General features: G+C 70.9%; 42 protein-coding genes and 1 riboswitch. Of the genes, 31 read left to right on the forward strand and 11 right to left on the reverse strand.

The annotated features are described in order from the left end of the window. Window positions 1–18: 18 nt before the first annotated feature. Window positions 19–657 (reverse strand): hypothetical protein, encoded by a 639-nt coding sequence (locus ACWFR3_RS12875; RefSeq protein WP_453734581.1) that lies wholly within the window; start codon window positions 655–657, stop codon window positions 19–21. A 75-nt stretch (window positions 658–732) separates the two neighbouring features. Continuing rightward, window positions 733–1,785, reverse strand: a complete 1,053-nt coding sequence (locus ACWFR3_RS12880) for an NlpC/P60 family protein (RefSeq protein WP_453734582.1) — start codon at window positions 1,783–1,785, stop codon at window positions 733–735. Window positions 1,786–2,103: 318 nt separating this feature from the next. On the opposite strand from ACWFR3_RS12880, the gene ACWFR3_RS12885 reads away from it, so the two are divergent. Next, window positions 2,104–2,457 carry a hypothetical protein gene (locus tag ACWFR3_RS12885; protein WP_190084477.1) on the forward strand — a complete coding sequence of 118 codons (354 nt, stop codon included), beginning with the start codon at window positions 2,104–2,106 and terminating at the stop codon, window positions 2,455–2,457. 81 nt (window positions 2,458–2,538) lie between these two features. Here the strand turns inward: ACWFR3_RS12885 and ACWFR3_RS12890 are convergent, their stop codons facing one another. Beyond that, on the reverse strand, window positions 2,539–3,741 hold the full coding sequence (locus tag ACWFR3_RS12890; RefSeq protein ID WP_453734583.1) for an NlpC/P60 family protein: 1,203 nt from the start codon (window positions 3,739–3,741) through the stop codon (window positions 2,539–2,541). A gap of 8 nt (window positions 3,742–3,749) precedes the next feature. After that, window positions 3,750–3,906: riboswitch (cyclic di-AMP (ydaO/yuaA leader) on the reverse strand. Window positions 3,907–4,149: 243 nt separating this feature from the next. Between ACWFR3_RS12890 and ACWFR3_RS12895 the strand changes: the two genes are divergently transcribed. Beyond that, entirely contained in the window at window positions 4,150–6,711 is a 2,562-nt protein-coding gene (locus ACWFR3_RS12895) for an ATP-dependent DNA helicase (protein WP_453734584.1), read from the forward strand. Between the two features lie 19 nt (window positions 6,712–6,730). Here ACWFR3_RS12895 and ACWFR3_RS12900 read toward each other — a convergent pair whose 3' ends face one another. Together ACWFR3_RS12900 and ACWFR3_RS12905 are read right to left on the reverse strand one after the other, a co-directional pair. Continuing rightward, window positions 6,731–8,341, reverse strand: coding sequence for a M23 family metallopeptidase (locus ACWFR3_RS12900; protein WP_453734585.1), 1,611 nt, complete (start codon window positions 8,339–8,341; stop codon window positions 6,731–6,733). Between the two features lie 207 nt (window positions 8,342–8,548). Beyond that, on the reverse strand, window positions 8,549–9,403 hold the full coding sequence (locus tag ACWFR3_RS12905) for a lipase family alpha/beta hydrolase (protein WP_453734586.1): 855 nt from the start codon (window positions 9,401–9,403) through the stop codon (window positions 8,549–8,551). A 65-nt stretch (window positions 9,404–9,468) separates the two neighbouring features. Between ACWFR3_RS12905 and ACWFR3_RS12910 the strand changes: the two genes are divergently transcribed. Further along, window positions 9,469–9,636: a hypothetical protein gene (locus tag ACWFR3_RS12910; protein WP_453734587.1), complete on the forward strand. Its 168-nt coding sequence runs from the start codon at window positions 9,469–9,471 to the stop codon at window positions 9,634–9,636. A 171-nt stretch (window positions 9,637–9,807) separates the two neighbouring features. After that, on the forward strand, window positions 9,808–10,224 hold the full coding sequence (locus ACWFR3_RS12915; RefSeq protein WP_160506729.1) for a cobalamin B12-binding domain-containing protein: 417 nt from the start codon (window positions 9,808–9,810) through the stop codon (window positions 10,222–10,224). A gap of 461 nt (window positions 10,225–10,685) precedes the next feature. On the opposite strand, the gene ACWFR3_RS12920 is transcribed toward ACWFR3_RS12915, so the two are convergent. Together ACWFR3_RS12920 and ACWFR3_RS12925 are read right to left on the reverse strand one after the other, a co-directional pair. Further along, on the reverse strand, window positions 10,686–12,362 hold the full coding sequence (locus tag ACWFR3_RS12920) for a DUF5691 domain-containing protein (protein ID WP_453734588.1): 1,677 nt from the start codon (window positions 12,360–12,362) through the stop codon (window positions 10,686–10,688). A 420-nt stretch (window positions 12,363–12,782) separates the two neighbouring features. Then, a complete protein-coding gene (locus ACWFR3_RS12925; RefSeq protein ID WP_453734589.1) occupies window positions 12,783–14,165 on the reverse strand; it encodes an SWIM zinc finger family protein in 1,383 nt (460 codons plus the stop codon). A gap of 155 nt (window positions 14,166–14,320) precedes the next feature. Here ACWFR3_RS12925 and ACWFR3_RS12930 point away from each other — a divergent pair, with 155 nt between their 5' ends. The 7 genes from ACWFR3_RS12930 (at window position 14,321) to sucD (ending at window position 24,246) form a co-directional block, all read left to right on the forward strand. Then, a complete protein-coding gene (locus ACWFR3_RS12930) occupies window positions 14,321–15,523 on the forward strand; it encodes an ATP-binding protein (protein WP_453734590.1) in 1,203 nt (400 codons plus the stop codon). Window positions 15,524–15,604: 81 nt separating this feature from the next. Further along, window positions 15,605–18,136 carry a DUF5682 family protein gene (locus ACWFR3_RS12935; RefSeq protein ID WP_453734591.1) on the forward strand — a complete coding sequence of 844 codons (2,532 nt, stop codon included), beginning with the start codon at window positions 15,605–15,607 and terminating at the stop codon, window positions 18,134–18,136. A gap of 246 nt (window positions 18,137–18,382) precedes the next feature. Further along, window positions 18,383–19,525 carry a vWA domain-containing protein gene (locus ACWFR3_RS12940; RefSeq protein ID WP_453734592.1) on the forward strand — a complete coding sequence of 381 codons (1,143 nt, stop codon included), beginning with the start codon at window positions 18,383–18,385 and terminating at the stop codon, window positions 19,523–19,525. Window positions 19,526–19,684: 159 nt separating this feature from the next. Next, complete coding sequence (locus ACWFR3_RS12945; RefSeq protein ID WP_453734593.1) at window positions 19,685–20,629, forward strand: hypothetical protein; 945 nt, start codon at window positions 19,685–19,687, stop codon at window positions 20,627–20,629. Between the two features lie 118 nt (window positions 20,630–20,747). Continuing rightward, window positions 20,748–21,752: a hypothetical protein gene (locus ACWFR3_RS12950; protein WP_453734594.1), complete on the forward strand. Its 1,005-nt coding sequence runs from the start codon at window positions 20,748–20,750 to the stop codon at window positions 21,750–21,752. Window positions 21,753–22,161: 409 nt separating this feature from the next. Next, complete coding sequence (gene sucC / locus ACWFR3_RS12955) at window positions 22,162–23,340, forward strand: ADP-forming succinate--CoA ligase subunit beta (RefSeq protein ID WP_453734595.1); 1,179 nt, start codon at window positions 22,162–22,164, stop codon at window positions 23,338–23,340. 21 nt (window positions 23,341–23,361) lie between these two features. Next, window positions 23,362–24,246, forward strand: a complete 885-nt coding sequence (sucD, locus tag ACWFR3_RS12960; protein ID WP_160506736.1) for a succinate--CoA ligase subunit alpha — start codon at window positions 23,362–23,364, stop codon at window positions 24,244–24,246. A gap of 231 nt (window positions 24,247–24,477) precedes the next feature. Here sucD and ACWFR3_RS12965 read toward each other — a convergent pair whose 3' ends face one another. Then, window positions 24,478–25,872 (reverse strand): helix-turn-helix domain-containing protein, encoded by a 1,395-nt coding sequence (locus tag ACWFR3_RS12965; RefSeq protein WP_453734596.1) that lies wholly within the window; start codon window positions 25,870–25,872, stop codon window positions 24,478–24,480. 158 nt (window positions 25,873–26,030) lie between these two features. On the opposite strand from ACWFR3_RS12965, the gene ACWFR3_RS12970 reads away from it, so the two are divergent. Then, window positions 26,031–27,881, forward strand: coding sequence for a cell division protein PerM (locus tag ACWFR3_RS12970; RefSeq protein WP_453734597.1), 1,851 nt, complete (start codon window positions 26,031–26,033; stop codon window positions 27,879–27,881). A 493-nt stretch (window positions 27,882–28,374) separates the two neighbouring features. Here the strand turns inward: ACWFR3_RS12970 and ACWFR3_RS12975 are convergent, their stop codons facing one another. Then, window positions 28,375–29,241 carry a hypothetical protein gene (locus tag ACWFR3_RS12975; protein ID WP_453734598.1) on the reverse strand — a complete coding sequence of 289 codons (867 nt, stop codon included), beginning with the start codon at window positions 29,239–29,241 and terminating at the stop codon, window positions 28,375–28,377. Window positions 29,242–29,508: 267 nt separating this feature from the next. Here ACWFR3_RS12975 and purN point away from each other — a divergent pair, with 267 nt between their 5' ends. Beyond that, window positions 29,509–30,138 (forward strand): phosphoribosylglycinamide formyltransferase, encoded by a 630-nt coding sequence (gene purN, locus ACWFR3_RS12980; RefSeq protein ID WP_453734599.1) that lies wholly within the window; start codon window positions 29,509–29,511, stop codon window positions 30,136–30,138. Continuing rightward, window positions 30,135–31,706, forward strand: coding sequence for a bifunctional phosphoribosylaminoimidazolecarboxamide formyltransferase/IMP cyclohydrolase (purH, locus tag ACWFR3_RS12985; RefSeq protein WP_453734600.1), 1,572 nt, complete (start codon window positions 30,135–30,137; stop codon window positions 31,704–31,706). Before purN ends, purH begins: the two co-directional genes overlap by 4 nt. 70 nt (window positions 31,707–31,776) lie before the next feature. Here purH and ACWFR3_RS12990 read toward each other — a convergent pair whose 3' ends face one another. After that, a complete protein-coding gene (locus ACWFR3_RS12990; RefSeq protein ID WP_453734601.1) occupies window positions 31,777–32,400 on the reverse strand; it encodes a hypothetical protein in 624 nt (207 codons plus the stop codon). Between the two features lie 266 nt (window positions 32,401–32,666). On the opposite strand from ACWFR3_RS12990, the gene ACWFR3_RS12995 reads away from it, so the two are divergent. The 5 genes from ACWFR3_RS12995 to ACWFR3_RS13015 all read left to right on the forward strand — a co-directional run bounded on the left by ACWFR3_RS12995 (window position 32,667) and on the right by ACWFR3_RS13015 (window position 36,986). Then, a complete protein-coding gene (locus ACWFR3_RS12995) occupies window positions 32,667–33,533 on the forward strand; it encodes a bifunctional methylenetetrahydrofolate dehydrogenase/methenyltetrahydrofolate cyclohydrolase (RefSeq protein ID WP_453734602.1) in 867 nt (288 codons plus the stop codon). A gap of 19 nt (window positions 33,534–33,552) precedes the next feature. Further along, window positions 33,553–34,128, forward strand: coding sequence for a DUF3017 domain-containing protein (locus ACWFR3_RS13000; RefSeq protein WP_453734603.1), 576 nt, complete (start codon window positions 33,553–33,555; stop codon window positions 34,126–34,128). Window positions 34,129–34,340: 212 nt separating this feature from the next. Then, entirely contained in the window at window positions 34,341–35,495 is a 1,155-nt protein-coding gene (locus tag ACWFR3_RS13005; protein ID WP_453734604.1) for a sensor histidine kinase, read from the forward strand. Further along, window positions 35,496–36,179 carry a response regulator gene (locus tag ACWFR3_RS13010; RefSeq protein ID WP_453734605.1) on the forward strand — a complete coding sequence of 228 codons (684 nt, stop codon included), beginning with the start codon at window positions 35,496–35,498 and terminating at the stop codon, window positions 36,177–36,179. Window positions 36,180–36,452: 273 nt separating this feature from the next. Beyond that, window positions 36,453–36,986: a helix-turn-helix domain-containing protein gene (locus ACWFR3_RS13015; RefSeq protein ID WP_453734606.1), complete on the forward strand. Its 534-nt coding sequence runs from the start codon at window positions 36,453–36,455 to the stop codon at window positions 36,984–36,986. A 74-nt stretch (window positions 36,987–37,060) separates the two neighbouring features. Here the strand turns inward: ACWFR3_RS13015 and ACWFR3_RS13020 are convergent, their stop codons facing one another. Next, entirely contained in the window at window positions 37,061–37,606 is a 546-nt protein-coding gene (locus tag ACWFR3_RS13020) for a peptidoglycan-binding domain-containing protein (protein WP_453734607.1), read from the reverse strand. 355 nt (window positions 37,607–37,961) lie between these two features. Here ACWFR3_RS13020 and ACWFR3_RS13025 point away from each other — a divergent pair, with 355 nt between their 5' ends. The 12 genes from ACWFR3_RS13025 (at window position 37,962) to ACWFR3_RS13080 (ending at window position 52,065) form a co-directional block, all read left to right on the forward strand. Beyond that, window positions 37,962–39,098, forward strand: coding sequence for an XRE family transcriptional regulator (locus ACWFR3_RS13025; protein ID WP_453734608.1), 1,137 nt, complete (start codon window positions 37,962–37,964; stop codon window positions 39,096–39,098). Window positions 39,099–39,497: 399 nt separating this feature from the next. Further along, window positions 39,498–40,487, forward strand: a complete 990-nt coding sequence (locus tag ACWFR3_RS13030) for a malate dehydrogenase (RefSeq protein ID WP_453734609.1) — start codon at window positions 39,498–39,500, stop codon at window positions 40,485–40,487. Window positions 40,488–40,672: 185 nt separating this feature from the next. Beyond that, complete coding sequence (locus tag ACWFR3_RS13035) at window positions 40,673–42,511, forward strand: hypothetical protein (protein ID WP_453734610.1); 1,839 nt, start codon at window positions 40,673–40,675, stop codon at window positions 42,509–42,511. Next, window positions 42,508–42,888 carry a hypothetical protein gene (locus ACWFR3_RS13040; RefSeq protein WP_453734611.1) on the forward strand — a complete coding sequence of 127 codons (381 nt, stop codon included), beginning with the start codon at window positions 42,508–42,510 and terminating at the stop codon, window positions 42,886–42,888. Before ACWFR3_RS13035 ends, ACWFR3_RS13040 begins: the two co-directional genes overlap by 4 nt. Before the next feature lie 10 nt (window positions 42,889–42,898). Continuing rightward, entirely contained in the window at window positions 42,899–43,669 is a 771-nt protein-coding gene (locus tag ACWFR3_RS13045; RefSeq protein WP_453734612.1) for a hypothetical protein, read from the forward strand. Between the two features lie 58 nt (window positions 43,670–43,727). After that, entirely contained in the window at window positions 43,728–43,976 is a 249-nt protein-coding gene (locus tag ACWFR3_RS13050) for a helix-turn-helix transcriptional regulator (protein WP_453734613.1), read from the forward strand. Further along, window positions 43,973–44,554 carry a hypothetical protein gene (locus ACWFR3_RS13055; protein ID WP_453734614.1) on the forward strand — a complete coding sequence of 194 codons (582 nt, stop codon included), beginning with the start codon at window positions 43,973–43,975 and terminating at the stop codon, window positions 44,552–44,554. The genes ACWFR3_RS13050 and ACWFR3_RS13055 overlap by 4 nt, the downstream gene beginning before the upstream one ends. 157 nt (window positions 44,555–44,711) lie before the next feature. Continuing rightward, window positions 44,712–46,241, forward strand: coding sequence for an aldehyde dehydrogenase family protein (locus tag ACWFR3_RS13060; protein WP_453734615.1), 1,530 nt, complete (start codon window positions 44,712–44,714; stop codon window positions 46,239–46,241). Between the two features lie 137 nt (window positions 46,242–46,378). After that, complete coding sequence (locus ACWFR3_RS13065; RefSeq protein WP_453734616.1) at window positions 46,379–47,917, forward strand: GMC family oxidoreductase; 1,539 nt, start codon at window positions 46,379–46,381, stop codon at window positions 47,915–47,917. After that, window positions 47,914–49,023, forward strand: coding sequence for a quaternary amine ABC transporter ATP-binding protein (locus ACWFR3_RS13070; RefSeq protein ID WP_453734617.1), 1,110 nt, complete (start codon window positions 47,914–47,916; stop codon window positions 49,021–49,023). The genes ACWFR3_RS13065 and ACWFR3_RS13070 overlap by 4 nt, the downstream gene beginning before the upstream one ends. Beyond that, a complete protein-coding gene (locus ACWFR3_RS13075) occupies window positions 49,020–51,038 on the forward strand; it encodes an ABC transporter permease (protein WP_453734618.1) in 2,019 nt (672 codons plus the stop codon). Before ACWFR3_RS13070 ends, ACWFR3_RS13075 begins: the two co-directional genes overlap by 4 nt. Before the next feature lie 64 nt (window positions 51,039–51,102). Next, complete coding sequence (locus tag ACWFR3_RS13080) at window positions 51,103–52,065, forward strand: glycine betaine ABC transporter substrate-binding protein (RefSeq protein WP_453734619.1); 963 nt, start codon at window positions 51,103–51,105, stop codon at window positions 52,063–52,065. Window positions 52,066–52,138: the final 73 nt, after the last annotated feature.

Consider the following 52,138-nt stretch of genomic DNA (forward strand, 5'->3'; position numbering starts at 1 on the left):
CGACGGTCCGGTCCGGGTTCAGCGGTGCGCGCCGTTCACGGCGGGGGCGGGGCCCAGCTTCCGTATGGCCCAGCGGTAGTGGCCCACCGCCTTGGTGATGCCTATGAGGCCCGCCAGCCACAGGATCAGGCCCGTGCCCATGCCGAGCACCACGTCGCCGTAGGAGTCCCGCCCGGGCTCCGCGTAGGCGGCGGAAGCGAAGGACGCCCACAGGCCGAGCGCGCACCCGAGGAAGGACGTCAGGAGCCAGCAGAGGCTGAGGCCGGGGGAGCGCAGAGCGGAGTCCGACGCCGGGTGGCTGTCCAGGGCCAGCCAGCTTTCGGTGAGTTCGCGGGCCTTCCGGTCGCCGCGGATGCCGACGACGATGCCGAACACCGAGGGAGCCAGGGCCCCGAGGCCCAGGACCGCGCAGAGCGGGCCCATGACGAACGCCACCGGGTTGCGTTCCTCGATCATCTCCAACGGCACCGTCAGGAGAGCCCAGCCGATCACGCAGCCGAGCGCGAACAGCCAGAGCAGCAGGATCCGGTGCACCCCCAGGCTCCGCCTGCGCAGCTCTTCGAGCGCCCTGCCACGGTCGTACAGCAGCGCGTTCCGGTCCGGCCAAGTGCGCAGGTAGGCAGGCGGCGGAGGCGGCGGGAGCGTACGACGGGGCATGGCCCTGACAGTACCTGCGGGGCCACGCGGCCTGTCAGGCCACCCGCGCCCTCTCACGCCAGCCGTGAGCCCTGCTCAGGCCACCCGCGCCGCCCCCGCGAACGGCATCTGGCTGATCGGCGCGAGGCGTACCGGCGCGCTCGGGTTCGGGGCGTGGATCATCTGGCCGTTGCCCACATAGATCCCGACGTGACTGATGCCCTGGTAGAAGAAGACCAGGTCTCCGGGCCGCAGTTGAGAACGCGGGACCCGTTCTCCCTCGGCGATCTGCGCGTACGTCGTGCGCGGCAGGGCGACTCCCGCGGACCGGTAGGCAGCCTGGGTGAGCCCCGAGCAGTCGAAGGCGTTCGGGCCGGTGGCGCCCCACACGTACGGGCTGCCGAGCGCCTTGTAGGCGTACGAGACGGCCGCCGAGGCGCGGGCGTTGGGGGCCTTGCCGGGGCCGTTCGGGGAGCCGTCGCGGCCGGCCGCACGCGAGACCCTGTCCTGACCGCCGTCGCCCGCGAGCTCCGCACGCTGGTCGCCGGTGAGCTGTGACAGGAGCCCCTTGGCCGTGTCGAGCTTTGCGGTGACGGTCTTCTTGTGCCTCTTCAGCTCCGCCTGGCGGGACTTGAGGTGCGTGAGTGTGTCGTCGGCCTCGGTGTGCAGCTGGTCGAGCTCCTGGAGCTGCTTCCGCACACCGGAGACGGCCGATGCCTGGCGGCTGTCGGCCCGGTCGGCGAGCGCGGCACGCTCGAGGTACTGGTCGGGGTCGGAGGAGAGCGCGAGCTGGACGGCGGGGTCGATGCCACCGCTGCGGTACTGCGCGGCAGCTATCGAACCCAGGCCCTCGCGCGCCGAGTTGAGCTTCTCCGTCTTGCGGGCCGCCTCGTCACGCAGCTCGCCCAGGGACTTCTCGGCGTTCTCGGACTTCTCCTTGGCGCCGTTGTACTTCTCGGTGGCGATCTCCGCCTCGCGGTAGAGCGCGTCGACCTTCGATTTGACCTCGGCCGGGCTGAGCCGTGGATCCGCGTGTCCCGTGCCGTCGAAGGCGGTGGCCGTGGCGGCCCCGGCAAGGGCGATGGTGGCGGCGGTGCGGGCCGTATGGCCACTGAGCGAGCGCTGTCTGGGCTTGCGGTGCGCTGCCACGAAGGGGGGCTCCTTAAGGTTCCGGCGGCGGACCGCACAGGGGAGCGGTCCGCCGCCGGATTCTCGGCGGTGGTGGCCGACTGCCGCCCCTGGTGCGGGCGGCGGTGGGGAGCCGGTCACCTGACGAAGGACGCTAAACCTCGCCGTCACGGCTTGGTGACGGATTGTGCGCAACTGACGCAAGTGTGCCGCCGGTGTCCGTATATGACCGCACGATCCGCCGGGCCGGATCCCCTTCGCGCGGGTGCGTGACCGATGCGGCGCTTGCGGCCCACCTGACTGCGGAGTGGTGATATGCCCCGGCTAGGCTCCGGAGCCATGGACGTTCTCACCCATCTCTTCGTCGGTCTGCACATCATCGGCATCGCCTCGCTCCTGGGCGGCTTCCTCACCCAGATGAAGCAGATGGGCCAGGGCACGGCACGCTTCAACCCGGCGATGCTGCACGGCGCGCTGACGATGCTCGTCACGGGCGTCATCCTGGTGGGCCTCAACCAGGCGGACGACAACCCGGTCAACAACCTCAAGATCGGCATCAAGATGGCCGTGCTGATCGTGATCCTCGCGCTGGTCTACGTGAAGCGGGACGAGGAGAAGGTGGACAAGGGGATGTTCGGCGCCGTCGGGCTGCTGACCGTCGTGAACATCTTCATCGCGGTGCTGTGGACCTGATCCCGCCCGACTCGCAGATCACGGAAACGGCCCTCCACGCGCGCGTGGAGGGCCGTTTTCCGTGAGTGATGGTCGTGACCGTCAGGCGGGCCGCACCACGCTGTGGATCGGCATGTAGTAGATCGACTCGGTGCGGACGTTCGCACCCGGCTTCGGGGCGTGGATCATCTTGCCGTCGCCGATGTAGATCCCGACGTGGCTGATGTCGTCGTAGAAGAAGACCAGGTCACCCGGCTTGGCGTCGGCGGTCTTCACGGTCGTGCCGACCTTCACCTGGTCCCACGTCGTACGCGGCAGGGAGATCCCCGCGGCCTTCCACGCGTCCTGGGTGAGCCCGGAGCAGTCGTAGGAGTCGGGTCCTGTGGCGCCCCACACGTACGGCTTGCCGATCTGCGCCTCCGCGAAGTTGATGACCTTCGCGGCCTTCGTCGCGTAACCGCTGTCCGTGTCACCGGAGCCGGAACCCGTGCCCGAGCCAGTGCCCGAGCCGGTGTCGGAGCCCGAGTCGGGGGTCTCCTTGTTCTTCTCGCGCTCCTCGGCCGCGGCCTCTTCCGCCGCCTTGCGCTTGGCCTCCGCCTCGGCCTCCTGCTTGCGGGCCAGCTCGGCGGCCTTGCGCTTGGCCGCCTCGTCCTTCTTCTTCTCGATCGCCGCGAGCCGCGCCTTCTCCTCGGCCGTCAGCTCCGAGAGCATCGTGCGCGCCTGGCCCAGCTTCTTCTGGACCGTCTGCTTGCTCGTCTTGAGGTCGTCCCGTGAGTCGCTCAGCGTCTGAAGGCTCTTGGCGGCCTTCGTGCGCTGCTTCGTCGCGGCGGCCTGCTTCGTCTGGTAGTCGTCGACCGCCTTCTTCTGGCGCGCGGTCAGCCGGTCCGACAGGTGATTCTGGTCGAAGTACCCCTGCGGGTCGTCGGCCAGCATCATCGTGGCCGTCTCGGAGACGGCGCCGGTGCGGTACTGCGCCGCGGCGAAGGAGCCCAGCTCCTGGCGGGCCTCGTTCAGCTTGTCGGTGCGCTCGGCCACATCATCGAGCAGGGTGTCGACCTTTTTGCGCTGTTTGTCGGTGCGCTCCTTGGCCGAGTTGTACTTCTGCGTGGCCACGCCCGCCTGGTGGTAGAGATCGTCGACCTTCTTCTGGACCTCTTCGAGGCTGGGCTTCTGCGGTGCGGACGGCGCCGCCTGCGCGCTCTGTGACAGCAGGGCCACGGAGGTGAGGGCCGCCGTCGTGATGCCGATGGCGGGAGTGGCGCGTAGGGCGGCAATGCGGTTCCGCGGCTTGCGGTGCGACGCCAAGGGAGGCGACTCCTTCCGTAGACCGCCTACCGGGTTAGCTGTCGGGTTCGGGCGGGTGGTTCCGGAAGGTTGCCCTACAGTCCCGTACTGCGTACGGGACCGATTCACCCCAAGTTCATCGTGGGTCCCCGGCTCCGAGGAGATCGAACTCGGCGGAGGCCACCCGTTCCCGGCGGGGTTCGCCGGTGGGAGTACGAGCAGCCCGCGCAGCACGCTAGCCAACTCGTGTGGTCCGTGTGAAGGTTGATGTTCGATATGCCCGATACATTTTCGTTACTTTACGAAGCTCTTGACGCGGGCACGTCGCGCTGAAGCGGAGAGTGATCGTCCGCGGGCAGGGCGTAGCCGGAGTGACGTGGCCGGAACCCGGAGCGGGTTGTCAGTGCGGCCGCCTAGACTCGGGAGGCGATGAGCAGCCTCTTTGATGACAGCTTCCTGGCGGACCTCAAGCCCTCGCGGGCTTCGGAGGAAGAGCCCCCGCCGCCGCCCGAGGACAACACTCCGGAGTCAATCCCGGATGATCTGTTCGACGGGAAGTTCGACGCGCCCACACCGCGGGACGCGCACTACCGAGGCGGGGCACCGCGCCCCGTGCTCGACCCGGCGGCCCTGCTCGACGGGCTGAACGAGAACCAGCGCGCGGCCGTCGTGCACGCGGACTCCCCGCTGCTCATCGTCGCGGGCGCGGGCTCCGGCAAGACCCGGGTCCTCACGCACCGCATCGCTCATCTCCTGGCCGAGCGGCACGTGCACCCGGGGCAGATCCTGGCGATCACGTTCACGAACAAGGCCGCGGGCGAGATGAAGGAGCGCGTCGAGCAGCTCGTCGGGCCGCGCGCCAACGCCATGTGGGTGTCGACCTTCCACAGCGCGTGCGTGCGCATACTGCGCCGCGAGTCGAAGACGATCGGCTTCACCTCCTCCTTCTCGATCTACGACGCCGCCGACTCCAAGCGTCTGATGGCGCTGGTCTGCCGCGACCTGGACATCGACCCGAAGAAGTTCCCGCCGAAGTCCTTCAGCGCCAAGATCTCGAACCTGAAGAACGAGCTGATCGACGAGGAGGAATTCGCGGGCCGGGCCTCCGACGGCTTCGAGAAGACGCTCGCCCAGGCGTACGCGATGTACCAGCAGCGCCTCCGCGAGGCGAACGCCCTCGACTTCGACGACCTGATCATGACGACGGTCAACATGTTCCGCGCGTTCCCGGACGTCGCCGAGCACTACCGCCGCCGCTTCCGGCACGTCATGGTCGACGAGTACCAGGACACCAACCACGCCCAGTACGCCCTGGTGCGCGAGCTGGTCGGCCCCTCCGGAGGCGAGGGTGACGACCCCGCCGAGCTGTGCGTCGTGGGCGACGCGGACCAGTCGATCTACGCCTTCCGCGGCGCCACGATCCGCAACATCCTCCAGTTCGAGGAGGACTACCCGGACGCGACGACGATCCTCCTGGAGCAGAACTACCGCTCCTCGCAGACGATCCTGACCGCGGCCAACGCCGTCATCGAGCGCAACGAAAGCCGCCGTCCGAAGAACCTGTGGACCAACGCGGGCGCCGGCGCGGGCATCATCGGCTATGTCGCCGACACCGAGCACGACGAGGCGCAGTTCGTCGCCGACGAGATCGACCGGCTCACCGACGCGGGCGACGCGAAGGCCGGCGATGTCGCGATCTTCTACCGGACGAACGCGCAGTCCCGTGTCTTCGAAGAGATCTTCATCCGCGTCGGCCTGCCCTACAAGGTCGTCGGCGGCGTCCGCTTCTACGAGCGCAAGGAGGTCCGGGACGTCCTCGCGTATCTGCGCGTGCTCGCCAATCCGGAGGACGCCGTCCCGCTGCGGCGCATTCTCAACGTACCCAAGAGGGGCATCGGCGACCGCGCGGAGGCCATGATCGACGCGCTCTCGCAGCGCGAGAAGATCTCCTTCCCGCAGGCACTGAAGCGCGTCGACGAGGCGTACGGAATGGCGTCCCGCTCGGCGAACGCCGTCAAGCGTTTCAACACGCTGATGGAGGAGCTGCGGACCATCGTCGAGTCCGGCGCGGGCCCTGCCGTCGTGCTGGAAGCCGTACTCGAACGGACCGGGTATCTGGCCGAGTTGCAGGCCTCGACCGACCCGCAGGACGAGACGCGCATCGAGAACCTCCAGGAACTCGCCGCCGTGGCGCTGGAGTTCGAGCAGGACAACGGCGAAAGCAACGAAGCCGCTGAAGGCGGCGAAGGGGCGACCGGGGGCGAAGAGAACGCGGACACGGACACGGACACGGATGCGGACCCGGAAGCAGGCGCCGGCACGGTCGCGGGCGCTGCGGGCACGCTCTCCGAGTTCCTGGAGCGGGTCGCGCTCGTCGCCGACTCGGACCAGATCCCCGACGAGGAGGACGACGGCTCCGGGGTCATCACACTGATGACGCTGCACACCGCCAAGGGCCTGGAGTTCCCGGTCGTCTTCCTGACCGGCATGGAGGACGGCGTCTTCCCGCACATGCGCTCCCTCGGCCAGGTCAAGGAGCTGGAGGAAGAGCGCCGCCTTGCGTACGTGGGCATCACGCGCGCGCGGGAGCGGCTCTACCTCACGCGGTCCTCGATGCGCAGCGCCTGGGGACAGCCTTCGTACAACCCGCCGTCGCGCTTCCTGGAGGAGATCCCGGAGGCACACCTGGACTGGAAGCGGACCGGTTCCGTCGGTGCACCGGCATCCTCCGGGCCCGCATCCTCAATCGCCTCCTCCCTGTCGTCGTCGCACTCGCGCACCGGGGGCGCGCAGGGCTTCGCCACGCGCCGCGCCACGGAGAAGCCGGTGGTCGCGCTGGCGGTGGGGGACCGGGTCACGCACGACCAGTTCGGTCTCGGGACCGTGGTCGGGGTGAAGGGCACGGGCGCGAACGCCGAGGCGACGGTGGACTTCGGAGAGCCGAAGCCGAAGCGGCTGCTGCTGCGGTACGCGCCGGTGGAGAAGCTGTAACGCGGGGCGGCGGCCGGAGTTACGAAGGGTCGAGGCCGTGGCTGCGCAGCCACGGCAGCGGGTCGATCGCCGAGCCGCCGCCGGGACGCACCTCGAAGTGCAGGTGCGGTCCCGTGGAGTTGCCGGAGTTCCCGGAGAAGGCGATGGGGTCGCCCGCCTTGACGGGGCCGCTGGAAACCTTGTGCGTGGAGAGGTGGCAGTACCACGTCTCCGTGCCGTCCTTGGCGGTCACGATCGCCATGTTGCCGTAGGCGCTGTTCCACTTCGTGGAGACGGTGCCGTCGGTGGCGGCGAGCACCTCGGTGCCGTACGACACCGGGAAGTCGATTCCGGAGTGCGCGGACATCCAGTTGATGCCGGCCTGTCCGTAGTAGGCGCTCAGTCCGTGCTGCTTCACCGGCAGCGCGAACTTGGGGCGCAGGCGCTCCTTGCGCGCGGCTTCCTCGGCGGCCTTCTTCTCGGCGGCGACCTTCTCCGCCTTCAGGTCGATGCGCTCCTGGGTGCGGCTCGCGCGGTCGGCGAAGTCACCGGCGTCCGCGGAGAGGTTGGCCAGCTGCGTGTCGAGCTTGTTGTTGGCGGCGGAGGGCTGCACGGACGCGGGGTCCGGGGCCGAGGCCGCCTGCGCCTCCTTCTCGTCGCCGCCGAAGTCGCCCACGGAAGCGGCGGCGATACCCGCGACGCCCATCACGCAGGCGGAGGGCACGGCGACGGTGAAGAGTGCGGAGCGCTTGGCCGGCGAGCGGCGGCGGGCCCGCGAGCGGGGTCCGTGCGAGCGGCCCGTGACCGGCGGCTCGTCGTCACCGGCAAGGGCGCTGCGGCTCGGCTCGACCGGGCCGAGTGAATCGGCGGGAGCCTCGTCGGGTGTGAACTCGTGCTCGGCGGGGGCCGGTTGGGCGTAGGCCTCGGGCGGCTGATCCCCGGAGGGGTGCGGCTCGGATGCGTAGGACGCGGTGTCGTACGGCGAATGCTCGTACGTTTCAGCAGCCTCGTACGTGTCCGGCGCTGCGGGCGTGTCCTGAGCTTCGTACGTCCCGAGTGCGTCGTGCGTCCCGGGCATCTCGTGCGCCCCGGTGGCCCCGGCCCCGTAGGCCATGTCCTGGCCGCCGGAGTTCCACGCGGTCGCGTCGTACGCGCCGGTGTCGAAGGCCCCGGTCTCCCACTGGCCGGTCTGCTGCGGCTGATCCCAGGCGGTGGTGTCCCACTGGCCGGAAGCATCGGGGCCCGACTGGGCCGGGATGTCGGCGGAGAGGTGCTGATAGCCGCCGGTGGACCACATCGCCGTGGTGTCGTAGCCGCCGGTCTCGTACCCGCTGGTGTCGTACGCGGCTTGGTGCTGCGCGGCGTACGGGTCGTAGTTCAGTGTCTGCTGTGTGCCCGTCGTGGACCACTGGCCGGTGTCGTACGAACTGCCGGGCATGTCGCCGAAGAGCGGGTCGGACGCGAAGGTTCCGGTGTCGGGACCGGCCGTCGCATAGGTGCCCGTGGTGTCGAAGCTTCCGGTGGAGAAGCCGTCGTATCCGGCATAGGCGCCGTGCTGGGCGCCCTGCTGGTCATACGCCGCGTAGGGCGCATAGTCGGCGGGTGCCGAGGCCGGGGGTGTCGAGCTCCCCGACGGGTGACGGTCGTTCACCAACTTCTCTTTCGCCTCGGCAGCAGGGGGCAGAGCAGTGCGGCGACTGTACCCGGCGGTATGCGGGCGCGACAATCTTCGTCAGGTTTCACGTTCTCAAGAAACGGGCATTCGGCCGCCTTTCGGTGCTCCGCGGGCACAGCTTTGGCCCTGCGTTCGAGTTCCGTTCGACAAAATCCCTGCTCCGCGAGGTGCGGGAACTGCTCCTCAGGCCACGGTCAGTCCGTTTTCGGTACCCGTCGCAGGGGTTCCCGGAGCAGGCAGATCCAGGGCCTGGCGGATTCCGGCGGCGACCGCGGGGTGCACGGGCAGGGCGAGATGACCGATACCGGAGACACGTACGTTCTGCGCGATCAGGTCGGGATGGTTGACGCAGGCCGTTTCGAGCGGGGCCATCAGCTGGTCCAGGTCGCTCCAGAAGCTCACGAAACGGGTCCTGCAGTCCGGCGCGGGCTCGCGCAGCTCCTCGATCACGTCCGAGCCGGGGCGCATCTGGCGCACGATGGGGTGCGCGTCGGCCAGCGGCACGACCCGCGTTCCCTCATGTGGGGTACCGAGGGTGACCAGCGTGCGCACGCGTGCGTCGCCGCGGAGGCGCTGCGCGTAATAGCGGGCTATCAGGCCGCCGAGGCTGTGCCCGACGATGTCCACCTGGTGATGGCCCGTGCGCTCGCAGATCTCCTCTATGTGGCGGCCGAGCAGCTCGGCGGCGGTGCGGATGTCGCACGTGAGGGGGGAGTAGTTGAGGGACTCCACGTGCTGGCCGCCGTGCTGGGCCAGGGAACGGCGCAGCAGGACGAAGACCGAGCGGTTGTCGATGAAGCCGTGCAGCAGGACGACCGGCGGGCGGCTCTCCGCGGGGAGCCGGGGGGCGTCGGGCGGCGGCAGTTCGGCGGCGATCCTGCGTTCCTGGACGATGCCCGACGGGTAGAGAAGGAGATGCCCGGCGAGGATCGCCACCTCGAGCGCGGTCGCTTTCAGCAGAGCCATGGAGAGTCCCGCCAGTCTGGCGGGCAGGAGAAGGCAGGGCGGACGAAAGGGCAGGACCCTCGTGATGGTCATGGTCGACCTCCCGGTCGGCACGCGAGAGGACGGCTCTGTCCCCCGTATGCCCGTAGTGGGGAGGCGTGGCAGAGGCCGTACGGCGGTGCGTGGTCAGCGCCGGTGGCGCCCTGCATACCGGCGCGATCGCCGATGTGCCGCACCACCACGGCGCGCAGCGGACGGCGCGGTGGCACGGCGACCTCGTTGCGGCTCCCCTTGCGCCGTCCCGGAAACGGTCCGTGGACCGCTGAATACGGGAGTGGCGCGCAGCGAACGTGTCCCATCGTGTGATTTCCCCCTCGCTCCACACCGTGAAACTGCCGGGTGCGAGATGCTGGGGATAACGTTCGTTCACTTCCCCGGCCGGTGCGGCACGGGATGCCAGTGCTCGGACAGATGGATATCGGTACATGGAGGCAGTGATGGGTGTGGCAGCCGGTCCGATCCGCGTGGTGGTGGCCAAGCCGGGTCTCGACGGTCATGATCGCGGGGCCAAGGTGATCGCGAGGGCACTGCGTGACGCGGGTATGGAGGTCATCTACACCGGCCTGCATCAGACGCCCGAGCAGGTGGTGGACACCGCGATCCAGGAGGACGCCGACGCGATCGGCCTGTCCATCCTCTCCGGCGCCCACAACACGCTCTTCGCGCGTGTGATCGAGCTCCTCAAGGAGCGCGACGCCGAGGACATCAAGGTCTTCGGCGGCGGCATCATCCCCGAGGCGGACATCGCGCCGCTCAAGGAGAAGGGCGTCGCGGAGATCTTCACGCCCGGTGCGACGACGGCATCGATCGTGGACTGGGTACGGGCGAACGTCCGTCAGCCGGCGGGCGCCTGACGCACTCCGCCCGGCGGAGCGGGCGCCGGCCTTCTTCGGCTTCCGGGCGGTGGTGACGCCGTCGGCCTGCCCTGGCTTCGGGGCGGGGCCCGCTTGTGAGCCTTGTGGCCCTTGTAGGCCTCGTGAGCCGTGGGGGCTATGCGCTGTGGGGCCGGGCGGCTGCTCGTGGCATGCCACGGCGGTGTCCGGCTGCCGCCGACCCGCGCCGGAAGTCCGCCCCGGCGCTGCGGCGGTGCCGCCCGCCCTGCCTCGCCCCCGCACGCGGGTGCGTCGCTGCCCCTCTTTCGCGGAGAGCGCGCTGCCATGCTGTCGCTCGTCGGTGCGGGCGGGTGGTTGCTCCTGCTCCTTGATGGTGGCGGCCCGTGGCTCTTGCTGCTGGGGTCGGGGGCTCGGACGCTCTCGCTCCGTGGCGGGGGCGCCGGTGGGGGCGGTCATGTACCGCCGCTTCTCGAAGGGGTTGCCTAAGATGACGGCACCTCCGCATCTTCCGGCGCCGTGCCCGGTTGCCCCGGCTCCGCGCCCAGCTCCGCCCGCATCGCCGCGCGTAGACGCAACGTACTGACCAGGCGCTGGAAGGCCTCCGACCAGTACCCGCCCGCGCCGGGGGACGCGTCCTCCGGTTCGTCCGGTATCGCCGTCAGTACGTCGAGACGCACCGCCTCCGCCGGGTCAAGGCAGCGCTCCGCCAGGCCCATCACCCCGCTGAAGCTCCAGGGGTAACTCCCGGCGTCCCGCGCGATGTTCAGCGCGTCGACCACCGCCCGGCCCAGTGGTTCCGACCAGGGCAGCGCACACACGCCGAGCAGCTGGAACGCCTCCGAGAGGCCGTGCGTCGCGATGAACCCCGCGACCCAGTCGGCCCGCTCCCCGGCCGGCAGCGCGGCGAGGAGTTTCGCGCGCTCGGCCAGCGACGCCGCGCCGGGTCCAGCCGCATCAGGGGACGACGGGGCCCCGAGCAGGGCACGGGACCAGACCGCGTCCCGCTGCCGAACGGCCGCGCGGCACCACGCGGCGTGCAACTCGCTCTGCCAGTCGTCGGCCACGGGCAGCGCCACGATCTCCGCGGGGCTCCGGCCGCCGAGCCGCTCCGGCCAGGTGCCGAGCGGTGCGGCCTCCACCAACTGGCCCAGCCACCAGGACCGTGCGCCCCGGCCGGCCGGGGGTTTCGTGATGACGCCGTCGCGCTCCATGCCTGCGTCGCACTCGTGCGGCGCCTCGACCGTGAGCGTCGGCATGCTCTTCGTGCCCTGTGCGTGATCGATGGCCACGCAGGATGCCGCGCGGTCCGCCATCCGCGCGGCCAGGGCGGACGCGGGAAGCGCGGACAGGAGCTCGGCCGCCGTGGCGCGGACGTTGCGGCTGCGGTCGGTGAGGGCCTGTTCCAGGAACGGCTCGTCCGCGTCGCACAGTTGAGTACGCAGGGAGTCGAGAAACATCAGGCGGTCCTCGGCCCGCTCCGTGCTCCAGGTGGCGGTGAGCAAGTCCCGTGCCGCGGCCGGGTCATGGGCCCGCACCGCGCCGAGCAGGGCGACGCGTTCGGCGAAGAGGCCCTCCTCCCAGAGCTGTTTGACCTGTGCCGTCTCCTGTGGGGCGGGCAGGGCGACGCCGCCGCCCGGAGCGGAGCGGAGTGCGAACTTCCAGTCCGGGTTGAGCCGCGCGAGCCACAGGGCCCTCGGGCCCGCGAAGGCGAGGGCCTGCGGCCGCAGATCGGTGCGCCCACGGGCCGCGTTCAGGAGGGCAGGAAGCAACTCGGGCGGCGCCGCGAAGCCGCGTTCGTTGGCCAGCGCCAGCCACTGGGGAAGCAGCTCCATCAGGTCGGGCACCGCGCCCCGGCGTCCGCCGCTGCCCGCGCCGGGGTGATCGGTCAGCAGGGTGGCGAGCCTGCGCCGGGCCGCGAGCGGCACCCGGGGCCTGGGGTCGACCGCGGCCGGTTCGGGAGGCGTCGCGGCGGGCGCGGGGCGCAGTCCGGCTCTGCGCCGGAGGGTCTGCACGGCCGCCGCGTCCAGCAGGGCGGTCGGTGCGTCCTTGCCCCCGGCCCGTACGGGGGGTGTGCGGCGGTCGGTGCCGAGGAGCGCGGCGGTGACCAGGTCTTCCCAGGGGATGGCGGTCGCTTCGGTGAGTGCGGTGGTGCCGGTCATGTGGACTCCTCTCTCGGGCGGATCTCCCGGTTCCCGGGCGAACCTCCCGATTCTGGGACGGACCCCGGTTCGCGGGTGGATCCCTCCGGTTCTCTGGTGGGTCCCTCCAGTCCTCTGGTGGGTCCCGGTCTTCGGGCGGATCCTTCGGTCTTTCGTCCGGATCTGCCGTCCTGGATCTGCCGGAGAACGTCTCGGTGCACTTGTGGTGCCGTCAGTGGGCGTTGCCGTGCCGGTACTGGTGCCGGTGCCGGTGCCGGTACCGATGCCGGTACCGCTGTGCTTCGGCCGGCCCTGCGACGCGCTGCGCGAATCCGGCTCCGCGCATACGCGGCAGGGCTCTCCGAGCGCACATCGGTGTGGCCCGGAAACGCATCGGTGCCCGCGGGGCAGTGGCGGTGCGACGGCGGTGAGGCGTGGTGCTCAGCACAGGGGCACCGCCTCTCCCACTCCGCGCGGCCAGGCCGTCAGAGGGGTGAAGCCCTCGTGACCACACTCGCCGAAGACCGTCACGGGAGCGCCTCCGGAGAGTGACACCAGCCGCCACAGGCCCGCTCGAGCCGCCGCGGAAGGGGTGACGGGCAGGGCCAAGTCGCCTTCCGTGTCGGCCAGTTGCCAGCCGTCGGTCGCAGGTCCGGGGAGAGGAGTCGGTATTACCTCGCTCAGGGTCACCGGCCAGGAATCCAGCCATGGATCGTCCCTCAGCACCTCGCCATAGCGGTGCGTGGCCTGTGCCGTCCTCACACCCGGCGGTCGGGCCGCCGTCGGCGCGGGAGCGCCGAACTGCTCGCCCAGCTCGGCCCGTAACTGCCCGGCACCCGGATACGCGGTCAGCTCGGCGTCCAGCGCGAGGCCGACCGGCAGCGCGAGCGCGGGTGCGCGGCCCGCGGCTCCGTACGACAGGAGCAGGGCCGTCCGCCCCGACTCCGCGCCGTACAGCCATATCCGGCGGGTGGTGAGCTTGCTGTCCGCCGTGTCGTACTGCGCGAGCACCAGCCAGTGGTCCCGCATCGGCGGGCCCGCCGCCGACGCGGGCAGGCCCATGCGGGAGCGGACCGTGGCCGCCAGGGCCTCCGGGAGCTGCTCGCGGTGCCGCCAGCCCTGGTCGAGGAGGTGGAGAAGCGCGCACTCCTCCAGCATCCGCACCGGCCAGCCCGGCCCGGAGGAGGGAATCGCGCCCAACTCCCTTACTCTGGCCGCCAGTCCGGGGGCCTGCGCGTCGACCATGCGGGCCGCAGTCTCCTCCCACAGGCCGTACCCCGTCTGCTCGGCGGAGGCCATGCCGCCGCGCAGCAGATCACCGAGGCGCTGCTCCAGCTCCGTCACCCCCGCCGTGACCCGCTCGGCCCGTCGCTCCGCCCTGCGGCGCGCGGCCTCGGGGTCGGCGGGCGCCGAACCGGGCGCCGCGTCCGCGATCCGCTTCGTCTCCGCTCTCTTACGGCGCCCCGCAAGCCACTCCTGCGCCCAGGCCGGCGGTTGCGCGTCCGGCACCGCACCGACCGTCCCGTCCTCGCCCGCCCAGAGCAGCAGCAGCCCGAGCGCGTGCTTGCACGGGAATTTGCGGCTCGGGCAACTGCACTTGTACGCCGGTCCCGCCGCGCCGGCGATGTCCGCGATGTCGACGACCGTCTGATACGGCTTGCTGCCACTTCCCTTGCACAGTCCCCACACCGTCCCCTCGCCAGAACTGCCCGCCTCCGACCATGGGCCGGCGACGCCGAGCTTGCTTCCCGCCTTGCGTGACGGGGCATCAGGCGCCAATGCAAGGACCTGATCCGCCGTCCAGCGCACCCCCTGCTGAGTCATGTAATCGAAGGTAGATCCCACCACTGACAATCGACCCCGCGCTCGATGTCTGTGCAGGTCAGCGGCGTGCGAGGGTCGATTGTCAGTGGCGTGGTGCACGGTTGGAATCACATCCGGGCCAGATGCGTCCGGACGAGTTGGAGGGGGATCGCTCCATGACCGTGTCCGTCGACTCGACGACCTCGACGACCGAGAACCAGCCCGCGCCCGTATCCACATCCACACCCGCATCTGCACCCGCATCCACACCCGCCCACGCAGCCGCGCCCGCGGGTGAGACGGAGGCGCTGCGGCCGCACGCCGAGCACGCTTTCGCCGCCGAACTGGCCGCGCTCGCCGCGCAGGACGACCGGCCCCGGCCTGCCCGCTGGCGGCTCTCGCCATGGGCGGTCGCGACGTATCTGCTCGGCGGGACGCTGCCCGACGGGACGGTGATCTCGCCGAAGTACGTGGGGCCGCGCCGCATCGTCGAGGTCGCCGTCACCACCCTCGCCACGGACCGCGCCCTGCTCCTGCTCGGCGTGCCGGGCACCGCGAAGACCTGGGTGTCCGAGCATCTGGCCGCTGCCGTCAGCGGAGACTCGACCCTGCTCGTGCAGGGGACGGCGGGGACGCCGGAGGAGGCGATCCGGTACGGCTGGAACTACGCGCAGTTGCTCGCGCACGGCCCCAGCCGCGACGCGCTCGTGCCCAGCCCCGTCATGCGGGCCATGTCCGACGGCATGACGGCGCGAGTCGAGGAGCTGACCCGCATTCCCGCCGACGTGCAGGACACGCTGATCACGATCCTGTCGGAAAAGACCCTCCCCATACCGGAGTTGGGCCAGGAGGTGCAGGCCGTCCGCGGCTTCAACCTGATCGCCACGGCCAACAACCGCGACCGCGGGGTCAATGACCTGTCGAGCGCGCTGCGCCGCCGCTTCAACACGGTGGTCCTGCCGCTGCCGGAGAGCGCCGACGCCGAGGTCGACATCGTCTCGCGGCGCGTCGACCAGATCGGGCGCTCGCTCGATCTGCCCGCGGGACCCGAGGGGATCGACGAGATACGCCGTGTCGTCACCGTCTTCCGCGAGCTGCGGGACGGGGTCACGGCCGACGGACGTACGAAGGTGAAGTCGCCCAGCGGCACGCTCTCCACGGCCGAGGCGATCTCCGTCGTGACCAACGGCCTCGCGCTGGCGGCTCACTTCGGGGACGGCGTGCTGCGGCCGGGCGATGTCGCCGCGGGAATCCTCGGCGCCGTCGTCCGTGATCCGGCGGCGGACCGCGTGATCTGGCAGGAGTACCTGGAGGCGGTGGTCCGCGAGCGGGACGGCTGGAAGGACTTCTACCGCGCGTGCCGTGAGGTGAGTGCGTGACGGGGGCGGGCGTGACGCGGATGGACGTGACGGGGGTGGACGTGATGGTGGCTGGTTCGTGCGAGCACGGGAGGGGCGGACATGAGCGACGGGGTACGGGGGACGACTCGGGCTGGCGAGGGGCCTTTGCTGCTCGGTGTGCGGCACCACGGGCCGGGGTCGGCGCGTGCGGTGCGGGCCGCGCTTGAGGCAGGCCTGCCGCGCGTCGTGCTGATCGAGGGACCACCGGAGGCCGACGCGCTGGTGGAGCTCGCGGCGGACGAGGCGATGCGGCCGCCGGTCGCGCTGCTCGCGCACGTCGTGGACGAACCGGGCCGGTCGGCGTTCTGGCCGCTGGCCGACTTCTCGCCGGAGTGGGTCGCCGTCCAATGGGCGGCGGGCGCCGGGGTCCCGGTCCGGTTCATGGACCTTCCGGCGGCGCATTCGCTCGCGCGGGCGGAGGAGTCGGAAGATGCCGCGGAGGACGGTCCTGGCGAGCCAGGATCTCCGGGCGACGCGGAGGCGGTGCGGATCGACCCCCTCGCCGTGCTCGCGGAGACCGCCGGGTACGACGATCCCGAGCGGTGGTGGGAGGACGTCGTCGAGCACCGGGGCGGGGGCGAGGACGCGTTCGCGCCGTTCGACGCGGTCGGCGAGGCCATGGGGGCGCTGCGCGAGGAGTACGGGACGGGCGGGCACGACCGTGACCTGGTGCGCGAGGCGTACATGCGGATCCAGGTGCGCTCGGCACAGCGGGAGTTCGGGGCGGATGACGTCGCGGTCGTGTGCGGGGCCTGGCATGTGCCCGCGCTGCGGCAGAAGGTGACGGTGGCGGCCGACCGGGCGCTGCTCAAGGGGCTGCCCAAGGTGAAGGTCGACATGACCTGGGTGCCCTGGACGCACCGCCGCCTCTCGCGGGCGAGCGGTTACGGGGCGGGGATCGCGTCGCCCGGCTGGTACGGACATCTGTTCAGCGCGCCCGACCGCCCCGTCGAGCGCTGGCTGACCAAGGTCGCGCGGCTCCTCCGGGACGAGGACAGGCTCGTTTCGTCCGCGCATGTCATCGAGGCGGTACGGCTCGCGGACACGCTCGCCGCGATGCGGGGGCGTCCGCTGGCGGGGCTCACCGAGACGACGGACGCGATCCGGGCGGTGATGTGCGAGGGCTCCGACGTGCCGCTCTCCCTCGTGCACGACAAGCTCGTCGTCGGGGACGTCCTCGGGGAGGTGCCGGACTCCGCTCCGGCGGTGCCGTTGCAGCGCGATCTCACGCGGCTCCAGCGGAAGCTGCGCCTCAAACCGGAGGCTCTCGAGCGGGATTTGGAGCTCGACCTGCGCAAGGAGACGGATGCGGCGCGCAGCCGTCTGCTGCATCGGCTCCGGCTGCTCGGGATCGGCTGGGGCGAGCCGGCCGCGTCGCGGGGGAGTACGGGTACGTTCCGGGAGACCTGGCGGCTGCGGTGGGAGCCGGAGCTTTCCGTGCGGGTGGCGGAGGCGGGCGTGTGGGGGACGACCGTCGTGGCGGCGGCCACCGCCCGGGCGGAGTCCGACGCCATCGGTGCCGGTGCGCTCGCTGACGTCACCGCGCTGGCCGAGCGTTGTCTGCTGGCCGAGCTGCCGGACGCGCTGCCCGTGGTGATGCGGGTCCTGGCGGACCGGGCGGCACTGGACGCGGACGTCGGACATCTGGCGCAGGCGCTGCCCGCGCTGGTGCGGTCCCTGCGGTACGGGGACGTGCGGGGCACGGACACCGCGGCGCTCGGTGAGGTGGCCGTGGGGCTTGCCCAGCGGGTGTTCGTCGGGCTGCCTCCCGCGTGTGCGGGGCTCGACCAGGACGCGGCGCTGGAGATGCGGGGGCATGTGGACGCGGTGCACCAGGCGGTGGGCCTGCTGGGCGAGTTGGGGGGTGGGCCCGAGGATGCGCCGCCGGGTGCGGCTTCGGATGCCCGTCCGGATGCTCCTCGGGATGCATCTCCGGATGTCCCTTCGGATGCGCCCTCGGGTGCGGCGACCGGGGTGGGCGCCGGTATGCGGGGGCGGTGGTACTCCGTGCTGAGGGTGCTGGGGGAGCGGGACAGTGTCGCCGGGGTGGTGCGTGGGCGGTGCGTGCGGATCCTGTTGGACGGCGGGGAGCTGGCGCAGGGAGAGGCCGCTCGGTACATGGGGCTCGCGCTGTCCCGGGGCACCGAACCAGCGGAGGCCGCCGCCTGGATCGAGGGATTCGTGGGCGGTGGATCCGGGGGCGGCATGCTGCTCGTGCATGACGAGCGCCTGCTCGGACTCGTCGACGACTGGCTGAGCGGAGTTCCCGACCGCGCCTTCACCGACGTACTGCCCCTGCTGCGACGCACTTTCTCGGCGTACGAACCGGGAGTGCGGCGGACGCTGGGCGAGCTGGTGAGGCGGGGGCCGGGGGCGGCCGGGAGCGGTTCATCGGCCCTCGCCGGCGGGATACCCGGCTTCGGGCCGGAGCTCGACGCCGAGCGCGCGGATGCCGTGCTGCCGGTGCTGGGTCTCCTGCTGGGGGCCGGAGTTGAGGTCGGGGCCGGTTCCTGGAGCGGGAGCGGGCCGGGGGCCGGCGACGGCAGAGGTGGCGGTGGCGTCGGCGGTAACGAGCCTGTGGGGGTGGGCTGATGGTGCGGGCCGAGCATGACGTGGGCCGGGGAGTGGTGGGGGTGCGACCGTGCGCGCGGCGCGGGCAGCGGGGCGCGAGGTGGAGTTGTGGCAGGGGCTGGAGCTGTGGCATGGGTTGGAGCTGTGGCAGAGGGCGGAGTTCTGGATATGGGGGTCGGCGTGACTGAAGGCAGGGGAGTCGTAGGGGTTGGGGCGGCCTTGGAAGCCGGGCGGGGAGAGGGCGGCGGTCATGCCGGGGAGGAGCGGATGCGCAGGTGGCGGCTTGTGCTCGGTGGGGGTGCGGCCGATGGGACGGGGTGTGAGCTTGCCGGGCGGGATGCGGCGATGGACGGGGCGCTCGGGGCCCTGTACGGGGGAGGGGACGGGGGGAAGAAGGATCGGTCGCGGGATCGTTCGGCGGGGCTCGGGGCGTCCGCGCCCTCTGTGTCGCGATGGCTCGGGGATATCCGGAAGTATTTTCCCTCGTCCGTCGTCCAGGTGATGCAGCGCGACGCCATCGAGCGGCTCGGGCTGTCCACGCTGCTCCTGGAGCCGGAGATGCTGGAGGCCGTGGAGGCCGACGTGCACCTCGTGGGGACCCTGCTCTCCCTCAACAAGGCCATGCCGGAGACGACCAAGGAGACCGCGCGGGCCGTCGTGCGCAAGGTCGTCGAGGACCTGGAGAAGCGGCTCGCCACACGCACCCGCGCCACCCTCACCGGTGCACTCGACCGCAGCGCCCGCGTCAGCAGGCCGCGCCACCACGACATCGACTGGAACCGCACGATCGCGGTCAACCTCAAGAACTACCTGCCGGAGTACAGGACGATCGTGCCCGAGCGGCTCGTCGGATACGGGCGGGCGTCGCAGTCCGTGAAGAAGGAGGTCATCCTCTGCATCGACCAGTCGGGCTCGATGGCCGCGTCCGTCGTCTACGCCTCGGTGTTCGGCGCCGTGCTCGGCTCGATGCGCTCGCTCAACACGCGGCTCGTCGTCTTCGACACGAACGTCGTCGACCTCACCGATCAACTCGACGACCCGGTGGACGTCCTGTTCGGCACGCAGTTGGGGGGCGGTACCGACATCAACCGGGCGCTCGCGTACTGCCAGTCGCAGATCACCCGGCCCGCCGACACCATCGTCGTACTCATCAGCGACCTCTACGAAGGGGGCATACGCGACGAGATGCTGAAGCGGGTCGCGGCGATGAAGGCGTCCGGCGTGCAGTTCGTGACGCTGCTCGCGCTCTCCGACGAGGGGACACCCGCGTACGACCGGGAACACGCGGCGGCGCTCTCGGCGCTGGACGCACCCGCCTTCGCCTGCACCCCGGACCTCTTTCCGGAGGTGATGGCGGCGGCGATCGAAAAGCGCCCACTTCCCATACCGGACATGAATACGCATCAGTAACAGGGGGCTTGCGCAAGCACCGGCGGCCCGTGCGAGGATCGGCGGGCTCGACTCCCGGAGTGTCGCGCTCCGTGTACCACCGTGTTGCCCCGTCTCACCGTCTCGCCATCCCGCCGTGTCTCACCGTCTCGCCCGGCCCAGTAGAGGAACTCCCTCGTTTTGACTTCCGCAGCCGTCGTTCTGCCCGATGCCGCTGTGCGCATGCTGCGCGCCGTGGCCGGGCGGCGTGCGCTGCAAGTGGTGCTGCTGCTGGCCGGGTTGCTCGCGCTGGGTTTCCTGTGCGGCGAGCGGGCGTACGCGGTGGACGGTGTGCCGGCTCCGGAGCGTGTGGAGTCGGCGCGGACTTCCGGGGCGGCAGGGTCGGCCGGCTCGACAGGTTCGGCAGGGTCGGAACGACCAGTGCGTGAGCGCGTGGCCGAGCCCGTGCGGGACGGTCGCGAGGCCGTGCGTGACGGGCGCCGGGCGGTGCGCGATGCCGCGGTCGAGCCGGTGGCCGATGCCGTCGAGCCCGTGGTCAGGACCGCGCGGGGTGCCGTGCGGCCGGTTGTGGACGGGGTCACGGGAGTTGTCGAGGGTGCGCCGCAGCGGGTGCTGCCCGAGGCGCCCGACCTGCCGGGCACGCCCGGCGTCCCCGGTATCCCCGGCACACCCGAGCAGCCGCAGCCCGGCCACGGCCCCGGCCATGGTGCGGGTGACGGCGGCGACGCTGACGCGGGTGCCGCCGGGTCCCGGGCCCCTCATGCCGGTCAGGGTGAGGCGACGGCTCGGGCGCACGCGGCGCGGGCCGAGTCCTCGTACGGGACCGGCATCACTTACTCAGCCGGTCAGCAGGCACGCGGTAGCGCGCCGTTCGGCGGCGGCTCCTCTGACGATGCGCACGGCATCGGACACGAGCCGTTCCCGTTCCCGTCCGCGCCCGGTGATCCGGCGCGGACGCTGGGCGGGCAGTCGGCCGGTGACGGTGGCTCGACGCGGCACGGCGATCCGTGTGCCGCCTCGTCCGACAGCCGTGCGCCGGTGCGGCTTCTGCAGGGCGCCGGGGCCGTTCAGGTCTCCGCGCCGGTCCGCGAGCGACACCGGGACATTCTCGAATTCCCTGGCTAGGGCAGCCCTTTCCCCGCGAAGACCTGCCGCGCGGGGGTGGCAAAGGTCTGCCCGCCGACCGGACGTATCTCGTACCGGGTCGGATTCACAGCCAGAATTCGAAGGATCTGAAGAACGCATGAACAAGAACATCCGTCGTTCCATCGTCATAGCCGCCGGTGTCACGGGAGCCTGGGCGCTCGGGTCCGCCGTCGCCAGCGCGGACGAGCTGCCCCAGCACTCCATCGCCCTGCCGGACAACACGTCCGACGCGGTCGCCGACGTCACGGGAGATGTCGCTGACGTCGCCGACGGCGCCGATGCCGCTGACGTCGCCGACGCCCGGGGCAAGGCGAAGTCCACCGCGGCCGACGCGAAGGACACCGTCACCGATGTCCGGGACAGCGCGAAGGCCACCGTCACCGACGCGAAGGCCGACGCCCCCAAGGTCACGACCCCCAAGGCCCCCGAAGTCACCACCCCGAACGTGACGGCCCCGAACGTGACCACCCCGAACGTGGCGACCCCCGACGTCACCACCCCCGAAGACTCCGTCGACTACCTCTTCGGCCCGCTCTCCGCCTTCGCCTCGGACCTCGACGACACCAAGGCGACCGCCACGCCCATCGCCGACGAGACCGCCGAAGCCGTGCTGCCGCCCGTCGCAGCCACCGCCGTCGACGGCGTCGTGCCGGTCGCCGGGCAGGCGGTCGGCGACGTCTCCTACCTGGCGCAGGGCGTGGTCGGCGACGTGACGCCGTTCGCGGGAGGGGTCGTCGGCGAGGTCCCGCCGTTCGCGCAGGGTGTCGTCGGCGACGACGTGCAGCCGTTCGCGGGCGGGGTCGTCGGCGCGGTCTCGCCGCTCGTGCAGACCGTCACCGACCAGGTGCGGCCCGTCGTGCAGGGCGTCGGCGGCAGCGCGGACGAGCTGGCGTACGGCGTCACGGGTGACGTCCAGCCGTTCGCCGGTGGTGTCGTCGGCCAGGTCTCGCCCTTCGCGCAGGACCTCACCGGCACCGTCGCCCCCGACGCCCGGTCCCTCGCAGGAAACGCCGTCACGGGCGTCCAGGGTGTCGCCGATTCGGTCGCCCCGAGCTACCTGCCGACGTACGAGCAGGCCTACAACGCGACGTACGCCGTCTGAGAGCTGGAAAGACGACCGGAGAGACAACCGGAGAGACAACCGGAAAGACAGCAGGAGTGACAGCTCGCGCGGCGGCGCGAGCTGCGGCTCCACCAGCTGCGGCGGCTCCACCAGCCGTAACAGGAGCAAACGGGCGGCCCCTGACACCCCGGGGGGCCGCCCTTCCGCTCCCCGGAATCTGTCCGCATCCGCGATCTGTGACAGTCATCACCGCCCAAATGTGATCTGCGATTTAGGGACCTGTGGCCCACGGCGATAACCTGCGAGACGGACATGCCGCGTATCGGACTCCGTCCTACGCCTCCCTTGTGACAGCGCAGTCACGTTGCCCTCCGCGGCACGCCCACGCAGACAGCTGACCACAAAGCAGCGAGATCGCAGCGAGATCACGGAAAAGGGACGGACGCGCGTGGACCTGTTCGAGTACCAGGCGAGGGACCTCTTCGCCAAGCACGGTGTACCGGTGCTGGCCGGTGAAGTCATCGACACGCCTGAGGCGGCGCGCGAGGCCACCGAGAAGCTGGGCGGCAAGTCGGTCGTCAAGGCACAGGTGAAGGTCGGTGGCCGCGGCAAGGCCGGCGGCGTGAAGCTGGCCGCCAACCCGGACGAGGCCGTCGCTCGCGCGACGGACATTCTCGGGATGGACATCAAGGGCCACACGGTCCACAAGGTGATGATCGCCGAGCTGTCCCCGGAGATCGAGGCGGAGTACTACGTCTCGTACCTCCTCGACCGCACCAACCGCACCTTCCTCGCCATGGCGTCGGTGCAGGGCGGCATGGACATCGAGGAGGTCGCGGAGAAGACTCCCGAGGCCCTCGCGAAGGTCCCGGTCAACGCCGTCGACGGCGTGAACATCGAGAAGGCCCGCGAGATCGTGGCCCAGGCGAAGTTCCCGGCCGAGGTGGCCGAGGGTGTCGCCGAGGCGATGGTGACCCTGTGGGACACCTTCGTCGCCGAGGACGCGCTCCTCGTCGAGGTGAACCCCCTCGTCAAGACCAAGGACGGCCGCATCCTGGCCCTGGACGGCAAGGTCTCGCTCGACGAGAACGCCGACTTCCGCCAGGCCGACCACGAGGCCCTCGAGGACAAGGACGCAGCCAACCCGCTCGAGGCTGCCGCCAAGGCCAAGAACCTCAACTACGTCAAGCTCGACGGCGAGGTCGGCATCATCGGCAACGGCGCGGGTCTCGTCATGAGCACCCTCGACGTCGTCGCGTACGCCGGTGAGGCGCACAACAACGTCAAGCCGGCCAACTTCCTCGACATCGGCGGCGGCGCTTCGGCCGAGGTCATGGCGAACGGCCTGGAGATCATCCTCGGCGACCCGGACGTCAAGTCCGTCTTCGTCAACGTCTTCGGTGGCATCACCGCCTGTGACGAGGTCGCCAACGGCATCGTCCAGGCGCTCGAGCTGCTCAAGTCCAAGGGCGAGGAAGTCACCAAGCCCCTGGTCGTGCGCCTCGACGGCAACAACGCGGAGCTGGGTCGCAAGATCCTGAGCGACGCCAACCACCCGCTCGTGCAGCGCGTGGACACCATGGACGGCGCGGCCGACAAGGCCGCCGAGCTCGCGGCCGCGAAGTAAGGGACGAGGGACAGAACAGCCATGGCTATCTTCCTCAACAAGGACAGCAAGGTCATCGTCCAGGGCATGACCGGTGCCACGGGCATGAAGCACACCAAGCTCATGCTGGGTGACGGCACGAACATCGTCGGCGGCGTGAACCCGCGCAAGGCCGGCACCAAGGTCGACTTCGACGGCACCGAGGTACCGGTCTTCGGCTCGGTCAAGGAGGCCATGGAGGCCACGGGCGCCAACGTGTCCGTCCTCTTCGTGCCGCCGGCCTTCTCCAAGGCCGCCGTCGTCGAGGCGATCGACGCAGAGATCCCCCTCGCCGTCGTCATCACCGAGGGCATCGCCGTCCACGACTCCGCCGCCTTCTGGGCGTACGCGAAGTCGAAGGGCAACAAGACCCGCATCATCGGCCCGAACTGCCCCGGTCTCATCACCCCGGGCCAGTCGAACGCCGGCATCATCCCGGGCGACATCACGAAGCCGGGCCGTATCGGCCTGGTCTCGAAGTCCGGCACGCTGACGTACCAGATGATGTACGAGCTCCGCGACATCGGCTTCTCCTCGGCCGTCGGCATCGGTGGCGACCCCGTCATCGGCACGACGCACATCGACGCCCTGGAGGCGTTCGAGGCCGACCCCGACACCGACCTGATCGTCATGATCGGCGAGATCGGCGGCGACGCCGAGGAGCGTGCGGCGGACTACATCAAGGCGAACGTGACGAAGCCGGTCGTCGGCTACGTCGCGGGCTTCACCGCGCCCGAGGGTAAGACCATGGGCCACGCCGGCGCCATCGTCTCCGGCTCCTCCGGTACGGCTGCCGCGAAGAAGGAAGCGCTTGAGGCCGCGGGCGTCAAGGTCGGCAAGACGCCGACCGAGACGGCGAAGCTGGCCCGAGCGATCCTCGCGGGCTGAGGTTGCCTGAACCGTTTTAAAAGTGGGCCCGCATCTCTCTTGTTTGAGATGCGGGCCCACTTTGTTGTGTTCGGCTGCGGGTTGTTGGGTTCGGCTGCGGGGCGGCTGTGGCTGGTCGCGCAGTTCCCCGCGCCCCTTAAAGATGCGCAGTTCCCCGCGCCCCTGAAGGGTGCGCAGTTCCCCGCGCCCCTGAAGGGTGCGCAGTTCCCCGCGCCCCTGAAGGGGCTCCCCTCATCTCGCCATCGGTGTCAGTCTCTCCGGGCCGCTCGACAGGTCCTCGCGGAGTTTCTTGTGGAGGAGCTGGTCCTCGTACGTCATGCTGCCGGGGCCCATTCTCGGAGGGACTCCGCTGATGGCCTTGCCCGGCGCCCGGGGCGGTTCGTAGCGGGTGGGGGCCGTTCGCAGGGTGAGGGCCGTGGCGCCGACGATCAGGGCGGTGAAGGCGATCGCCGCGCGGGTCCAGAAGCGGGCGCGTTGTTCGCTGCCGGTGCGTACCCGGCCCGCGTTCGGGGGCCGCAGTTTCTCCGCGCCGCAGAGTTCGCCGAGGCGCTGGTGCAGGGCGTCGGGCGTCGCCGCCTGTTCGGGGAGCTTCTCGGCGATGACCTCGCGGGCGTGCAGCAGCCGGTTGGCCGTCGCGGGCGTGCTCGCCTCCGTCTCGGCCGCGGTCTCGGGCAGGTCGAGCCCGACGCCGTCGTAGAGCAGCAGGGTGCGGCGCTGCGCGGGCGGCAGGCTCACCAGCACGGCGAGGAAGGCGCGGTCGGCCGCCGAGGCGGGCGGGGCGTCCGGGTGCCGCATGCCGGGGCGGAGGCGGTGCCAGGGGGACATCGCGTACTCGTACGCCGCCGCGCGCACCCAGCTCTCGGGGTCACGGTCGACGGCGACCTCGGGCCAGCGCTGCCAGGCGAGCTGGAAGGCGCGCTCCACTGATTCCTGGGCGAGGGTGCGGCGGCCGGTGAGGAGGTAGGTCTGGCGTACGAGGCCGGGGGCGCAGGTCGAGCAGAGGGCGTCGAAGGCTTCGGCGGGGGTCGTCGCGGTGGCGGTCCCGGAGGCCCCGGGCTCCGGTGCGGTCCGAGTGGCGGCGGTGGCCGATGCCATCGGTTGGGGCCGGGCGGCGGCGGCAGCGGCTGCCGCCGCCGGTTCGGGCCGAGTGGCGGTCGTCGCCGGAGGCACCGGGTCGAGTCGAGCGGTGATCGTGGTCGGTGACGCCGGTTCGGGGCGAGCGGGGGCCGTCGCAGGTGCCGGCGGTTCGGGCCGGGTGAGGCCGTTCGTCGCGGCGCCGGCCGGGATACGGGCGGGAGACTTGCCGCCCTTGGTGTCGAGGGCCGGCGGCAGATCTTCGGTCCAGCTGTCGCGCCGCGTCGAACGCTTGCCCGCGAGGGTCAGCTCGTTCGCGATCTCGGCGAGCAGCTCCGCGTAGGCCGCCCGTCTGCGGCCGCGCGGCGTCGAGCGGCCCGACTCCCAGGAGCGGACCGTTTCCCGTGAGACGCCGACCTTCGCGGCGATCTCGGCCTGGCTGAGGGATTTCGCCGCGCGCAGGCGGCGGCGTTCCTTCGGGGGCGGCAACGGAGGCGGTCCCCCCTGGGCGAGCGTCGTCGAGCGCTTGGGGGCGGCAGGGCTCTGGGTCATGTGGGACTCTCCGCGCCGTGGGCCATGGGCCTTCGTGCGGCGGGCGGCCGGGCGCGGCTGACCCGTCGTACGAAAAAGTACATAAACGTATATTGGGCGACACATCCGATATTCGCCTGTTACGGGGAGAAAGCGCGTGTCGTTGGGAGCATGGCGGCGTGACTCAAATCACCGACCGCAGCTCACCGTTGCCGCCCCTCAGGCCACTGATCGAGCGGGTGCGCGACCGCTCACCCGGATTGGCGACCTGCCTCTTCGGAGGAGCTGTCGCGGCCGGGCTCGGGCTCGGCTCGTGTGCCGTCCTGGTGATGGTCCTCTGGATCAGCTCCCCCTATCCGGACAGCGGGCCCAGCGGGGCGCTGCATGTCGCGGCCGCGGTGTGGCTGCTGGCCCACGGCACGGAGCTGATCAGGACGGACACACTCACGGGGGCGCCTGTGCCGCTCGGCGTCACGCCCATGCTCCTGATGGTCCTTCCGGGCTGGCTGGCGCACCGGGCGGCGCGGGACGCGGCGGACCCGGAGGAGCGGGGGATGGCGCCGCGGACCGCGTGGTGCGGGGTGGTCGGCGGCTATCTGCTCGTGGGCGCCGCCGCGACGCTGTACGCGGCCGGTGGTGAGCTGCGGCCGCTGTGGCCGAGCGTGGTCCTGCATCTGCCGCTGCTCGTGGGGGCCGCGGCGGCGGTGGGGGTCTGGACGGCGCTCGGGCGGCCCGGGGGGCCGCTCCCGCTCCTGGCACGGGTGGGGCTTCGCGCGCTGCCCCCGGCGGTACGTCCCTTCTTCGTACGTCGATACGTCCGCGCCGTCACCCGGGCCGGAGCCGCCGGGGCGGTGGTCCTCGTCGGCGGGGGAGCATTGCTGGTCGCGCTCTCCCTGGTGCTGCACGGCGGATTGGTGAGGGCGTCGTTCGCGCAGGTCACGGATGTGTGGTCGGGGCGTTTCGCGGTGCTCCTTCTAGCCATGGCGCTGGTGCCGAACGCGGCGGTGTGGGGCGCGGCGTTCAGCCTCGGCCCCGGTTTCACGCTGGGCGCCGGGAGTGCGGTGGGGCCGCTCGGTGTGACCGCGGGGCCGATGCTGCCTGCGTTTCCGCTGTTCGAGGCGGTTCCGGTTCCGGCGGCTGGGCCGGGGTCGCCGTTCATGTGGGCGGCGGGGGCGGTGCCGCTGGCCGCGGGGGTCGTGGTCGCGTGGTTCACGGCGCGGGCGGCCTCTCCCGCTCTCGGTCAGCGCGACCGGGCGTGGTCGCGGGCGCGTACCTCGCTGGTGGCGTTGGTGGCGGCGGCGCTGTGCGGACTGCTTCTGGCGGTTCTCGCGGCGCTGGCGGGGGGTCCGCTTGGGGTGGCGGCGCTGGCCCGCTTCGGGCCCGCGTGGTGGCTGGTGGGGCCGGCGGCGCTGGGGTGGACGGGGGTGGTGGGGGTGCCGGGCGCGCTCCTCGGCAGGGCCTGGCGTGTGCGGCCCCGCCGGGTGAAGCCGCCTCGGCCGCCCCGCGCGAAGCGGCCTCGTTCTTTGCTGGGGCGGCTGACGCTGCGTAGGGCGGCGGCGGGGAGTTTGCCGCGGGGCGGCGGGGCTGGGGGTGTCTCGCCGGGTGCGGCCTCGCCCGGGGGCGCCTTGCTCGGTGCTGCCGTGCCGGGGGCGGCCTCGCTGGGGGCCGCCGTGCCGGGGGCTGCCTCGCTGGGGGCCTCCTCGCCGGGAGCCGCATCACCCGGGACCGTTCCGCCTGGGGACGCCCCACGTGGGGCGACCCCATCCCGGGCCTCTCGACGCTGGGCCTGGCTCAGGCTGCCGAAGCCGCGCGTCACCCGGCTACGGGTCCTGCGCCCGCGCCGCCAGAGCCCGCCGCCCCCTGTGCCTACGGACTCGGAGCCCTTCGAGCCGTACGACTTCCTGCCGAGTGCACCGGCGGTGGATACGGCGGACTGGGGTGCTGCGGACTGGCACGACGAGGCGTCCCGCGAGGCGCGCTGGGCGGCGCTGCGGGACGCGAGCGCCGAGGAGCGGCCTCCGGGGGCCTGAATCTCTGTACGTCCGTCGGCCCCACCCCCGCCCGGGCCCGGCCAAGGGGTTCGCAGCATTTGCGCCGCCCTCGACAAGCCCGCCGCTTCGCGCCGGATCTTTCCCGCCCACCCACCCGATTACCCGGCGTGGCACTGGGGTGGGCGGGCCTACACCGCAGGGCGATCGGGTGGGTGGGTGGGGGAAAATCCGCCGCGAAGCGGCAAATTGGCGCAGCCAGCCGAGCCGCAAGAGGAGGAGCCGGACCAGGCCCCCGTCGAAGCCAGCATGCGCGGTGAGGCCAGGCCCAGTCAGAACCCCAGAAGCCAGCCCAACCACGCCAAGCCAGCCACGCCACCCAGCCCAAGCCAGCCAGCCAGCCATGCCGACCCAGCCCAACCACGCCAACCCAGCCCCAGCCAGCCCAACACTCCTCCCAGGGCAGCCCTCAGCGAGGTCAGTCTCCTTGGTCAGGGGGGTGACCCTGAGCAAGTCCGAGGCCCAGGGGCCAGGCTCAGTCTTGTTCTGCCAGCAAAGGCCGCAACTGCTTCGGCAGAAGGTCGCTGCATTCCTGCTTCGACTGGCTCGTGAGGGAGTCGCTCACGCAGGTGTAGTAGTCGCGGTACACCAGCTGGGCGGCGAACGTCGCCGCCACCATCGCCAGAGCCAGCGACGCCGTCACCAGGCCGCTGATCGCCGCCGTCCGCTGCGGCCTCGCGCTCGTCGGGTCGGCCGCGGGCTGCTGTGCGGCGGGCGCGGTCGGGTCCGGCTGCTTCGGCTTCGACCGCAGCGAGCTGATGCCCCAGTTCAGCGCGAGCGCGCCCAGGAGCAGGGCGACGTACCGCCAGCCGAAGAGCGCGAAGAAGAAGGCCCACATGCCGGAGAGCAGGGCGTACCGCGCGCGGCGCTGGGCCGGGTCGGTCGGGTCCCAGCGCATGCCGGACCCGGCCCCGGAGCCTGAGCCTGAGCCGGACGGTCCGTCGGGGCCCTGCTGGCCGGGGCGCTCGCCGAAGCCGCCGCCCTGGGAACGCCCGGGCTGCCGGTCGCTCCACTGGCTGCCCCAGGGAGAACTGCCCTGGTCGTTCGAGCCGTCGCCGCCGTTGCCGGGGCGGGGCCGCCACGGCTGGTCCGGCGTCCCCTCCGGCGGCGGCGCGAACGGATTGTCGTCCTTCTTCCCGGAGTTCCCGGAGTTCCCGGAGTCCCCCGAGCTGCCCGAGCCCGAAGAGCCCGAGCCCGAAGAGTCGGAGCTTCCAGAGTCCGAAGAGGAATCCTGCGGCGGGGACGACGGGCGGCCGTCGCGCAGCAGCGTCGAGCCGCGCTCCCCTCCGTGCGTCAACCCGAACGCGAAGGACAGCGGGAGGCGGAGGCTACGGTCCGGCATCAGGTGTGCGTCTTCCCCTTGGTCGAGCGAGCTTCGGAACAGTGCGTCGAGCGAGCTTCTGGACTGTGTGACGTCATGTGACGTCTTGGTGCAGACGCTACCTTCCGGCCGCGCCCCCGTCCCGTGAGGGGCCGCACCGTGTGCCGGTATCGTTGCTGACGGTCGGCCGCTTCGTAGAGTTCCCCGTATCGCGAGGCACGAAGCTTTTGTACGACCGTACAAAGACGCGACCGTACAAAGACGCTCCTCCCGAGAAAGGGCCCCGCTGTGGCCAAGAGCCCTGTGGCCAAGCGCCTCGTCGTGCTGGTCTCCGGATCAGGTACGAATCTGCAGGCTCTGCTCGACAAGATCGCGACGGACGGGGCGGCGGGCTACGGCGCCGAGATCGTCGCGGTCGGCGCCGACCGCGACGGCATCGTCGGGCTCGAGCGCGCCGAGAGTGCCGGGATTCCCACCTTCGTCTGCCGGGTGAAGGACCACGCCACGCGTGACGAGTGGGACGCCGCGCTCGCCGAGGCGACCGCCGCGCACGCCCCCGATCTGGTCGTGTCGGCCGGGTTCATGAAGATCGTGGGGAAGAAATTCCTCGCACTGTTCGGCGGCCGGTTCGTCAATACGCACCCCGCCCTGCTGCCCAGCTTCCCGGGGGCCCACGGTGTGCGCGACGCGCTCGCGTACGGCGCGAAGGTCACGGGATGCACCGTCCACTTCGTCGACGACGGCGTCGACACCGGCCCGATCATCGCCCAGGGCGTGGTCCCGGTCGGGGATGAGGACGACGAGAGCGCTCTGCACGAGCGCATCAAGGAAGTCGAGCGAAGGCTGCTCGTCGATGTCGTGGGGCGTCTGGCCCGCAACGGCTACCGCATTGAGGGACGAAAGGTACTTATCCCGTGACCGCCGAAGGTACGAACGCCTCGCAGCGCCCCATCAAGCGCGCGCTCATCAGCGTCTATGACAAGACCGGGCTCGAGGAGCTCGCGCGCGGGCTGCACGAGGCCGGCGTCGAGCTCGTCTCGACCGGTTCGACCGCCTCGAAGATCGCCGCGGCCGGGGTGCCCGTCACCAAGGTCGAGGAGCTCACCGAGTTCCCCGAGTGTCTGGACGGCCGGGTCAAGACCCTGCACCCGCGCGTGCACGCCGGGATCCTCGCGGACCTGCGCCTGGAGGACCACCAGCGCCAGCTCGCCGACCTCGGGATCGAGCCGTTCCAGCTGGTCGTCGTGAACCTCTACCCCTTCAAGGCGACCGTCGCCTCCGGTGCGACGCCCGACGAGTGTGTGGAGCAGATCGACATCGGCGGCCCCTCGATGGTCCGCGCCGCCGCCAAGAACCACCCCTCGGTGTCGGTCATCACGAGCCCCGAGCGGTACGCCGACGTGCTCGCCGCCGCCCGCACCGGCGGTTTCGACCTGACTGCCCGCAAGCGCCTGGCCGCCGAAGCGTTCCGTCACACCGCCGAGTACGACCTCGCGGTCGCCTCCTGGTTCGCGGACGACTACGCGGCCGACGACAGCTCGGACTTCCCCGAGTTCATCGGCAGCGCGTACGCCCGCAAGAACGTCCTGCGCTACGGCGAGAACCCGCACCAGGGCGCCGCCCTCTACGTCGACGGCAACGGAGGCCTCGCCGAGGCCGAGCAGCTGCACGGCAAGGAGATGTCGTACAACAACTTCACGGACACGGACGCCGCGCGCCGTGCCGCGTACGACCACGACGACCCCTGCGTCGCGATCATCAAGCACGCCAACCCCTGCGGCATCGCGATCGGCGCGAACGTCGCCGAGGCGCACCGCAAGGCGCACGCCTGCGACCCGCTCTCCGCGTTCGGCGGCGTGATCGCCGTCAACCGCCCGGTCTCCAAGGAGATGGCGGAGCAGGTCGCCGACATCTTCACCGAGGTCATCGTCGCGCCGGAGTACGAGGACGGGGCCCTCGAACTCCTCACAAAGAAGAAGAACATCCGCGTCCTGCGCGCCCACCAGGCCCCGTCCAACACGGTGGAGGTCAAGCAGATCGACGGTGGCGCGCTCCTGCAGGTCACCGACCGGCTCCAGGCAGAGGGCGACAACCCCGCCAACTGGACGCTCGCCACGGGCGATGCCCTGAACGCGGGCGAACTCGCCGAGCTGGCCTTCGCCTGGAAGGCGTCCCGCGCGGTCAAGTCCAACGCGATCCTGCTCGCCAAGGACGGCGCGTCGGTCGGCGTCGGCATGGGTCAGGTCAACCGCGTCGACTCCGCGAAGCTCGCCGTCGAGCGGGCCGGTGAGGAGCGCGCGCACGGCGCCTACGCCGCATCGGACGCGTTCTTCCCGTTCCCCGACGGCCTGGAGATCCTGACCGCCGCGGGCGTCAAGGCCGTGGTGCAGCCGGGCGGTTCGGTCCGCGACGAGCTGGTCGTCGAGGCCGCGAAGAAGGCGGGCGTGACGATGTACTTCACGGGCACGCGGCACTTCTTCCACTGAGCGGGTCCCGTAACAGAGCGGTGGCCGCGCCCTTTTCCAAGGGCGCGGCCACCGTTGCTTCGCTCTCGCCTCAGTAGCGAGGCCGGTTGAACCACGCGGTGCCGCTGGGCACGACCGGGGCGATCGTGATGATGACGGCGAAGACGACCCAGATGAGCGGGCCGATGATCGCGCTGGCGAGGCCGGTGTCCAGGCCGACGAAGAGGTAGATCAGGCCGAACACGCCGCCGAGCGCTCCGTACACCACCGTGGTGATCCGCACGCCCTGGCCGCCGCGGCTGAACTTCACGCCGAGCATGATCGACAGGACGGCCAGTGCGGCGAAGACAAGACCGAGAATCACGAGCACGCCGGTGGCCATGTCGCCGAAGTCGCTTGCGTCATTGAAGCCGACGTCCTCGGCGCTGTTGGAGACGTCGCTGGCGATGGCACCGAGGTAGAGGAACCCGATCGTGCCCAGTATCTGAACCGCCGAGATCAGGAACAGGAAGACGCGCGCGGTCATCAGGAGCCCCGGCATCGACTGCGGCATCATGTTGCCGCCCGGGTAGCCGGGGTAGGCCGGCTGCTGCGGGTAGCCGTAGCCCTGCTGCGGCGGGACGCCGGGAGGGGCCTGGGGGTAGCCGTAACCGGGAGCGGCCGGGGGCTGCTGGGGCGGCTGCCCGTAGGGGTTGTTCGGGTCGCCGTAACTCATGGCGGTCTTCCTCCGTCGGGTAATGCGGGGACGACGCGGCACATCACGGAGGAAAGTTCTACAGATGCGGTCCGTCCCCCCGACACTGCCCGCGGCACTGTGTCGCATATCGTTCTTTAGGCCAGGCTTATTTGTCCAGCCGCATTCCCTATGTGTTGTGCAAGTGCAACAGAGCTGGTCAGGTCCCGGGACACAGCTGGGACACAGCAGGGCCGCAGGGCCGCCCTGATTGGTACCGGGCGGGTCTCATCCGGGAAGATGGAGTCATGACCGCCCAGATTCTCGATGGCAAGGCCACCGCAGCCGCGATCAAGTCCGAACTGACCGCCCGCGTGGCGGCCCTGAAGGAGAGGGGCCTGACGCCCGGCCTCGGGACTGTTCTGGTCGGTGACGACCCGGGCAGCCAGAAGTACGTCGCCGGCAAGCACCGCGACTGTGCGCAGGTCGGCATCGCCTCCATCCAGCGCGAACTGCCCGCGACCGCGACGCAGGACGAGATCGAGGCCGTCGTCCGCGAGCTCAACGAGGACCCCGCCTGCACCGGCTACATCGTGCAGCTCCCGCTGCCCAAGGGCATCGACGAGAACCGCGTCCTGGAGCTCATGGACCCGGCCAAGGACGCCGACGGTTTGCATCCGATGAACCTCGGCCGCCTCGTCCTGAACGAGCCCGCGCCGCTGCCCTGCACGCCGTTCGGCATCATCACGCTGCTCCGTCAGTACGGCGTGGAGATCAACGGCGCCGAGGTCGTGGTCGTCGGCCGCGGTGTGACGATCGGCCGCTCGATGCCGCTGCTGCTCACCCGCCGCTCGGAGAACGCGACGGTGACGCAGTGCCACACCGGTACGCGCGACCTCGCCTTCCACCTGCAGAAGGCCGACATCATCGTGGCCGCCGCGGGCGTCCCGCACCTGATCAAGCCCGAGGACGTGAAGCAGGGCGCCGCGGTCCTGGACGTCGGGGTCTCGCGCGACGAGACCGGCAAGATCGTCGGCGACGTGCACCCCGGCGTCCGTGAGGTCGCGGGCTGGATCTCGCCGAACCCCGGCGGCGTCGGCCCGATGACGCGCGCACAGCTGCTCGTCAACGTCGTCGAGGCGGCCGAGCGCGCCGCGTCCGCCGCCGCGAGCTGAAACGGGAAAGGGTGAGCCCATGAGCGCAGAACCTGATCAAGGGGCATCGCCGGCCGACGTGACGGAGACCGAGGCGGCAACGGCCGAGGCGGCAAAGACCGGGGGGACAAAGGCCGAGGTGGCAAAGACCGGGGTGACAGAGGCCGAAGCGGTGGAGGACACCGAGGCCAAGGGCGCCGTCAGCGCCCCCGGCCCCGGTGGGCCGAAGAAGACCACCCGGCGTTTCCCGCTCCTGACCCGGGACACCGCGCGCCCCGAGGGCGGCGGCCGGGCCGCGGGCGGCGACGCCCCCGCACCCGCCCGGCAGTGGCCGCTGCTCAGCGTGCTCTCGACGGTGGGGCTCGGCCTGCTGCTCACGGCCTTCGACGTGTTCCGCGCCGGCACGATCCTGATCGGCCTCGCACTGATCGGCGGCGCCGTCCTGCGCTGGGCGCTGCCCGGCGTCGGCATGCTCGCGGTCCGCTCGCGCTTCACGGACATGGTCACGTACGGCGGCCTCGGGGCCGTCATCGTCCTGCTCGCGCTGATGGCGCAGCCGAACGGGCTGCAGGTCCCGTTCCTGGACGGCATCCTGCACTTCACGATCAGCAGTTAGCGCGGCCCCGGCCCGCGGCGGCCGCTCGTCCTCTCCCCCGCGGGAGGACGAGCGCGCCGGTGCAACAAGCTACGGCGGCGGGGCGGGGGAGTCGTCCCGTGCCGGGTTGAGGTTCGGGTACGTCCCGCGGAGTACGGCCGTGGTTCCTGCAACTTCCGCGGTACCGCGGAAGTTTGACGTGCCGCCCGCCGCACCGGGGCTACGCTGCGGCGATGCGGATCCGCCCCCTCGTCGCCGACACGTCGATCGCGGTCGCCCTGACGACGGTCGCCGTACTCCTCGGGCAGGAGTCGCAGCGGCAGGGGTGGCCCGAACTCGACGCCCGCGGTTACGCGTTGGTGGCGCTCGCCAATGTGCCGGCCGCGTTCCGCTCCAAGGCGCCGCTCGCGGTCCTGCTCGTGGTGCATCTGGTGTGGGCCGCGTATGTCACCGCGGGCTACTGGCCCGTCGTGAACACCTTCGCGCCCATGCTCGCCGTCTACACGGTCACGGCCCTGCGGCCCGCCCGTATCTCCGTTCCCTGCGGCGTCCTGATGAGCGCCGTCTGGATCTACGCGGGCGTGGTGAGCGAAGGGGCGTCGATGGCGTCCGTGGTCGGGCAGGCCATCGGCTTTCCCCTGGTCATCTGGCGGTTCGGGTACGTCGCACGCCGGTCCGCCGAGCTGGCCAGGCAGCTCAAGCGCGAGCAGGACGAGCGGGCGCGGCGCGAGGTGGCCGAGGAACGCGGGCGCATAGCAAGGGAGTTGCACGACGTCGTCGCCCACCACATGTCCGTGATCTCCGTGCAGGCCGGCCTCGCGAAGTTCGTCTTCACCTCGGATCCGGCCACCGCCCACGCCGCGCTCTCCACCATCTCCGGCACCAGCGGCGAGGCTCTTGAGGAGCTGCGCCGCATGCTGCGGGTGCTGCGCGCGCAGGAGGACGGGGACGGCGCGCCCGACGCCCCGATGCCGGGGCTCGCACGGCTCGGCGAGATGGTCGAGCGGGTGCGGTCCGGGGGAGCCGCCGTCGAGCTACGCGTCGAGGGGGCTCCGCGGCAGCTCGCACCCGGTGTCGAGCTCTGCGCGTACCGCGTGGTCCAGGAGGCCCTGACCAACGTACTGAAGCATGCGCGAGGGGCCGACGCGGTGGTCGAACTGCGTTATGAGACACACCACTTGACGGTCTCCGTCACCAATGACGGAGAGGGGGTGATTCCGGACAGAGTGCGTACAGGAAGCGGCCACGGGTTGATTGGGATGCGGGAGCGGGCCAAGCTCTACGGCGGGACGATCAGCATCGGCCCGCTGAGCGAGGGAGGGTTCGCCGTGCGCCTGACCCTGCCGACCTCCGCGCAGGCCGCATCGCAGGGGGACGACGCGACTTAAATGACCAGGGTGCTCGTGGTCGACGACCAGTTCCTGATCCGGGCCGGATTGGTGGGGCTGCTGCGTGCCGCGCCCGGCATCGAGGTCGTCGGTGAGGCGGGCGACGGGGTGGAAGCCGTCGCGCTCGCCGCGTCGACGCGGCCCGACGTGATCCTGATGGACATCCGCATGCCCGGCATGAGCGGCATCGTGGCCACCGAGAAGATCCTCGCCGAGGCCCCCGAACCGCCGCCGCGCGTCCTGGTCCTCACCACGTTCGATCTCGACGAGTACGTGTACGGGGCGCTGCGGGCCGGAGCCTCGGGCTTCCTGCTCAAGGACTCCGGGCCCGAGCGTCTGCTCGCCGCGGTGGCCGCCGTCGGCGGCGGTGACGCGCTCTTCGCGCCCAGCGTGACCTGCCGCCTCGTCGAGGCCTTCGCCCGGCAGGCAGGGCCGGGGACCGGTGGATCCGCTGAACCGCCGCCCGATCTGCGGTCGTTGACCCTGCGCGAGGTCGAGGTCCTGAAACTGATCGCCACGGGCCTGTCGAACGCGGACATCGCGGAGCGGCTCTACATCAGCGAGGCCACCGTCAAGACCCACCTGAACCGCACGATGACCAAACTCGACCTGGACAGCAGGGCCCAGGCGGTGGTGGTGGCGTACGAGACGGGCCTCGTGACGCCGGGCGGCGGCGGCCGCTGAACGCGACGCGCTGCCCGGCGGAACGGAGACGGCGCCCGTCCTCTCCCCCGTGGGAGGACGAGCGCCGCCGGTTGGTGGGGAGGCCGTTCCAACGAGATTCAGCGTCACGCCCTTACTAATTCCATACAAGGGCTGCCTTGCTCCTGTGGCACGGAGGTGACCATTCCGCCACGGTGTGCCCGGGCCGCTACACGCGGTGGTCCGCGCGGAGGGAACCACTTCGGGTCGGCCCGCCGTCATGGGGTCAAACTGGGCACATGCTGGGGGTGAAGCATGAGTGCTGCCTGGCAGCCGCTTCCGGAGGCACTTCCGCCGGAAGTACGGCATTTCGTCGAACAGCTGCGGCTGCTCAAGGACCGCACCGGCCTGAGCCTGATCGCACTCGGCAAGGAGACGTCCTACAGCAAGTCCTCCTGGCAGCGTTACCTCAACGCACAGCAGCCGCCGCCCCGGCAGGCGGTCGCGGCGCTGTGCCGGGTGGCGGGAGCGGACCCGGAGAGGTTCGGGGCGCGCTGGGAGTTGGCGGTGCGGGTGTGGCCGCGGGGAGAGGTGGTCGAGGAGGTCGCCGTCGTACGGAGCGGGAGCGGGAGCGGGGTGCGGTCCGGGGGCGAGCCCTTTCGGGCCGAACTGTCCCGTGCCGAACTCTCCCGTGCCGAGTTCTCCGATGCCGAGTTCCCCGGTGACGAGGAGACCCTCCCCTGGTGGGAACTGCCCGCTCCCGCGCCGCCCTGGCGGTTCGTCGCCTGCTCCGCGCTCGTCGTCGTCGTACTGCTGCTCGCGGTGCTGCTGTGGGTCCTGGCCCGGTAGCGCCGCGCGCACGGAGCGGGGGCCGCCACCAAGTGACGGCCCCCGCGTGCGGGAGAGGCTGCCGGAGTCGGCTGTCAGCCGCGCCAGTTGTACGCGGCCTTCTTCCACTTTCCGTCGATCTTCACGTAGTACGTGCCGGAGAGGCGCTTGAAGCCGGCGTCGTGCTTGTAGCCGCTGTAAGTGATGTGTCCGCCGCCGCCGGGCCCGTTCAGGAAGTCGTCGGCGACGCCGAACGTCTCCTTGCCGACGATGCCGTCGACGTCCTCCAGGTCCTCGTGCTGCTGCCACCACTTCGTGGCCGACTCGGTCTTGCGGCCGAAGCTGCCGTCGATGTCCGACTTCTTGAAGATGTGCCGGTTGCCGTTGCCGTCCTTCCACTTGGCCCCGTCCGCGTACAGGACGGTCTGCCAGAGGCGCGTGGCGTTGCTGTTCGCGTGGCTGTGCCGGGACAGGGTGCCCTCGTCGCCCCAGTCGTTGTACGCGGCGCCCTTGCCGTCGACGACGTGCGGCCCACTGGCCTGTGCGAGCGACGCGGTGCCGCCGAGCGCGATGGCCGCCCCCGCCGTCACGGCGACCGCCGAGGCGAGCAGCCGCTTCCGCTTGGCCATACTGGTGTGCATGTGATCCCCCTAGGTGCTGCGTTGACGTCTCCGATGCTTCCGCCCGGCGGCAATTCGCAAAAGGGTGAACCCGTGCAATCGGGACGCCATGGGACGTCCCGGGCCGCTACCTGGGGTTCCGCATCGTGGACCGGGACGGCGGTGGGACACTGGACGCCGGACCGCAAGGAGTGCGACGGTGCACGCCAGTGGCCCGAACGCTCCCGTGCGCCCCCGGTCCGGGAACTGACATCCTGACTTCCGGCATCCCTCTGGGTAGCCCATGACAGGGAGCAGCGGGGGCTGCCTCATGGGCAGAGCGGGGGGAACCACGCGCGGGGGCAAGTTGGCACGTACGGGGGGAATAGGGGGAGTAATGCCTCGTTGGAAGGCGCTACCGGATGAGCTCGACCCGCAGGTCAGGGAGTTCGCCAGTCAGTTGCGAAGGCTCGTCGACCGCAGTGGCCTGAGCATCGCCGCGGTGTCCGACCGCACCGGGTACAGCAAGACGTCGTGGGAGCGCTATCTGAACGGGCGGCTGCTCGCTCCGAAGGGTGCGATCGTCGCGCTTGCCGAGGTGACGGGCACCAACCCCGTTCACCTCATCACCATGTGGGAGCTCGCCGAGCGCGCGTGGAGCCGCTCCGAGATGCGGCACGACATGACCATGCAGGCGATCCGGATCTCCCAGGCGCGGGCCGCGCTCGGGGAGCTGGGGCCGAACCCGCCCAAGACCAAGGGCAAGGAGAACGGCGGCACGGCACGCAACGGCGCGCCGGGTGCGGGCGCAGGTGGGGGAGTCGGTTCCGGTTCCGGTTCCGGTGTGGATTCCGCCGAGCGCCCCGACCGCCCCGGCCGTGCGGGCGGGGGCGCCCCCGGGGTCGCGGGCCCCGCGCCCACGGTCCCGCCGCAGACACCTTCGTACGGACCCGCGGGCGCGGGCGGAGGCGACCTGGGTGTCGTCGCGGCGCCGCCCGGCGCGCAGGGGCCGGGCCGCGGCGCGGACTCTCCCGACCGGCAGCGGCGGCGCAGGAAGCTGACGATGTTCCTCGCGGGTGTCGTCGGCGCGCTCGTCGTCATAGCCGCCGCCGTCTTCCTGACGGACCTCGGCAAGGACGACAAGGGCGACGAGAGCGCCAAGCCGTCGGCGTCCCCGAGCGCCAGCGACAAGGACCTGCCCGCGGGCGTCGAGTGCAGCGGCAAGAGCTGCACCGGCAAGGACCCGGAGACCATGGGCTGCGGCGGCGAGCTGGCCAGCACGACGACCCGCGCCACGGTCGGCAAGGCGCTGGTCGAGGTCCGCTACAGCAAGACGTGCGGGGCGGCCTGGGCGCGCATCACGCAGGCGGCGCCGGGCGACAAGGTCACCATCACCGGCGAGGGCGCCGCCAAGCAGAACGGGACCGTGAACGCGGACTTGGACGCCTACACCCCGATGGTGGCCGTCAAGGACGGTGCGTCGGCGGAGGCCTGCGCGACGCTCAAGGCCGGCCAGACGGGCTGCACGCAGTAGGCGTCGCCCGGACCGGGCTTCGAGGGGGTGGCCCCATCGGCGGGAGGTGGCGGCCACCACAGGGGGGGGGAGCGTGGTGGCCGCCCGGGGGTGTGACCACTCCCGTGGGGGTACTGCTCCGTGTGCCCGCACTTGTCGAAGCCATGCCTGTCTGTTTCGCAGATTTTTCGCGGGGGCCGAACGGGGTCCGCGGAGCCCCTCCGGACAGCGCGGATGGATCTCTGTGGGGTGGGCCACACCCTCCCGGGGTTCGGGGGTCGGCGGGGCGCGATAGCCTGACGGCGGATCTCTCTTGATGCCAAGAGATCGATCATCGAGAGGCGATCGACGAGGGCGTCGGCAGGGGATCCAGCACAAGGGGCAGGGACCCCCACCGCCAGCTTTCTTACGGAGATCGCCATGACCCGCACTCCCGTGAACGTCACCGTCACCGGCGCGGCCGGCCAGATCGGCTACGCGCTGCTCTTCCGCATCGCCTCCGGCCACCTGCTCGGCGCGGACGTGCCGGTCAACCTGCGACTGCTCGAGATCACGCCGGCCCTGAAGGCCGCCGAGGGCACCGCCATGGAGCTCGACGACTGTGCCTTCCCGCTGCTGAACTCGATCGAGATCAGCGACGACCCGAACGTCGCCTTCGACGGCGCGAACGTCGCCCTCCTCGTCGGTGCCCGCCCCCGCACCAAGGGCATGGAGCGCGGCGACCTGCTCTCCGCCAACGGCGGCATCTTCAAGCCGCAGGGCAAGGCCATCAACGACAACGCCGCGGACGACATCAAGGTCCTCGTCGTGGGCAACCCGGCCAACACCAACGCGCTCATCGCGCAGGCCGCCGCCCCGGACGTGCCGGCCGAGCGCTTCACCGCGATGACCCGCCTGGACCACAACCGCGCGCTCTCGCAGCTCGCGAAGAAGACCGGCTCCTCGGTCGCCGACATCAAGCGCCTCACCATCTGGGGCAACCACTCGGCCACCCAGTACCCCGACATCTTCCACGCGGAGATCGCCGGCAAGAACGCCGCGGACGTCGTGAGCGACCAGTCCTGGCTCGCCGACGACTTCATCCCGACCGTCGCCAAGCGCGGCGCCGCGATCATCGAGGCCCGTGGCGCGTCCTCGGCCGCGTCCGCCGCCAACGCCGCCATCGACCACGTCCACACGTGGGTGAACGGCACGGCCGCCGGTGACTGGACCTCCATGGGTATCCCGTCGGACGGCTCGTACGGCGTTCCGGAGGGCCTCATCTCCTCCTTCCCCGTCACCACCAATGACGGCAAGTACGAGATCGTCCAGGGCCTGGAGATCAACGAGTTCTCGCGCACGCGCATCGACGCGTCCGTGCAGGAGCTCACCGAGGAGCGCGAGGCGGTCCGCGGCCTCGGCCTCATCTAGTACGGCCTCACGTACGGCTCCGCCCGTACGCGCGTTCGCCCACCTCGCCCCCGGCAGCCGCTCGATCGGCAGCCGGGGGCGAGGTGCGTTCCTTCACTTATCCGAGGGGTAAAAACGCCTTTCTGTGGCCATGGTGTACACGCTCAGTTACTCTCCAATTCCGCTTTATCCTGACGGAGTTGGCCATGGCAGGTAGTACCGAGGCCACCAGACTGCTCTGCGCCGGCGTCCATCTGGACGCGGTGTTTCGCAGGAAGGTCGTCTCAGAACTCGTCGGCCACGCGGAGCGCCCCGTGGCGCCGCCGCTCGGTGCCGACGTCCTTCCGGTGCTCGCGCACGCGCTGCGCGCCCGGCGCGACGAACTGTTCACCGCGCTGCTCCTGGCCGCCGTGTGGATCGGGTTCCTCGCCACCGACGCGGTGATGACCTGGGACGCCCTCGAGGACTCGCGGGACGGAGATTCGGGTGTCTCCGGGGCGGACCTGGCGCTGCTCGCCTTCGACCCGGATGACCTCGTCGACTCGGGCCCCGGCGGCACGTTCGGCGCGTTCGTGCCGGGCGGCTGGGCGATCGCGTACGCCGTGGTGGTCCTGCTCCTGTGGCTCGCCAGGGCCGTCTCGGGCCGGGGTACGGACGCTGGGACCCTGCGGCAGCTGGAGCTGCCCGCACCGCTGGCCTGGCTGCGGCGCAGGATCGGCTGGCTGGTGACGGCGTTCGCGTGGTGGTGCGCCGCTTCGTACGCGGTCTCCGCGATCGCCGTGGTCAGGGACACCCCGTACCCCTTGATCTTCCCGCTGCTCGTCGCGGCCGTGGTGTGGCGCCACCAGTTCCTGCGCAAGCGGACCCTGCGCACGCAGCTGGCCCGCCAGACCTTCGCCGAGACCGAACAGCCCGGCATCCCGAAACGGTTCTCCCGCATCGTCGACTGCATCCACCGCGAGCAGAACGCGCCGGTCACCCTCTACGACGCCAACCGCCCCTTCGTCGGCGCGGGAAAGCCCCGCAAGCCGTGGTCGGTCGTGCTCGAACTGCGGCGCGCCGAGACGGAGAAGGACGGCGGGATCGGCGTGGTGCCCTCTGCGCGCGCGTATGAACCGCTCGCCGCGCGTGAGGTCATCAAGATGATCGAGCCGCGCCTGAAGGATCTGCGCCGGTCCGCCGCCGCCACCAGTGTGGACCGCCTGCGGGACCTGGAGATCGAGGAGTTCGTCTATCTCCCCGCGGGCGCGGGCCGCGACGAGCAGCTCTACACCGGACACGGCTTCGATACCGCGGGGGTCTACGACTCCGGGCAGGCCGCCCGGCATCTCGAACGGGCGGCGGGCGAGGGCGGCGAGGCGCGGCGGCACTTCCTGCGGATCCGGGTCGGCGCGTGGAACGAACAGGTCGTCGTCTCGCTCCTGGTCCGGGTGCACACGCAGGGCGGCATGCTGGTCCTCGAAGTGGTGCCGCACGTGCTCGGGCCGATCGTCCCCGCGTTCCGCGAGGTCGACGCGATCGTGGCCGGAGAGCCGGAAGGCCCGGTCCGCGACGCCGTGCGGGCCTGCGTCGACGGTCCCGCGGTGGGCGTGGCGGTCGGCATCGCGGCCCTGCGCGCACTGCCCTCGCTCATCCCCTCGTTCCGGCTCTGGCTGGCCCAGCCCGAAGCCGCGTCCGAGCCCGCCGCGGCACCCGCACGCGCCCTGCGGTCCCTGCGGTCCTTGTGCGTCCGGCTCGGCATCGGCCGCCCCGTGCAGCCGCCGCCGGACGCCCCGCTGGTCAGCCTGCGGCAACTGGCGAGCACCGACGACCTCTCGCTCTTCCAGGAGATGGACGTCGCCCGCTACATCCGTACCCTCCAGGACCGCATCGGCGAGGGCGTGCGCGACGCGCTGCGGGCCGGTGGCTTCCGCACGGACCGGCTCGAACAGCACATCACGCAGATCAACAACAGCGGGGTCTACATCTCGGAGATGTCCGGCGGCGCTCTCGCCACCGGCTCCCACGGCCAGGCCACGCACACCACCGAGAGGAGCACGGCATGAGCGGCGACGGGGACACCGGCGGGGGAGCGCACGTCCAGATCGGTTCGATCACCGGCGGCTCGCAGGCCTTCGGTTCGCACGGCAAGGCGGAGTCCACCAACCACACGGTGGTGGTGTCGGACCCGAGGCAGCAGCACCTGCTCACGCAGGTCCGGGCACTTCGGGGGGAGTTGAGCCGGGCGTCCGAACTCACTGCCGACGACCAGGCACTCGACACCGAACTGGACGAGGTGGAGCGGGAGATCGGCCGCGCGGGACACAGTGGCAGCGGGCTGCTCGGCAGGCTCCGTACGCGCCTGGAGCAGTACGGCGCCGCCGCCGCGACAGCCGCGTCCGTCACGGCGGTCCTCCAGGCGATCGCCCAGATCACGGGCTGAGTGACGAGCGGTGCGCATCTTCGACGACGACCGCCAGGAATGGGTCGGCCACGAGCAGGAACAGCGGATCGCCGAGCTCCACGACCGCGACGCGGTGCGCCAGGGCAAGGCGCAGCGCGGCGCCGTGGCGCTCCTCGCGGTGTGCGGTCTGGTCTTCGGGGCATGGGCGCTCGGCTGGAAGGACGAGCCGGAGCCGAAGGGGTATCTGACGGCACACGAGCCCGTGCGGAGCGCCGACGCCGGCACGGACGGTGAGGGCGGGGACACCGCGGCCCCCTCCCCGGAGGGCGTGCCGCCGGCCCCGTACGAAGAGGTGACCGACCAGGAGGGCTACCGGCTCGCGGTGCCGAGGGGCTGGATTCGCGACGCGGACCCCGGCCAGGACTCCACCATCGTCAACTACCGCAGTCCGGAGGGAAACCGGCGGCTGCAGGTGTACCGGGTGGCGGAGCCGTCACCGTACGAATCGCTGCGGATGTGGCTGGACGCGGAAGGCAAGCCCGGCGGCTTCGACCAACTCGCGCCTCTGGAGCGCACGGACGACGGGGGCCGTCCCGCGGCACGGCTCGAATACACGGCCGACCGGTTCAAGGGCGAGCCGGACATCGGCACCTGGCACGTCGTCGACCACCGCTTCGAGGCAGTGGACGGCGAGCTGTACGCCCTCGCGGTGTACGGCTCCGACACGGACGGCAGGGCCGACGAGGAGGACTTCATGACCGTCGCGCTCACGTGGTTCTGCCCGCCGGACGAGATCTGCCCCGAGCCCGGCTCGGACTGACACGGCTGTACGCACCCTCCCGTTGCGCACCTGCTCAGCAATGTAGTACTTCTTATACATGAGCGAGCAAGTGCACAACAGGTTGGCGATGGTGCGCGCGGAGCGGAAGGTGTCGCGCCAGAGCCTGGCCGAGGCGGTGGGAGTCCACTACCAGACCATCGGCTACATCGAGCGCGGGCAGTACAACCCCAGCCTCGACCTGGCGCTGAAGATCGCGGGGTTCTTCGGGCTGCCGGTGGAGGCGCTGTTCTCCCTCGAGCCGTTCCGCCCGCTCACGGACGAGGTCTACGGGAGGAGCAAGGGATGACGGACCAGCAGCGGGTGCGGGGAACGCGGGCGCAGGGGATACGGACGCGGGAGATGACCGGGTACGACCGGCGGATGGTCGCGCTCATGAACCGGCGCGAGGCGGCGCCCATGTACGCCACCGTCACACGCAGGCGCATCGCGGTCGGCGCCCACATCGCGCTGACCGTGGCGAGCGTCGCGGCCTGGCTGCTCACGGTCGTCGGCGATCAGCGCTGGGCGATGTGGACGATGCTCGGGCTCCTGCTGCCGTGGTGCGTCGCCACCGGCGTCATCAACGCCGCCACGCGCGGCCTCCTGGACCTGCGCGAACGCGCCCTCGACGAGCGGCAGCGCGCGGAGCGGCTCCGCGTCGAGGCACGCGCCCGGCAGATCATGCTGTGGCTGCTCCTGGCCGCCGCGGTCGGCGCGGGGGTCGTCGCGAACCGGGGATGGGGCGCCGAGGGGCTGCTCTTCCCCGTGCTCTTCACCGCGTTCGTCGTGCACTGGCTGATGCCGCTGTGGGTGGCCGGACTCGCCGTGCAGGACGAGCCCGAGGACCTCGATTTCGAGGGGGACGACATCCGGGACCGCAGCTAAATCGGCAACTTGGCCGCACAAACCCGTCTTTCCGCGTACCTTTCGCCCCAAGTGCCCGCACACGCAGTGACACAGAGCACTTTCAGTTATGTAATGCGCATGGTTTCTCTGCCTTAGGGCAGATGGACCCGGCTACCGCGAGTGACAGGCGGGGCGTATGACAGGAACGGAAGGCAAACGGGACGTGTCCGCACAACAGACCATCCATGTGGGCGGAGAGTGGCGAAACGCCCTCTCCGGCGCCACGCGCGAGATCCTCGACCCGGCTGATGCCAAGCCGTTCGCACTGATCGCCGAGGGCGGCACCGAGGACACCGACGCGGCCATCGCCGCCGCACGTGAGGCGTTCGACCACGGACCGTGGCCGGCCACGCCCGTCGCCGAACGGGCCGCGCTGCTGCGCCGCGTGGCCGACCTCCTCGTACGGGACCGCGAGAAGATCGGGCTCCTGGAGAGCCGCGACGCCGGAAAGACCGTCGAAGAGGGCCGCGTCGACGTCGACTGCGTCGCCGACGCCTTCCGGTACTTCGCCGACCTGGTGATCGGCGAGGGCGCGGGCCGTGTGGTCGACGCCGGGTCCGACGACATCCACAGCGTCGTCGTGCACGAGCCGATCGGCGTCTGCACGATGATCACGCCCTGGAACTACCCGCTCCTGCAGGCCAGCTGGAAGATCGCCCCCGCGCTCGCCGCGGGCAACACCTTCGTCATCAAGCCGAGTGAGGTCACTCCGCTGACGACGGTCGCGCTGATCGAGCTGCTCGTCGAGGCGGGCCTCCCGGCCGGTGTCGCGAACATCGTGACCGGCCCCGGCCACACCGTCGGCGCGCGCCTGTCCGACCACCCCGACGTCGACCTGGTCTCCTTCACCGGCGGCCTCGTCTCCGGCACCAAGGTCGCGCAGGCCGCGGCCCTTGGCGTCAAGAAGGTCGCCCTGGAACTCGGCGGCAAGAACCCGAACGTCGTCTTCGCCGACGCCTGCGCCACCGAGGAGGGCTTCGACACCGCCGTCGACCAGGCGCTGAACGCCGCCTTCATCCACAGCGGGCAGGTCTGCTCCGCCGGTGGCCGCCTCATCATCGAGGAGTCGGTGCGCGAGCGCTTCGTCGCCGAACTCGCCCGCCGCGCGAGCCGCATCAGGCTCGGCCGCGGCACCGAGGACGGCGTGGAGTGCGGCCCGCTCGTCTCGCAGCAGCAGCGCGAGAAGACCGAGTCGTACGTCGCCTCCGCCCTTGAGGAAGGCGCGGTCCTGCGCTCCGGCGGCAAGCGCCCCGAGCCCAGCGAAGTGCGACCCGCGACCGGCTACTTCTACGAGCCGACCGTGCTCGACCAGTGCCACCGCGAGATGCGCGTCGTACGCGAAGAGGTCTTCGGCCCGGTCCTCACCGTCGAGACCTTCCGTACCGAGGACGAGGCCGTGGCGCTCGCCAACGACACCGAATACGGTCTCGCGGGCGCCGTCTGGACCAACGACGCGGGCCTGGGCCGCCGCATGGCCCGGCGCCTGCGCCACGGCACGGTCTGGATCAACGACTTCCACCCCTACCTGCCGCAGGCGGAGTGGGGCGGCTTCGGCAAGAGCGGCGTCGGGCGCGAGCTCGGACCCGCCGGGCTCGCCGAGTACCGCGAGTCCAAGCACATCTACCAGAACCTCGCACCGCAGCCAGTCCGCTGGTTCGCGGGCTGAGGCCCGACTCGTAGAGGCGTGCGCGAGGGCGGCAGTCCCGCCCCCGCGCACGTATGTATGTCCGTACGTCCGAGCACCCCCCGCTCTATACGCGCAAGCACCTTGCACCACACCTCGCAGGAAGAGGAGCAGCACGCATGGCTGAGACCACCGAGTACGACTACGTCATCGTCGGCGGCGGTACCGCAGGGTCGGTGATCGCCTCCCGCCTCACCGAGGACCCCGGCGTCACCGTCGCCGTCATCGAGGGCGGCCCCAGCGACATCGACCGCGAGGACGTCCTGACGCTGCGCCGCTGGCTCGGCCTCCTCGGCGGCGACCTCGACTACGGGTACACGACCACCGAGCAGCCGCGCGGCAACTCGCACATCCTGCACAGCCGCGCCAAGGTCCTCGGCGGCTGTTCGTCGCACAACACCCTGATCTCCTTCAAGCCGCTGCCCTCCGACTGGGACGAGTGGGAAGAGGCGGGCGCCACCGGCTGGGGCTCAGCGGCGATGGACCCCTTCTTCGGCAAGCTGCGCAACAACATCGTGCGCGTCGCCAAGAAGGACCAGAACCAGATCGCCACCGACTGGGTCGAGGCGACGAAGAGCGCGCTCGGCGTCCCCGAGGTCGTCGGCTTCAACGACAAGCCCTTCGACGAGGGCGTCGGCTTCTTCGACCTCTCGTACCACCCGGAGAACAACAAGCGTTCCTCCGCGTCCGTCGCCTACCTCCACCCCCACATGGAGGCCGGTGACCGCCCCAACCTGCGGCTGTACCTGGAGACCTGGGCCACCAAGCTGGAGCTGGAGGGCACCACCGCGCGCGGTGTCCGCATCCGTACGAAGGAGGGCGCGGAGCAACTGCTCACCGCCCGCCGCGAGGTGCTCGTCTGCGCGGGCGCCGTCGACACCCCGCGTCTGCTCATGCACTCCGGCATCGGCCGCGCCAAGGACCTCGAAGCCCTCGGCATCCCCGTCGTGCACGACCTGCCGGGCGTCGGCGAGAACCTCCTGGACCACCCCGAGTCGGTCATCGTCTGGGAGACCAACGGGCCGCTGCCCGACAACTCCGCGATGGACTCCGACGCGGGCCTGTTCGTGAAGCGGGACCCGGACCACAAGGGTCCGGACCTGATGTTCCACTTCTACCAGATCCCGTTCACGGACAATCCGGAGCGCATGGGCTACGAACGCCCGGAGCACGGCGTCTCGATGACCCCGAACATTCCCAAGTCCAGGGCACGAGGACGTATCTATCTGACATCGGCTGACCCGGAAGCAAAGCCTGCTCTCGACTTCAAGTACTTCGAGGACGAAAGTGACTACGACGGGCAGACGCTCGTCGACGGCATCAAACTGGCCCGCAAGGTCGCGCAGGCCGAGCCGTTCGCCAAGTGGCTCAAGCGTGAGGTCTTCCCCGGTCCCGACGTCACCGACGACGCCGAGATCAGCGAGCTGGTGCGCAAGGCCGCCCACACCGTGTACCACCCGGCAGGAACCTGCCGAATGGGTGCTTCCACTGATGAACTTGCCGTAGTCGACCCGGAGCTGAGGATTCGGGGCCTCGAGGGAATCCGAATCGCGGACGCATCCGTCTTCCCGACGATGCCTGCCGTGAACCCGATGATCGGAGTACTCATGGTCGGGGAAAAGTGCGCTGAACTGCTGACCAGGAGTGATGTCCGATGACCACCACCACTGACAAGACGCCCGCCCCCGAGCCGACGGCGCCCGAGCCCGCGGCGCCCGTCTTCGCCGTCCGGGACCTGTGGAAGGTCTTCGGACCCAAGGCGCAGCGCATCCCGGGCAACGAGGAGTACGCGGCACTCTCCGCCACCGAGCTGCGCGAGCGCACCGGTTGCACCGCGGCCGTGCGGGACGTCAGCTTCGACGTCAAGCGCGGCGAGGTCTTCGTCGTCATGGGCCTCTCCGGGTCGGGCAAGTCCACGCTGGTGCGGACCCTGACCCGGCTCATAGAGCCGACCAGCGGGTCCATATCCATGGACGGCAAGGACGTCCTCGCCATGGACAAGAACCAGCTGCGCGAGCTGCGCCGCCACAAGGCCGCGATGGTCTTCCAGAACTTCGGCCTCCTTCCGCACCGTTCGGTCCTGGACAACGTCGGCTACGGCCTGGAGATCCAGGGCGTCAGCAAGGCGGAGCGCCGCGCCAAGGCCATGGAGGTCGTCGCCAAGGTCGGCCTCGAAGGCCTCGAAGAGCGCCGCCCCACCCAGCTCTCCGGCGGCCAGCAGCAGCGCGTCGGCCTGGCCCGCGCCCTTGCCGTCGACCCCGAAGTGCTGCTCTTCGACGAGCCGTTCAGCGCGCTCGACCCGCTGATCAGGCGGGACATGCAGGAAGAGGTCATCCGCCTGCACCGCGAAGAGGGCCGCACGATGGTCTTCATCACCCACGACCTGAGCGAGGCGCTGCGCCTGGGCGACCGCATCATGCTGATGCGGGACGGCGCCATCGTGCAGCTCGGCACCCCCGAGGAGATCGTCGCCAACCCGGCCGACGACTACGTCCGCGACTTCGTCCAGGACGTCTCGCGCGAACAGGTCATCTCCGTACGCCGCGCCATGCGCCCCGCGATGGGCGACGAGGCCGAGTCCGGTGCCGCGATCGGCCCGGACACGCTGGTCGTCGACGCCATCGAGGCCGTCGCGCGCAGCGGCGAGCACTGCCGCGTCGTGGACGGCGGCCGCACCCTCGGCGTCGTCGACCACGAGCAGCTCCTCGCGGTGGTCGCGGGTCTCGACACAGATCCGCAGGACAAGGCGGTGGCAGCCGTATGAGTGCCGCCCCCGCCTCCGTACTGGAGAAGAAGGACGGCGTGTCCCCGCCGGGCCCGCCCTCCGGCGCCCCCGGGCCGCTGGCCGCTCTCCTGCGCAACCCCAAGGCGATCCTGCTGGTCAGCGCCCTCCTGGTCGCGGTCGTCTCGGCGCTCGTCACCGCGAACGGCGTCTGGCCCGCCGACCTGACCTTCGACGTGCGCTCGCCGCTCGACGACATCAACACCTGGATGGCGCAGAACCGCGACACCCACCCGATCTTTCTGTACTTCCTGCTGCACATCAGCAACACCTCGGAGTCCGCGGTCGACGGTGTGCTCAGCGGTCTGGAGAGCCTCGGCTTCATCGGGGTGACCGTCGCCGCCGTGCTCATCTCCTGGTACGCGGGCGGCGCGAATCTGCGCAAGCGCTCACTGACCCTCGCGGGCATCGCCTTCGGCACCTTCGCGGTGATCGGCGTGCTCGACGTGTGGGAAGAGGCGATGGAGACCCTCGCCCTGATGGTCGTCTGTGTGGCCGTCGCGGCGCTTGTCGGTGTGCTTCTTGGCCTCGCCGCCGGGCTCTCGGACCGTGCCGAGCGCATCCTGCGGCCGGTCTTCGACACCATGCAGGTGCTTCCGGCCTTCTCGTACCTGCTGCCGTTCGTCCTGATGTTCGACGTCGGCACTCCGGCCGTCTTCATGGCGACCGTCATCTACGCCGCCCCGCCGATGGCCCGGCTCACCTCGCTCGGCCTGCGCGGCGCCGACGCGGCGGCACTCGAAGCCTCCCAGTCGCTCGGCGCCAGCGCCTGGCAGCGGCTGTGGACGGCGCGGCTTCCGCTGGCCCGCAAGCCGATGCTGCTCGGCCTCAACCAGACGATCATGATGTGTCTCTCGATGGTCGTCCTGGCCACGGTGGTCGGCGCCGGCGGTCTGGGTGACCCGATCTTCACGGCGATCTCCACCCTCGACGTGGGCCTCGCGGCGCCGGCCGGCATCGCGATCGTGCTCATCGCCGTCTGGCTCGACCGTACGACCGCGGGATTCGGTGAACGCGTCGACGACGCGGTACCCGCGCGCAGCGCCTTCGCCACGCGCATCCTGTGGGCCGTCATGGCCGCGGTCGTCGCGGGCGCCGTCGTGCTCGGCCAGGCGCTCGGCCGCACCGAGTGGCCGGAGAACTGGGTCGTCGACATCTCCCAGCCGATCAACGAGGTCGTCGGCTGGATCGAGCGCGAGCTCGGCTCCGGCATCCCGGTCATCGGCGGCACGCTCACCTGGGCGAACGGCTTCATCGACTATGGCATCAACCCGCTGTTCGACGCCTTGCTCGCCACCCCGTGGTGGGCGGTGCTCCTGGTGGCCGGAGTCCTCGGCTATCTCGCCGGGCGCTGGCGTGCGGCGGTCACCGTCGTGCTCGCGCTCGCCGCGATCGGCGCGATGGGGCTGTGGAGCCGCTCGATGGACACGCTCTCGCAGGTGATCGCCGCGCTGGTGGTCACGCTGATCCTGGGCTTCGCCATCGGTGTGCTCGCGGCCCGCGTGCCCTGGGTGGAGCGCGGCATCCGACCGGTGCTCGACACCATGCAGACCCTGCCGGCGTTCATCTATCTCATCCCGATGATCGCGCTGTTCGGCTCCAACCCCGCGGCCGCCGCGGTGGCCTCGATCATCTACGCGCTGCCCGCCGTCATCCGCATCACGGCCCAGGGCATCCGCCAGATCGACCCCTCGGCCCTGGAGGCGGCCCGCTCGCTCGGCGCCTCCACCGGCCAGCAGCTCCGGCAGGTCCAGCTGCCGCTGGCCAGGCCCGCGCTGCTCGTCGCCCTCAACCAGGGCGTCGTCCTCGTCCTGTCCATGGTCGTCATCGGCGGCATGATCGGCGGCGGCGCGCTCGGCGTGGACGTGGTCAGGGGCCTCACCAAGGGCGACCTCGGTCTCGGTCTGACGGCCGGTATCGCGATCGTCTGCCTCGGTCTGCTGCTCGACCGCATCTCCCAGCCCGGCGCCGACGTCAAGGAACGCGCACTGCGCTGACGTACGTCCGCCCCGCGGAACTTCGCTCTTCAGCTGCTCTCCTGCTACGTAAGGGAACAATCTCGTGAACTACAACAAGCGGATACGCACAGCCGTCGTCGCCGGTCTCGGCGCCGCGTCCATGGTGGCGCTCAGCGCCTGCGGCGCCGCCGACACGAAGTCCTCCGGCAGCGCCGACGAGGTCACCATCACGGTCCCCTCGTGGGTCGGCGCGCGCGCCAACGCCGAGGTCGCCAAGAAGCTCCTCGAGGACGAGGTCGGCGTCAAGAAGGTCGAACTGCAGCAGCTCGACGAGCCGATCGCCTGGGACGCGCTGAACAACGGCAAGGCCGACGCGATCCTGGAGGACTGGGACGGCCAGCCCAAGAAGCAGAAGCTCTACATCGACCAGAAGAAGACGGTCGTCAAGGGCGGCGACCTGGGCGTCACCGGGCACATCGGCTGGTACGTGCCGAAGTACTACGCGGACAAGCACCCGGAGATCCTTGACTACAAGAACCTCAACAAGTTCGCCAAGGACTTCAAGAGCAACCGCAGCGGCGGCAAGGGCGAGTTCATCGGCGCGGCCCCCTCGTACACCACGTACGACGAGTTCCTGATCAAGAACCACAAGCTGAACTTCAAGATCAAGGACACCGGCAACGAGGCCGCGCAGATCAAGGAGATCCAGCGCAAGTACGACGCCAAGGAGCCCTTCATCAGCTACTGGTGGGAGCCCCTGTGGGCGAACGCCGACATGGACCTGGTCGAGGTGAAGCTGCCGGAGTTCAAGGAGGGCTGCAACGAGCCCGAGGCCAAGACCGAGTGCGGCTACGCCAACACCCCGCTGCAGAAGTACTTCAACGCCGACTTCGCCAAGGACGGCGGCGACGCCGCGAAGTTCCTGAAGAACTTCAAGTGGACGACCGAGGAGCAGAACGAGGTCGCCATGTCGATCGCCAAGGACAAGATGTCCGGCGAGGCCGCGGCCGAGAAGTGGATCAAGGAGAACAAGGCGACGTGGGAGAAGTGGGTCCCGAAGAAGTGACGTCGCGGACGGCCGTCAGCGGCTGATCCTTTGGTGTGACGGTGCCGGGTGTCCCGCGCGAATCGCGCGGGAC

The organism is Streptomyces sp. NPDC055189, assembly GCF_053606765.1.

Excerpts from the sequence above, each read along its gene's own strand:
- ACWFR3_RS12875 (WP_453734581.1), bottom strand. The coding sequence starts at position 657 with ATGCCCCGTCGTACGCTCCCGCCGCCTCCGCCGCCTGCCTACCTGCGC.
- ACWFR3_RS12885 (WP_190084477.1), top strand. The coding sequence starts at position 2,104 with ATGGACGTTCTCACCCATCTCTTCGTCGGTCTGCACATCATCGGCATC.
- ACWFR3_RS12895 (WP_453734584.1), top strand. The coding sequence starts at position 4,150 with ATGAGCAGCCTCTTTGATGACAGCTTCCTGGCGGACCTCAAGCCCTCG.
- ACWFR3_RS12905 (WP_453734586.1), bottom strand. The coding sequence starts at position 9,403 with ATGACCATCACGAGGGTCCTGCCCTTTCGTCCGCCCTGCCTTCTCCTG.
- ACWFR3_RS12915 (WP_160506729.1), top strand. The coding sequence starts at position 9,808 with ATGGGTGTGGCAGCCGGTCCGATCCGCGTGGTGGTGGCCAAGCCGGGT.
- ACWFR3_RS12920 (WP_453734588.1), bottom strand. The coding sequence starts at position 12,362 with ATGACCGGCACCACCGCACTCACCGAAGCGACCGCCATCCCCTGGGAA.
- ACWFR3_RS12925 (WP_453734589.1), bottom strand. The coding sequence starts at position 14,165 with ATGACTCAGCAGGGGGTGCGCTGGACGGCGGATCAGGTCCTTGCATTG.
- ACWFR3_RS12930 (WP_453734590.1), top strand. The coding sequence starts at position 14,321 with ATGACCGTGTCCGTCGACTCGACGACCTCGACGACCGAGAACCAGCCC.
- ACWFR3_RS12935 (WP_453734591.1), top strand. The coding sequence starts at position 15,605 with ATGAGCGACGGGGTACGGGGGACGACTCGGGCTGGCGAGGGGCCTTTG.
- ACWFR3_RS12940 (WP_453734592.1), top strand. The coding sequence starts at position 18,383 with ATGCGCAGGTGGCGGCTTGTGCTCGGTGGGGGTGCGGCCGATGGGACG.
- ACWFR3_RS12950 (WP_453734594.1), top strand. The coding sequence starts at position 20,748 with ATGAACAAGAACATCCGTCGTTCCATCGTCATAGCCGCCGGTGTCACG.
- sucD (WP_160506736.1), top strand. The coding sequence starts at position 23,362 with ATGGCTATCTTCCTCAACAAGGACAGCAAGGTCATCGTCCAGGGCATG.
- ACWFR3_RS12965 (WP_453734596.1), bottom strand. The coding sequence starts at position 25,872 with ATGACCCAGAGCCCTGCCGCCCCCAAGCGCTCGACGACGCTCGCCCAG.
- ACWFR3_RS12975 (WP_453734598.1), bottom strand. The coding sequence starts at position 29,241 with ATGCCGGACCGTAGCCTCCGCCTCCCGCTGTCCTTCGCGTTCGGGTTG.
- ACWFR3_RS12990 (WP_453734601.1), bottom strand. The coding sequence starts at position 32,400 with ATGAGTTACGGCGACCCGAACAACCCCTACGGGCAGCCGCCCCAGCAG.
- ACWFR3_RS12995 (WP_453734602.1), top strand. The coding sequence starts at position 32,667 with ATGACCGCCCAGATTCTCGATGGCAAGGCCACCGCAGCCGCGATCAAG.
- ACWFR3_RS13000 (WP_453734603.1), top strand. The coding sequence starts at position 33,553 with ATGAGCGCAGAACCTGATCAAGGGGCATCGCCGGCCGACGTGACGGAG.
- ACWFR3_RS13005 (WP_453734604.1), top strand. The coding sequence starts at position 34,341 with ATGCGGATCCGCCCCCTCGTCGCCGACACGTCGATCGCGGTCGCCCTG.
- ACWFR3_RS13010 (WP_453734605.1), top strand. The coding sequence starts at position 35,496 with ATGACCAGGGTGCTCGTGGTCGACGACCAGTTCCTGATCCGGGCCGGA.
- ACWFR3_RS13015 (WP_453734606.1), top strand. The coding sequence starts at position 36,453 with ATGAGTGCTGCCTGGCAGCCGCTTCCGGAGGCACTTCCGCCGGAAGTA.
- ACWFR3_RS13020 (WP_453734607.1), bottom strand. The coding sequence starts at position 37,606 with ATGCACACCAGTATGGCCAAGCGGAAGCGGCTGCTCGCCTCGGCGGTC.
- ACWFR3_RS13025 (WP_453734608.1), top strand. The coding sequence starts at position 37,962 with ATGCCTCGTTGGAAGGCGCTACCGGATGAGCTCGACCCGCAGGTCAGG.
- ACWFR3_RS13030 (WP_453734609.1), top strand. The coding sequence starts at position 39,498 with ATGACCCGCACTCCCGTGAACGTCACCGTCACCGGCGCGGCCGGCCAG.
- ACWFR3_RS13035 (WP_453734610.1), top strand. The coding sequence starts at position 40,673 with ATGGCAGGTAGTACCGAGGCCACCAGACTGCTCTGCGCCGGCGTCCAT.
- ACWFR3_RS13040 (WP_453734611.1), top strand. The coding sequence starts at position 42,508 with ATGAGCGGCGACGGGGACACCGGCGGGGGAGCGCACGTCCAGATCGGT.
- ACWFR3_RS13050 (WP_453734613.1), top strand. The coding sequence starts at position 43,728 with ATGAGCGAGCAAGTGCACAACAGGTTGGCGATGGTGCGCGCGGAGCGG.
- ACWFR3_RS13055 (WP_453734614.1), top strand. The coding sequence starts at position 43,973 with ATGACGGACCAGCAGCGGGTGCGGGGAACGCGGGCGCAGGGGATACGG.
- ACWFR3_RS13060 (WP_453734615.1), top strand. The coding sequence starts at position 44,712 with ATGACAGGAACGGAAGGCAAACGGGACGTGTCCGCACAACAGACCATC.
- ACWFR3_RS13065 (WP_453734616.1), top strand. The coding sequence starts at position 46,379 with ATGGCTGAGACCACCGAGTACGACTACGTCATCGTCGGCGGCGGTACC.
- ACWFR3_RS13070 (WP_453734617.1), top strand. The coding sequence starts at position 47,914 with ATGACCACCACCACTGACAAGACGCCCGCCCCCGAGCCGACGGCGCCC.
- ACWFR3_RS13075 (WP_453734618.1), top strand. The coding sequence starts at position 49,020 with ATGAGTGCCGCCCCCGCCTCCGTACTGGAGAAGAAGGACGGCGTGTCC.